Annotated in this window: 56 protein-coding genes and 1 other RNA gene (2 of these 57 cut by a window edge); 53 read left to right on the forward strand and 4 right to left on the reverse strand. The window is 31.5% G+C overall.

The window, feature by feature from the left end; all coding sequences use genetic code 11:
• Nucleotides 1-1,723: the 5' portion of a transglycosylase domain-containing protein gene (locus tag ACFWTK_RS01090; RefSeq protein ID WP_415874313.1), read on the reverse strand. The gene continues 857 nt to the left of window position 1, outside the view; only the first 1,723 of its 2,580 coding nucleotides appear in the window; it begins with the start codon at nt 1,721-1,723; its stop codon lies off the left edge, out of view.
• Nucleotides 1,724-1,942: 219 nt separating this feature from the next.
• On the reverse strand, nt 1,943-2,467 hold the full coding sequence (gene hpt, locus ACFWTK_RS01095; RefSeq protein ID WP_415874314.1) for a hypoxanthine phosphoribosyltransferase: 525 nt from the start codon (nt 2,465-2,467) through the stop codon (nt 1,943-1,945).
• 116 nt (nt 2,468-2,583) lie between these two features.
• Between hpt and hflX the strand changes: the two genes are divergently transcribed.
• From hflX to ACFWTK_RS01255, 32 genes are all read left to right on the forward strand, one after another.
• Nucleotides 2,584-4,374 carry a GTPase HflX gene (hflX, locus tag ACFWTK_RS01100; protein WP_415874315.1) on the forward strand — a complete coding sequence of 597 codons (1,791 nt, stop codon included), beginning with the start codon at nt 2,584-2,586 and terminating at the stop codon, nt 4,372-4,374.
• Nucleotides 4,375-4,548: 174 nt separating this feature from the next.
• On the forward strand, nt 4,549-4,770 hold the full coding sequence (locus ACFWTK_RS01105; RefSeq protein ID WP_415874316.1) for a hypothetical protein: 222 nt from the start codon (nt 4,549-4,551) through the stop codon (nt 4,768-4,770).
• A gap of 59 nt (nt 4,771-4,829) precedes the next feature.
• Nucleotides 4,830-5,729, forward strand: a complete 900-nt coding sequence (locus tag ACFWTK_RS01110) for a nucleotidyltransferase domain-containing protein (RefSeq protein WP_415874317.1) — start codon at nt 4,830-4,832, stop codon at nt 5,727-5,729.
• 75 nt (nt 5,730-5,804) lie between these two features.
• Nucleotides 5,805-7,208, forward strand: a complete 1,404-nt coding sequence (locus ACFWTK_RS01115; RefSeq protein WP_415874318.1) for a PLP-dependent aminotransferase family protein — start codon at nt 5,805-5,807, stop codon at nt 7,206-7,208.
• A gap of 16 nt (nt 7,209-7,224) precedes the next feature.
• Entirely contained in the window at nt 7,225-7,902 is a 678-nt protein-coding gene (locus ACFWTK_RS01120) for a helix-turn-helix domain-containing protein (RefSeq protein WP_415874319.1), read from the forward strand.
• A gap of 18 nt (nt 7,903-7,920) precedes the next feature.
• Nucleotides 7,921-8,562, forward strand: a complete 642-nt coding sequence (locus ACFWTK_RS01125; protein ID WP_415874320.1) for a YigZ family protein — start codon at nt 7,921-7,923, stop codon at nt 8,560-8,562.
• A 130-nt stretch (nt 8,563-8,692) separates the two neighbouring features.
• The gene (locus tag ACFWTK_RS01130; protein ID WP_415874321.1) at nt 8,693-9,433 is read left to right on the forward strand and encodes a YebC/PmpR family DNA-binding transcriptional regulator; all 741 of its coding nucleotides are present in this window, start codon (nt 8,693-8,695) and stop codon (nt 9,431-9,433) included.
• 240 nt (nt 9,434-9,673) lie between these two features.
• Nucleotides 9,674-9,970, forward strand: a complete 297-nt coding sequence (locus tag ACFWTK_RS01135; protein ID WP_415874322.1) for a hypothetical protein — start codon at nt 9,674-9,676, stop codon at nt 9,968-9,970.
• Nucleotides 9,971-9,999: 29 nt separating this feature from the next.
• The gene (locus tag ACFWTK_RS01140; protein WP_415874672.1) at nt 10,000-10,911 is read left to right on the forward strand and encodes an RNA-guided endonuclease TnpB family protein; all 912 of its coding nucleotides are present in this window, start codon (nt 10,000-10,002) and stop codon (nt 10,909-10,911) included.
• Between the two features lie 723 nt (nt 10,912-11,634).
• On the forward strand, nt 11,635-12,045 hold the full coding sequence (locus tag ACFWTK_RS01145) for a hypothetical protein (protein ID WP_415874323.1): 411 nt from the start codon (nt 11,635-11,637) through the stop codon (nt 12,043-12,045).
• Between the two features lie 98 nt (nt 12,046-12,143).
• Nucleotides 12,144-12,998, forward strand: a complete 855-nt coding sequence (locus ACFWTK_RS01150; protein WP_415874324.1) for a ferritin-like domain-containing protein — start codon at nt 12,144-12,146, stop codon at nt 12,996-12,998.
• A gap of 442 nt (nt 12,999-13,440) precedes the next feature.
• Nucleotides 13,441-14,085, forward strand: coding sequence for a hypothetical protein (locus ACFWTK_RS01155; RefSeq protein ID WP_415874325.1), 645 nt, complete (start codon nt 13,441-13,443; stop codon nt 14,083-14,085).
• A 134-nt stretch (nt 14,086-14,219) separates the two neighbouring features.
• Nucleotides 14,220-14,822, forward strand: a complete 603-nt coding sequence (ruvA, locus tag ACFWTK_RS01160) for a Holliday junction branch migration protein RuvA (protein WP_415874326.1) — start codon at nt 14,220-14,222, stop codon at nt 14,820-14,822.
• A gap of 12 nt (nt 14,823-14,834) precedes the next feature.
• On the forward strand, nt 14,835-15,848 hold the full coding sequence (ruvB, locus tag ACFWTK_RS01165; protein ID WP_415874327.1) for a Holliday junction branch migration DNA helicase RuvB: 1,014 nt from the start codon (nt 14,835-14,837) through the stop codon (nt 15,846-15,848).
• A 14-nt stretch (nt 15,849-15,862) separates the two neighbouring features.
• Complete coding sequence (gene queA, locus ACFWTK_RS01170) at nt 15,863-16,888, forward strand: tRNA preQ1(34) S-adenosylmethionine ribosyltransferase-isomerase QueA (protein ID WP_415874328.1); 1,026 nt, start codon at nt 15,863-15,865, stop codon at nt 16,886-16,888.
• Nucleotides 16,889-16,907: 19 nt separating this feature from the next.
• On the forward strand, nt 16,908-18,038 hold the full coding sequence (gene tgt / locus ACFWTK_RS01175) for a tRNA guanosine(34) transglycosylase Tgt (RefSeq protein ID WP_415874329.1): 1,131 nt from the start codon (nt 16,908-16,910) through the stop codon (nt 18,036-18,038).
• 49 nt (nt 18,039-18,087) lie between these two features.
• On the forward strand, nt 18,088-18,381 hold the full coding sequence (gene yajC / locus ACFWTK_RS01180) for a preprotein translocase subunit YajC (protein ID WP_415874330.1): 294 nt from the start codon (nt 18,088-18,090) through the stop codon (nt 18,379-18,381).
• A 63-nt stretch (nt 18,382-18,444) separates the two neighbouring features.
• Nucleotides 18,445-18,813 carry a TIGR04086 family membrane protein gene (locus ACFWTK_RS01185; RefSeq protein WP_415874331.1) on the forward strand — a complete coding sequence of 123 codons (369 nt, stop codon included), beginning with the start codon at nt 18,445-18,447 and terminating at the stop codon, nt 18,811-18,813.
• A 74-nt stretch (nt 18,814-18,887) separates the two neighbouring features.
• Nucleotides 18,888-19,025, forward strand: a complete 138-nt coding sequence (gene scfA, locus ACFWTK_RS01190; RefSeq protein ID WP_415874332.1) for a six-cysteine ranthipeptide SCIFF — start codon at nt 18,888-18,890, stop codon at nt 19,023-19,025.
• Nucleotides 19,026-19,088: 63 nt separating this feature from the next.
• On the forward strand, nt 19,089-20,459 hold the full coding sequence (scfB, locus tag ACFWTK_RS01195) for a thioether cross-link-forming SCIFF peptide maturase (RefSeq protein ID WP_415874333.1): 1,371 nt from the start codon (nt 19,089-19,091) through the stop codon (nt 20,457-20,459).
• Between the two features lie 90 nt (nt 20,460-20,549).
• Nucleotides 20,550-21,815, forward strand: coding sequence for a protein translocase subunit SecD (gene secD, locus ACFWTK_RS01200; protein WP_415874334.1), 1,266 nt, complete (start codon nt 20,550-20,552; stop codon nt 21,813-21,815).
• Between the two features lie 5 nt (nt 21,816-21,820).
• Nucleotides 21,821-22,699, forward strand: coding sequence for a protein translocase subunit SecF (gene secF / locus ACFWTK_RS01205; RefSeq protein ID WP_415874335.1), 879 nt, complete (start codon nt 21,821-21,823; stop codon nt 22,697-22,699).
• Between the two features lie 150 nt (nt 22,700-22,849).
• Entirely contained in the window at nt 22,850-23,722 is an 873-nt protein-coding gene (locus tag ACFWTK_RS01210; RefSeq protein WP_415874336.1) for a DHH family phosphoesterase, read from the forward strand.
• 134 nt (nt 23,723-23,856) lie between these two features.
• The gene (locus tag ACFWTK_RS01215) at nt 23,857-24,375 is read left to right on the forward strand and encodes an adenine phosphoribosyltransferase (RefSeq protein ID WP_415874337.1); all 519 of its coding nucleotides are present in this window, start codon (nt 23,857-23,859) and stop codon (nt 24,373-24,375) included.
• A gap of 112 nt (nt 24,376-24,487) precedes the next feature.
• Nucleotides 24,488-26,668 (forward strand): RelA/SpoT family protein, encoded by a 2,181-nt coding sequence (locus tag ACFWTK_RS01220; protein WP_415874338.1) that lies wholly within the window; start codon nt 24,488-24,490, stop codon nt 26,666-26,668.
• Between the two features lie 61 nt (nt 26,669-26,729).
• A complete protein-coding gene (gene dtd / locus ACFWTK_RS01225; protein ID WP_415874339.1) occupies nt 26,730-27,179 on the forward strand; it encodes a D-aminoacyl-tRNA deacylase in 450 nt (149 codons plus the stop codon).
• Nucleotides 27,180-27,205: 26 nt separating this feature from the next.
• The gene (locus tag ACFWTK_RS01230) at nt 27,206-27,811 is read left to right on the forward strand and encodes an MBL fold metallo-hydrolase (RefSeq protein ID WP_415874340.1); all 606 of its coding nucleotides are present in this window, start codon (nt 27,206-27,208) and stop codon (nt 27,809-27,811) included.
• A gap of 59 nt (nt 27,812-27,870) precedes the next feature.
• A complete protein-coding gene (locus ACFWTK_RS01235) occupies nt 27,871-29,301 on the forward strand; it encodes a coproporphyrinogen III oxidase (RefSeq protein WP_415874673.1) in 1,431 nt (476 codons plus the stop codon).
• Nucleotides 29,302-29,387: 86 nt separating this feature from the next.
• Nucleotides 29,388-30,641, forward strand: coding sequence for a histidine--tRNA ligase (gene hisS, locus ACFWTK_RS01240; protein ID WP_415874341.1), 1,254 nt, complete (start codon nt 29,388-29,390; stop codon nt 30,639-30,641).
• Nucleotides 30,642-30,685: 44 nt separating this feature from the next.
• The gene (aspS, locus tag ACFWTK_RS01245; protein ID WP_415874342.1) at nt 30,686-32,467 is read left to right on the forward strand and encodes an aspartate--tRNA ligase; all 1,782 of its coding nucleotides are present in this window, start codon (nt 30,686-30,688) and stop codon (nt 32,465-32,467) included.
• Nucleotides 32,468-32,526: 59 nt separating this feature from the next.
• A non-coding RNA gene (gene ssrS, locus ACFWTK_RS01250) (6S RNA) lies at nt 32,527-32,710 on the forward strand.
• 204 nt (nt 32,711-32,914) lie between these two features.
• On the forward strand, nt 32,915-33,184 hold the full coding sequence (locus tag ACFWTK_RS01255; protein WP_415874343.1) for a metal-sensitive transcriptional regulator: 270 nt from the start codon (nt 32,915-32,917) through the stop codon (nt 33,182-33,184).
• Nucleotides 33,185-33,201: 17 nt separating this feature from the next.
• On the opposite strand, the gene ACFWTK_RS01260 is transcribed toward ACFWTK_RS01255, so the two are convergent.
• Together ACFWTK_RS01260 and ACFWTK_RS01265 are read right to left on the reverse strand one after the other, a co-directional pair.
• Nucleotides 33,202-33,639, reverse strand: coding sequence for a threonine/serine exporter family protein (locus ACFWTK_RS01260; RefSeq protein WP_415874344.1), 438 nt, complete (start codon nt 33,637-33,639; stop codon nt 33,202-33,204).
• The gene (locus ACFWTK_RS01265) at nt 33,636-34,412 is read right to left on the reverse strand and encodes a threonine/serine exporter family protein (RefSeq protein ID WP_415874345.1); all 777 of its coding nucleotides are present in this window, start codon (nt 34,410-34,412) and stop codon (nt 33,636-33,638) included. The genes ACFWTK_RS01260 and ACFWTK_RS01265 overlap by 4 nt, the downstream gene beginning before the upstream one ends.
• A gap of 310 nt (nt 34,413-34,722) precedes the next feature.
• Here ACFWTK_RS01265 and glyA point away from each other — a divergent pair, with 310 nt between their 5' ends.
• The 21 genes from glyA to fliW all read left to right on the forward strand — a co-directional run.
• On the forward strand, nt 34,723-35,958 hold the full coding sequence (gene glyA / locus ACFWTK_RS01270) for a serine hydroxymethyltransferase (protein ID WP_415874346.1): 1,236 nt from the start codon (nt 34,723-34,725) through the stop codon (nt 35,956-35,958).
• A gap of 470 nt (nt 35,959-36,428) precedes the next feature.
• Entirely contained in the window at nt 36,429-39,932 is a 3,504-nt protein-coding gene (nifJ, locus tag ACFWTK_RS01275) for a pyruvate:ferredoxin (flavodoxin) oxidoreductase (protein WP_415874347.1), read from the forward strand.
• Between the two features lie 236 nt (nt 39,933-40,168).
• Nucleotides 40,169-40,486 carry a DUF1292 domain-containing protein gene (locus tag ACFWTK_RS01280; protein WP_415874348.1) on the forward strand — a complete coding sequence of 106 codons (318 nt, stop codon included), beginning with the start codon at nt 40,169-40,171 and terminating at the stop codon, nt 40,484-40,486.
• A 134-nt stretch (nt 40,487-40,620) separates the two neighbouring features.
• Nucleotides 40,621-41,262, forward strand: a complete 642-nt coding sequence (locus ACFWTK_RS01285) for an HAD-IB family hydrolase (RefSeq protein WP_415874349.1) — start codon at nt 40,621-40,623, stop codon at nt 41,260-41,262.
• Nucleotides 41,263-41,274: 12 nt separating this feature from the next.
• A complete protein-coding gene (locus tag ACFWTK_RS01290) occupies nt 41,275-42,099 on the forward strand; it encodes an aminotransferase class IV (RefSeq protein ID WP_415874350.1) in 825 nt (274 codons plus the stop codon).
• 202 nt (nt 42,100-42,301) lie between these two features.
• Nucleotides 42,302-44,227: a flagellar assembly protein A gene (locus ACFWTK_RS01295; protein WP_415874351.1), complete on the forward strand. Its 1,926-nt coding sequence runs from the start codon at nt 42,302-42,304 to the stop codon at nt 44,225-44,227.
• Between the two features lie 20 nt (nt 44,228-44,247).
• A complete protein-coding gene (locus tag ACFWTK_RS01300) occupies nt 44,248-44,700 on the forward strand; it encodes a chemotaxis protein CheW (RefSeq protein ID WP_415874352.1) in 453 nt (150 codons plus the stop codon).
• A 10-nt stretch (nt 44,701-44,710) separates the two neighbouring features.
• Entirely contained in the window at nt 44,711-45,199 is a 489-nt protein-coding gene (locus ACFWTK_RS01305) for a chemotaxis protein CheD (protein ID WP_415874353.1), read from the forward strand.
• A 15-nt stretch (nt 45,200-45,214) separates the two neighbouring features.
• Nucleotides 45,215-46,279 (forward strand): protein-glutamate methylesterase/protein-glutamine glutaminase, encoded by a 1,065-nt coding sequence (locus ACFWTK_RS01310; protein ID WP_415874354.1) that lies wholly within the window; start codon nt 45,215-45,217, stop codon nt 46,277-46,279.
• Nucleotides 46,280-46,282: 3 nt separating this feature from the next.
• Nucleotides 46,283-47,050, forward strand: a complete 768-nt coding sequence (locus tag ACFWTK_RS01315) for a CheR family methyltransferase (RefSeq protein ID WP_415874355.1) — start codon at nt 46,283-46,285, stop codon at nt 47,048-47,050.
• 12 nt (nt 47,051-47,062) lie between these two features.
• Entirely contained in the window at nt 47,063-49,090 is a 2,028-nt protein-coding gene (locus ACFWTK_RS01320; RefSeq protein ID WP_415874356.1) for a chemotaxis protein CheW, read from the forward strand.
• A 12-nt stretch (nt 49,091-49,102) separates the two neighbouring features.
• Nucleotides 49,103-49,705, forward strand: a complete 603-nt coding sequence (locus ACFWTK_RS01325) for a chemotaxis protein CheC (protein ID WP_415874357.1) — start codon at nt 49,103-49,105, stop codon at nt 49,703-49,705.
• Nucleotides 49,706-49,721: 16 nt separating this feature from the next.
• Nucleotides 49,722-50,081 carry a response regulator gene (locus tag ACFWTK_RS01330; RefSeq protein WP_415874358.1) on the forward strand — a complete coding sequence of 120 codons (360 nt, stop codon included), beginning with the start codon at nt 49,722-49,724 and terminating at the stop codon, nt 50,079-50,081.
• A gap of 14 nt (nt 50,082-50,095) precedes the next feature.
• Complete coding sequence (locus ACFWTK_RS01335; RefSeq protein ID WP_061856981.1) at nt 50,096-50,497, forward strand: chemotaxis protein CheW; 402 nt, start codon at nt 50,096-50,098, stop codon at nt 50,495-50,497.
• 20 nt (nt 50,498-50,517) lie between these two features.
• Entirely contained in the window at nt 50,518-51,513 is a 996-nt protein-coding gene (gene fliM, locus ACFWTK_RS01340) for a flagellar motor switch protein FliM (RefSeq protein ID WP_415874359.1), read from the forward strand.
• Nucleotides 51,506-52,726 carry a flagellar motor switch phosphatase FliY gene (gene fliY, locus ACFWTK_RS01345; RefSeq protein ID WP_415874360.1) on the forward strand — a complete coding sequence of 407 codons (1,221 nt, stop codon included), beginning with the start codon at nt 51,506-51,508 and terminating at the stop codon, nt 52,724-52,726. The genes fliM and fliY overlap by 8 nt, the downstream gene beginning before the upstream one ends.
• Nucleotides 52,727-52,990: 264 nt before the next feature.
• Complete coding sequence (locus ACFWTK_RS01350; RefSeq protein ID WP_415874361.1) at nt 52,991-53,266, forward strand: flagellar biosynthesis anti-sigma factor FlgM; 276 nt, start codon at nt 52,991-52,993, stop codon at nt 53,264-53,266.
• 16 nt (nt 53,267-53,282) lie between these two features.
• Nucleotides 53,283-53,720 (forward strand): flagellar protein FlgN, encoded by a 438-nt coding sequence (locus tag ACFWTK_RS01355; protein WP_415874362.1) that lies wholly within the window; start codon nt 53,283-53,285, stop codon nt 53,718-53,720.
• 29 nt (nt 53,721-53,749) lie between these two features.
• On the forward strand, nt 53,750-55,636 hold the full coding sequence (flgK, locus tag ACFWTK_RS01360; RefSeq protein WP_415874363.1) for a flagellar hook-associated protein FlgK: 1,887 nt from the start codon (nt 53,750-53,752) through the stop codon (nt 55,634-55,636).
• A 69-nt stretch (nt 55,637-55,705) separates the two neighbouring features.
• Nucleotides 55,706-57,355, forward strand: a complete 1,650-nt coding sequence (gene flgL, locus ACFWTK_RS01365; RefSeq protein WP_415874364.1) for a flagellar hook-associated protein FlgL — start codon at nt 55,706-55,708, stop codon at nt 57,353-57,355.
• 100 nt (nt 57,356-57,455) lie between these two features.
• Nucleotides 57,456-57,671 carry the 5' end (the start) of a flagellar assembly protein FliW gene (fliW, locus tag ACFWTK_RS01370; protein ID WP_415874365.1) on the forward strand. It continues 216 nt past the right edge of the window, so 216 of the gene's 432 nt are visible here — the first part of the coding sequence; the start codon lies at nt 57,456-57,458; its stop codon lies off the right edge, out of view.

The raw sequence follows: 57,671 nt of genomic DNA on the forward strand, positions 1-57,671 counted from the left end.
CAACTCGTGTATATAGTCTAGGCTCTGTATATAGACCATTATTACCAAAAACTCCATAAGCATTAGCCATGGTAAAAGTATTTGTACCATAACTTAGCTCGCCAAGAGCTAAAGCAGCTATACTATGTTTATCTGCATCATCAAATTTTATACCAAATTTTTCTCCATATCTAACACCTGTATCTAAGCCAATCATGTCTTCCAATTTTATTGCATATAAATTCACAGAATCCTTTATAGCGTTTCTCATGTTCAAGTACCCAGAATATACTCCATTAGAGTTCTTTGGTTGCCAAGGTTTTCCGTTGGAGCCATACTTGTTTGCCAGTTCCGGTGAAAGAGGTGAATCCTCTATTACAGTAGCAGCTGTAGCAAGTTTCGTATCAATGGCAGGAGCATAAACAGTTAATGGTTTTATACTAGAACCAGGTGGTACCTTAGCGTCTAATGCTTTATTATAAGACATAGCAGGCTGTTTTCCTCTACCACCTATTATTACTTTGACTTCACCAGTATGATAATCTGTAATTACTAAAGAAGCTTGAGGGTGAACTATATTGTTTTTATCAGTACGAGAAAAACTGTTCAACTTAGAATCTTCATCTAAAATCTGCTGTGCTTTAGTTTGAAGATCTTTATTCATTGTGCTGTAAATTTTTAAATTACCATTCATTAATAAGTTTTCAATTTCATCATCGGTATAATTATAGACTTCTTTTAAGTCTTTTTTTACATCACTCACAACTGCTCTTGAGAACCATTCAAAATTATATCTATCGTCTTTAGAAGTAGCTCTTCCAAGTACAGTTTTTCCTAGAGTTTGGACATCTTTATCCTGTGTTACTGAACTCTTTTCTATATTTAATTCAGCTATGGCATCTTCATATTCCTTATCAGAAATATAGCCATTTTCTTTCATTTTGCTAAGAACTGTTTTTGTTCTATTTATATATTTAGAAGGGTCCTTTGTTGAGGTTTTAGAATATGGATAATATACAGATGGACTTTGAGTTAAACCAGCAATAAAGGCGCATTGTATAAGATTTAAGTTCTTAGCAGAAGTTCCAAAATATTGTTGAGCAGCGGCCTCAACACCTATGGCTCTACCACCTAAAAATATAGTATTTAAATAAGCTTCTAATATAGCTTTTTTACCTACCTTTTTTTCAAGCTTAGGAGCTAAATACCATTCTTGAACTTTTCTTTTTATTTTTTGTGCAAAGGTTTCATTCTGGAATTCATAAAGCGTAGTTTTTAATAGCTGTTGTGTAATAGTGGAACCTCCACCGCCTTCAAGAGCAGATTTCCCCTGAAGTGTATTTTTAATATGTGTTAATGTAACACCAGCAATTCTTTTTAAATCTATACCTTTGTGCTTAAAAAAACGTTCATCTTCAATGCTTACAAAAGCATTAATAAGATTTTTAGGCATATCTTCATACTTAATTACTGTTTTTTTGTGAGGAGTAATTATGCTGTCCACATAATTACCTTTGTCATCATAAATCTTAGAGGCTTCACTAGCAGCAATAATTTCATTTATGTCTAAATCAGGCGCAGTTTTTATGACTGCAAGTGCGAGTCCTCCAGCGGCCACTCCAATCAACACACATATAACTAATAATGATAATAATATAATTTTAAAAACTTTAAATCCATTTTTCTTTTTCTTTTTTTTGCTCTTTTCCGGATTTAGCAGAAGGTGTGTTATTTTTATTTTCAATCATATATGTTCCTCCTTAAAAACTGATGGATAGGCTATGAAAATAAAATATTAAATAGCACAAATTAAATAGCATAAATATAAAAATAGTATACAATGAAATTATACACTATTTTTATGTTTTTGATAATACAATTATGTATGCAAATACGACAAGGTACAACTTATTCTGACAAAATAAAATAAAAATAAAAATTACTATGCAATGCATAGTAATTTTTATTCTTCCCAGTTAAATACATATGGTACATTTCTGAAATAATCGCCATAATTTAAACCATATCCAACTACAAATACATCAGGAATTTTAAAACAACAATAGTCAGGCTCAATTTCAACCTTTCTTCTATCTGGCTTATCTAATAGGACACAACTTTTCACACTACTTGCACCTAAAGCTTTGACATGTTCTACTACAAATTTCATTGTTATACCTGTATCCACAATGTCATCAACTACAAGCACGTCATATCCAGCAATATCATCTGGAACATCATTTACTACTTTTACATGACCAGAAGAGCTTTCATTATGTTCATAGCTTGAAGTTGTCATAAAACCAATTTTAGTAGGAACAGTTATTTTTCTAACTAAGTCAGCTGTGTATATAAAGCTACCTCTAAGCAGTGAAAGTACATAAAGATTTTTTCCTTCATAATCTTTTGAAATTAAAGCTCCTAGATCTTTAATTCTATTTTGAATCTGTTCTTCAGTTATTAGTATATTTCTTTTTCCGTTTTCCATTTGAACCCTCTCCACTCAGTATTTACAACATTGGTTTTATAGTATAAAATAATATGAAAGTTGTCAAGGGGAATATTATATATATGAAGAAAAAACTCTAGAAAAGAGGGGAAAAAATGATATATGGAAACACTGAAGGGATAAAGAAAACAATTTTACGAAAACTTGATCTATTATATGATTTTAAAGTAGATAGGGATATGATATCTAATCTTGAAATTATAGAAATTATAAGCAGCATCACTGAAGATATAAATAAAGAGATAAGCGTTGCAGTAGATAGAAAGGGAAATGTGAAATATGTAGCTATAGGAGATAGTTCTACTGTGGAAATGCCTGTAGTAGATTTGAAAAATAAAAAATTATCAGGAGTAAGGATACTGCATACTCATCCTAATGGATATTCGACTTTATCAAGTTTAGATATTTCAGCTATGGTGAAATTGAAACTGGATTGTATGGCTGCTATTGGAGTAGAAAATGGAAAAGCCAAAGAAATAACCTTAGGATTCTGCGGGATAAAAGATAATAGATTAATAGCTGAAGTTACAAAGCCATTAAAAACTGAAGAGGCATTAAGAATTAATATTCTTAATATAATCGAAAACATAGAGAAAAATTTAATTGAAAATGAAATCTATGAAGATAAAGGTGAAAGAGCTATTTTGGTTGGAGTAGAAGATGAGGAAAGTTTGGAGGAATTAGAGGAATTAGCAAAGGCATGTAATGTAACTACTGTAGGTAAGGTGCTTCAAAGAAGAAATAAAATAGATACAGCTTTTTATATAGGAGAAGGCAAAGTAGATGAAGTAGCTATGGAAAGGCAGGCAAGGAATGCTAATGTAGTAATCTTCGATGATGAATTATCTGCAGCACAAATTAGAAATTTAGAGGATGCTATTGGATCAAAGGTAATAGACAGAACTACCTTAATTCTTGAAATATTTGCAAGCAGAGCAAGAAGTAAGGAAGCAAAAATTCAAGTTGAACTTGCTCAATTAAAATATAGGCTTCCAAGGCTTACAGGTATGGGGACAGTACTGTCTAGAACTGGTGGAGGAATTGGGACTAGAGGACCAGGAGAGAAAAAACTAGAAACGGATAAGAGACATATAAGAGAAAGAATTTATGACCTTAATAAGGAACTTGGTAAAATTAAAAAAAATAGGGAAATACAAAGGGATAAAAGGAGCAGAGAAAGCATACCTAGAGTTTCTTTAGTTGGATACACCAATGCAGGAAAGTCTACACTGAGAAATAAGTTATGCCAAATAGCATGTCCAAGGGATGTAGTGCAAAAGGATGAAGTATTTGAAGCAGATATGTTATTTGCAACCTTAGATGTAACTACCAGAGCCTTAGTATTACCCGATAATAGACTTATAACTTTAACTGATACAGTAGGATTTATAAGAAAACTGCCTCATGATTTAATAGAAGCGTTTAAATCCACACTAGAAGAGGTTGTTAGTTCAGATTTGCTTCTTCATGTTGTAGATTCCTCATCGGATAAAGCTAGGGAACAAATAGATGCGGTAAATGAAGTCTTAAAAGAATTAAAGGCTGATGATAAACCCACTATACTAGTATTAAATAAAATTGATAGGGCATCAGAGGAAGAGATAAAAGCCTTAGAAGATGAATATAATAATATAAACATAGTTAAAATTTCTGCTAAAGAGGGTCTTAATTTAGATGGACTTCTTAATAGTATATCAAAGATCCTTCCTAATCCATTAAGGAAAGTGGAATATATAATTCCTTATGCCGACAGCGCGGCAGCAGCATTACTTCATAGAAGTTCTAAAGTTTTGGAAGAGGAATATGAAGAGATGGGAACTCGTATTATAGCTATGGTAGATGAAGAGATTTACAATAAATGCAAACAATACATTAAATCATATTAGATATATAAAATTGCAGCACACAATTTAAAAATATCTAGATATACGATGCACTATAAAAATTATAATCTTTTTATAACAAAAAAGATTGCAATTTTTATTACTAAATTCATAAGGTTTAGGGATAATATTAGAAAAAATAAAAATATTCTAAATTATTAATATGGAGGAATTGTTATGGAGAAGGTTTGCCCGGTGTGCAATGAAATAAGCGATATAAAGTATAAATGCAGAAATTGTGGAAGTGAGATGATAGATAAGGGAAGAAAACAAGAGTATTTTAATGACTATAGTGCAGATGACCCTATCTATGATATTGGAGATTACTGTCTTCATCTTTTTAAATGCAGTAAATGTGACTTTATGGAAGATACTTTAGTGAGAAAAGTAATTATGTAAGAAAGTTATATTTAGCTTATCCTATGTTTATAATAAAATAATAATAAGGGGAGATTTTAGTGCTCAGTACTATTATGAAGTATCAAAAAGCTTTTAAATCAGTAGTTGATAGACTTAAATCTAATGATTCTATACTTGCGGCTATGGTTTTTGGAAGTATTGTAACAGGAGATCTTTGGGAAGGCTCAGACATAGATTTGTTTGTTATATCAAAAGAAGATATAAAAGATATAAGAAATATATATACAGAAGAAAAAGGCATACCAGTACACATTAAGCTTATGAGTAAAAAGAGTTTACTAGAGATGCATAAGGAAGAGCTGATTGGAGGATTTATTCATAGAGTATTTCTATCTTCTAGATTAGTATTTTCTAAGGATGAAGAGATTACAGCTCATTATGATTTAGGAAGATATTATCCAGATGTGGATAGGGAAAAATGGAATATGGTTTATTTAGGAGATTTAATAAAAAGCATTGGAGTATGTAAAAAATATTTATATAATAATAAGATTTACATGGCCTACAGCTATGCAGTAAGGTGCATTGAAGAATTCTCGAAAGTATATATAAATTCTTCTGGATATATGATAAGCAAAGATGTTGTGACTATGGCTATGAATTTGAATGATGATTTAAAGAGGCTTATAGACGATTTGTTTTTCACATCTAAAGAGGAAAGCTATGATGCTATACAAAACATTTTAACTTTTTTTGAAGATAGTATAGATAAAAACTTGAAAAAGTATGCAAGCCTACTAATAGATTATATGAAAGAAAAAGATTGTTTTTTAAGCTCAGAGGATATTAGAAAAGATAATTTTTTTAAAGGATATGATATTGACTTTGAGGGGATTTTAATGAGATTATGGGAAAAAGGCATTATTAAAAAGGAGAGCAGAGAACATAAGGATGAGCTTAATAATTTATTATTTAAGGAAAAGGTATATTTTATATAAAAACTATTTGGCATGCACATTTCTAAAACTAGAAAAGGTATGCCAAATTTATTTTAAAAATAGAGGAATGAATTTATGGATAAATATTATATTAAATTTAATGAAGATGAGCCTAAGTACGTTCAAATTGCAAATCATATAAAAAAACTAGTATATATTAAGGAAATTGCAGAAGGAGAAAAACTTCCATCCATTAGAGATTTGTCCAAGACATTGAATGTAAATACTGTTACCATAGTTAATGCATATAGTAAACTGGAGCATGAAGGTGTGGCTGTTAGAAAGATAGGAAGCGGCACCTATATAAAAGAAAAAGAAGACAATAGAAATTTGCTAAAGGAGTATTCAAATATATATAAAAAGATAAATAGAGGAACTTTAAAAGGCTATATAGACTTTACTGGAGAGGCGACTTGCAGCAAGTTTTTCCCGGTAGATAATTTTAAAAAAATTTTGAATAAGGTTTTAGATAGAGATGGAGCTGAAGCATTTACTTATCAAGACTCTCTAGGTTATGATGGCTTGAGAAAAAGTATCAACAAGTATTTTTGGGAAAATAAGCTTAATAGTGATAATATACTTATAGTTTCTGGAGCACAACAGGGTATAGATATAGCAGCAAAGGCAATAATCAATATTAACGATAATGTATTAGTAGAAAAACCTACATACGGTGGGGCATTGAATGTTTTTAAAAGCAGAAGAGCGAATATCCTGGAAGTAGACATACTTGAAGATGGAGTAGACATAAGTAGATTAAAAAAAATACTGAAAAAGAACAAAGTAAAGTGCTTTTATGTAATGAGCTATTTTCAAAATCCAACAGGAAGCACATACAGCATAGAAAAGAAAAAACAAATTTTAAATTTAGCTGAAGAATATGATTTTTATATTATAGAGGATGACTATTTGTCAGAGCTTATATATGATGATAATATAGAATATAGAAGTTTTAAAAGCTTGGATATATATGATAGAGTTATATACATAAAGAGTTTTTCAAAGATTTTTCTTCCAGGCATAAGAATTGGATATTTATTACCTCCAATAAAATTTAGTGAGGTTATGCAGAACTCTAAAGTGAATACAGATATTACAACTTCAAGTTTAATGCAGAGAGCATTGGACCTATATATAAATGAAGGATATTGGAGAAAACATATAAGATTCCTAAATGAAGCATATAAAAACAGATATTTAGTTATGGAAAAGTGCATAAATGATATACTTAGTGCAAAAGTAGATTTTCACAGCCCAGGAGGAGGACTAAATTTTTACTTAAAGATAAAAGATAACATACATATGAGTTCCATCGAACTATTTAATAAGTGCAAAAGAAATAAAGTAATAATAACACCTGGGGTTTTATTTTATAAGAACAGCATAGAAGGAGAAAAATACTTTAGATTGGGATTTTCTGTAACTGATGAGGATGAAATTGAAAATGGTATAAAAATAATAGATAAATTGTTACAATAAAAGGATGAGCAATAATATGAAAAAAGGGCTTATGAGATTTGATTGGAATGCAATAGAAGACTATGGTGATGAAGATATTACATATTTTCTATTTTCAGAGGGAAAAAGTATAGATACTATATGCAGAATAAGAAATATGGATAGAACAACTGTACAAAATCATATAATAGAAGGAAAAATAAAATATAGATTTTTAGCAAAAAGCAACAATACTAAGGAGTTCTTTGATGCTATAAAACATGCGGGGAAAAGAGATAAACTTGAAGTTCTAAATTCTATAGATGAGGAAAATAAGAAAAAGTTAATACAATTTATTAGGCATAACTATGCTGATATGTATCCTAAAGATAAGGAAGTTGCAGTTTGGATATTAGGCGAGTTAAAGGACGTAGAAAGCATAGATATTATAATTAAAGCATCTGTGAATAAGTTTGTGAACATAAGGAGAATGGCGGTATCTGCTATGGGCAAAATAGGAAGCAATAAGTGTGAAATAGCTTTAATAAGGGCTTTAGATGATGAAAATTCTCAAGTAGTTATGTACGCTATTAAGGCTTTAGAAAAGATTAAAAGTATAAAAGCAAAGCCTAAAATAGAACACATAAAAGATACTACTGAAAAGTCCTATTTAAAAACGGCTTCAGAAAAGTATTTTGATAGCATATCCACTTCACTGCCGCAGCAGAATACATAATTTTTAAGGGGGAATTTTATGGGATACTTTACGATAAAAGATGAAGCAATAGAAGAGTTTGAAGAGAGAAAATCTATTTTTATAGGCCATGCTAAAAGAGTACATACTGAGGAAGAGGCTAAAGAATTCATAAATAATATAAAAAATAAGCATAAAACTGCAACTCACAATGTTTACGCGTATATAGTTGGAGAAAATATGGGGATTCAGAGATATAGTGATGATGGGGAACCACAAGGAACAGCTGGGATTCCTGTATTAGAAGTGATAAAGAAAAATGAAGTTACTGATATTGCTGTTGTAGTAACAAGATATTTTGGAGGAATTTTATTAGGGGCAGGAGGGCTAGTAAGAGCATATTCAAGAGGAGCTGCATTAGCTATAGATAAGGCTGGTATAGTAGAAAAGGTAGAAGGATTGCCTTTAAACATAAAATTAGATTATGATTTACTAGGTAAAGTTCAATATGTATGTGCTCAAAACCTATGGCATATTGAAAATACAGACTATACAGATAAGGTAAACTTAACTATTCTAACTGAGATTGATAAAGTAGAGAAAATAAAAAATACAATTACAGAATGTACGTCTGGAAAGGCAGATTTCAAAGAAGATGACAAAAGGTACTATTTTAAGCTGGGAAATAGGCTATATGAATAATAGAACAATAATTTGAAATGAAATTGCTACTTGTGATATAATATTAGGCGACTGTTTAACATATTGGATTTATTATAATAAACACACTTTTGATTAAAATAATACATATAACTGGTTAGGGGGAATTTTTATGTCAGGACATTCTAAATGGCATAACATACAAGCTAAAAAAAGTAAAAATGATGCTAAAAAAGGTAAGATATTTACTAAAATAGGTAGAGAGCTTATTTTAGCAGCTAGAGATGGAGGCTCAAATCCAGAAACAAATTCTAAGTTAAGAGACGTTATTGCAAAAGCAAAGGCTGCAAACATGCCTAATGATACTGTTGAAAGAGCAATTAAAAAAGGTGCTGGAGAGCTTAATGGTGTAAGCTATGAAGAAATAATTTATGAAGGATATGCACCAGGTGGAGTTGCAGTTATGGTTAAGTTCTTAACAGATAATAGAAATAGAAGTGCTGCAAGTGCAAGACATATTTTTGATAAATATGGCGGAAATCTAGGTGCAACTGGATGTGTGTCATATATGTTCCAAAGAAAAGGTCAAATGGTAATCGAGAGAACTGATGAAATTGATGAAGATGAATTAATGATGCAAGCATTAGAAGCAGGTGCAGAAGATTTCAATGCTGAAGAAGAGGTATTTGAAATCACAACAGATCCAGCAGACTTCTCTTCAGTTCGTGAAGAACTTGAAAAGGCAGGATATAACTTTATAGAAGCAGACATAACAATGATACCAGATGTTATGACATCAGTTGATATGGAAACAGCACCAAAGGTTCAAAAACTTTTAGATATGCTTGAGGAAGACGACGATGTTCAGGATGTCTACCACAACGCTGAGTTCCCAGAGGAATGGGAAGGTTAATGGGTTTGATGGCAATCTTAAATTTTAAAGTCTTTCGTATAATGACATACGAGTAACAATTAAAAGATTAAAACCGTTGATATACTTAAATTTAATCACTTTCGATGATAGATATTTATATATCTATCATCGAAAGTGATTTTTTATGTTATTATAATAAATACTTTTACAAGCACAGAAGTAAGATAGTTGAATTATTTTAATTATATGGTAAAATGTGATTATTGAGGTGATAAATATATGATTACTGTTAGAAAGATAAAAATAGTTATTGATGAAGAGGATAAGGAAGTAAGAAATAGTAAATATCAGTTTATACGTGACGCTCAATACAATCAATATTTGGCTTTAAACAAATCCGTAAGTTATCTTGGAACTGCATATTTGGCTGATAATAAAGATAAATCAGCTTACAAAGAAGCGGTTAAATTACTAACTAATAGTAATCCTATATTTGAAAGTATAAATTTTGGTAAGGGTATAGATACCAAATCACTAGTAATCAAGAAAGTAAAAAGGATTTTAAATCAGATATAAAAAATGGATTAGCAAGAGGAGAAAGAGCAATAAGGAATTACAAAAGAACATTTCCATTGCTAACACGTGGTCGTGATTTAAGTTTTTTCTATGATGGTGATGATATTAAGATAAAGTGGGTTAATAAGATTATATTTAAAGTTCTTCTAGGGCATCAATTTAACAAAAATGATTTAGAACTTAGAAGTTTTCTCCATAATGTTGTGAATGAAAAATATAAAGTAAGTGAAAGTTCAATTGAGGTAGAAGGAAAAAACTTGATATTAAATCTAACTACTGATATTCCAATTAATAAGCAAAATGAGTTTATTCCTAATAGAGTTGTTGGTGTAGATATTGGTGTTAAAATTCCAGCTTATGTTAGCTTAAATGATGTGCATTATATAAAACGAGCAATTGGGTCATTTGATGATTTTATGAGAATTAATATTCAGTTTAAAAAAAGGCGCGAGAGATTACAGCGCCAGTTAAAGTCTGCAAAAGGCGGCAGGGGAAGGAATAAAAAGCTTTCTGCTTTAAATCAATATCAAGAACTGCAGAAGAATTACAATAGAACTTATAATCATTATTTATCTAGTCAGATTGTAAAGTTTGCATTAGATAACAAAGCTGGGCAAATAAATATGGAACTATTATCTATGCAGGAAGCTGTAAAAGGAACATTGCTACAAAATTGGTCGTATTATCAATTGCAACAAATGTTGGAGTATAAAGCTGAACGGGAAGGCATCAAAGTATGTTATGTGGATCCTTATCATACATCTCAAACTTGTAGCAGATGTGGTCATTATGAAGAAGGACAAAGAGAAAAGCAAGATGAATTTATTTGTAAGGCTTGCGGGTTTAAAGCTAATGCAGACTATAATGCTAGTAGAAATATTGCTATGAGTACAAAATATATTACAACTAAAGAAGAAAGTGAATATTATAAAAAAACATGATTAATAAATTGCAGTAAACTAAAATATTGTAGCAGTATCAATAAATGCTGTATTTTCAATAGTTAGGAGGTTGTTCGTTGACAAATGTAAAACATTATTGTAGCTTTACTGCAAAAATAAGATTTGAATAGTGTTTAAAAGCTTGATTAATCTTGTTTTGCAATAGGGTGTTAATACAACTATATAGAATATAAACTCTATATTATTGCCATTGAGTTACACATATGTTATGAATTTTAACTTAACTATATGGAAATTGAAAACTATACGTATTTCATAGAATAATTAAATTACATTCTAAAATAGTTAATGATAGCCTTCTGCTTTGGCGATAGAAAGTAGATTAAAGGCTTGGGCGATTTAGCGTCCGAAGTTCGAGGTTCTCAAGGGTTTAGACCATAGAGATAGAAACACTCGAAAAGGTTAACCCACTGCATAGTAATCCGCAGTGGCATTCTAATAAAACTACGGTTTTATGCTATCGCATAGTTGTATTTCAAAAGTCAGCATTTGCTGGCTTTTTATTTTATAATGGATATAAGTTGTGAAAAGTTATTAGTATTTATCTAATTAAATAATATAAACCCCGTAAAAGTAAATTTAATTTCTTTTACGGGGTTTTATTATATTAGAATAAGAATTTTACAATTAAATAAGTGCTTAATTTTCAAGTACATTTATATTCAGCTTAAAATATTATATATAGTAAGGAAGGTGGTATAGGTGGAGGGGAATTTTAATAGAAGTGAAAAAAGAAAAAGCACAAGATCAAATGGATTTAGCACTATGTCTAAAACAGAACTGGCGGAAGCTGAAAGATTGTTAAGTATCGGAAATCAGTTAATGCTTATAGGAGATGCCATTGTCGTATCCACAACAGATACAATAGCAATTTTACAAGCCGCATTGATAAAATTAGTTGCAGGTATTATTTTAACTCAATCAACTATAATATCTGTAAATCAAAATAGAATTTCGGCTAACCCTATACCAGAAGAATTGAATATGCTTAAATTTATAGGCAGCGCTTTAGGTATAATAGGAGCGGTTATATCAACAAAAGTATTGTTTGAGGAAACTGCATTAGGACAAGTTCAAGAACCATTGATTCCACCTTTTGGTTTTGTAACCTGATAGAAATTAGAATTTTTATTAAGAAAATATTAAGTGTTACAACTTTAGAAGTAACTTCATAATATATATGGTAATAAACTATAGGAGGTAATTCATTGATGGCATATATAAGAAATCATATGCAAAATAATATGGGACAGTATGCTGTGACAGATTTTTATAAGAAAGCTTTAAATGATGCTCTAAAGCTGATCAAAAGAGCTGTATCAGGAGAAAAGGAAGATGAAATGTTCTATGATTATCTTATGGATATGGCGCCTACAAAAGAACAAAAGGAAATAATTAAGTCTATAAAGGATGATGAAAAAAAACATAACATTATGCTTAGAAGAATTTACAGAGACCTGACTGGAAGAGACATAGATGCGGAGAATTGCGAAAAATTTGAAAAACCTAAGTCCTATATTGAAGGTATAAGAAAAGCTTTATTTAAAGAATTAAAAGCAGTAGAAACCTATAGAGAAATAAGACACCAGCTTCCATATATCTTATATAGAGATATGTTATTTGATATTATTACGGATGAGTTGAAACATGGAATAAAATATAACTATATACTCTACTTAAATCCTCTTCCTAAAAAATATGTACATTGTAAAGAAAATAAGGAACACAAAGAGCATGCAAAAAAGAGATTTGTAGAAAAAGTAAATAAAATAGGAGCATCAATAAGTGAGACAAGTGAAAATGTTTTTGATAAAGCAAAAGAAAAGTTTATAGAAGAAAATATGCTAGAAGAGGTCATCATCCCAGGAATAATGGCAGGGGTAAGAAGTGTTTATATGGAAGATAATAAAAAAGAAAATAAAGAAAAATTAAATATAAAACAAGATGTACTAGTAAATTGTTTAGGAGAATTAACAGAATCGGCACTAACAAAGTTAAAAGAAAAAGTTGACATAGAAGGATTTGTTCAAAAATATATAATTCCTCAGCTAGTTGAAACAGAATAACTTAATAAAATTGTGACAATCTTTAATATTGAACCTTCGTATGAGATTTGCATTTAGGAAAGCTTCACTACGCAAAGAAGCTCTAATATTTCTGGATTCAAAACCCCTAAACCTTCTAAACTCACTACCGTTCAGACAATAGAAGGTTCTTACGGTGTTTTAAATCCATAAACAAAGAGCTTCTAACGCTTGTTCAACGCTTTCTACAATGCAAATCTCATACTCCAGTTCAATATTAAAAAGATTATTCACATTTATTAAAGAAAAGCATTTTTATAAAATTAAATACGCATACAGACAAATCTAATATCAGGCTTACAATCATTAACGTTTATTTAAACTTCATATTTAGGTGCACTTAAGAAAATTGCATCGCAATTTTCTTATAAGATGTATAAACATTACAACTCTTGGCCATAATATTCACCAAGGGAGTGATATTATGGAAAAAAAGAAATTATTTTCTTTAGGAGTTGTTGTTTTATTAGTTCTTACTTTTTCAGTAGGATATTATTATATAGTAAAAACTGATAAAAAAAATTCATCAAATATTTCTAAGAATCAGTATGAAGGGTTAGCTGTTGATACAAATGGCAAAGAAATATATGATAAAGAGGCTTTGAAAAAGCAGGTAAATAAAGATGACGAGATTTTGTTTGAAATTAGTTGCAATAAAGATGGAAAATTTATTGTAGAGAGAAGTAAAACTGCTGAAGAGGAAGGGCTAGTAGGTAAAAAGGGAGCAGATTTAGAAGAAAAGTATAAAAAATATGGATATAAGTTAAAGAAAATTAGTAATGGAAAAGTAGAACTGATTAGGGAATCAATAAAGTATAAGCCAAATAGATATGTGCTTTTATCTGAAAATAATGAAATTGTAATAGCTAAAAGTGACAACAATGGAAGTATATTTGATGAAAATGGAAACATTATAAACAAAGAAGGTACCGGAACAAAGATATATAGTTTAAGAGAGCAGGATATATCTAATATAATAAATGGAGATACATCTATACAGTTCGATAGTATTGAAAAATTAAATGATGGTATAAAGGACTTTGACATAAGATATGAGATGCCTGAATAAGGTATTTCATATCTTATTTTTGCTATAAAAATTATATTTAATATTTAATGATGTGATGGCACTTGGAGTTGATAATTTATATTCAAAATGATAAAGTATTATATTGTATAAAGAAATTTCTGGAGGTATTTGTCTTGTTTGATTATATTAAAGGTGTATACATAGGGTTAAATAAAGATTACATAATTGTAGAGAATAATAATATTGGGTATAAAATATACACTTCAGGGAGTACTATGGCTAAGATGCCTAATATAAATGAAGAAGTTAAAATATATATAGAGCAGATAGTGAGGGAAGATTTTATAGGTCTATATGGATTTTTAACAGAAGAGGAAAGAGAAATGTTTAATTTACTCTTAACCATTAATGGGGTTGGAAGCAAAGCCGCACTATCACTTCTTTCAATTAGTAATGTAAATAATTTAAGATTAGCAATTTTATCTGAAGACTATAATACATTAATTAAGGCACCTGGAATAGGAAAGAAGACAGCTCAGAGGATAATCTTAGAGCTTAAGGATAAGATAGGAACAATAACAAGTGAGGGGCAAGATTCCATAGAAGTTGCTGCAGGATTATCCGAAAATACTTCTAAGAAATATAATGAATCTATTGAAGCTTTACTTTCTCTTGGATTTTCACAAAAGGAAGCTGAAAAAGCTATTAAGACTGTAGATATAAGTGGAAGTTTAGAAGAGATAATTAAAAATAGCTTAAGGTATCTAATGAACTAGGGGGGAGTATACGTGGAAAATAGAATTGTATCCGCTTCTTATAAAAAAGAGGATACGGAAATGGAGTACTCTTTAAGACCTCAAAACCTTAGAGAATATATAGGTCAAAAAAAGGTTAAGGAGATGCTGAGCATTTTTATAGAGGCGGCGAAGTTGAGAAAAGAATCTTTAGATCATGTTCTTTTATATGGCCCGCCTGGACTTGGTAAGACTACTTTAGCCAATATTATAGCAAGGGAGATGGGAGGAACTTTAAAAGTAACATCAGGACCAGCTATAGAAAGAGCAGGAGACTTAGCAGCTATACTAACTACTTTAAATGATTATGATGTGTTATTTATAGATGAAATCCATAGACTTAACAGAACCGTGGAGGAAATATTATATCCAGCTATGGAGGATAATGCTTTAGATATAGTAATCGGTAAAGGAGCAGCAGCGAAGTCTATAAGATTAGATCTACCTAAATTTACTTTAATTGGAGCTACAACAAGAATAGGGCTTTTAACAGCACCTCTCAGAGATAGATTTGGAGTTTTAAGTGCTATGGAATTCTATGAAGAGGATGAGCTGAGAGAAATAATAATAAGGTCTTCAAAAATATTAGGAATATCAATAACGGAGGATGCAGCCTCCGAAATCGCTAGAAGATCTAGAGGAACTCCTAGGATAGCTAATAGAATTTTAAAAAGAGTTAGAGACTACTGTGAAGTAAAGGGAAATGGAAAAATTGATTTAGGACTGGCAAAAGAAGCTTTACAACTTTTAGAAATTGATGAAGAAGGGTTTGACAAGATAGATAATAAAATATTAGAAGCAATAATAGAAAATTTTAATGGTGGACCTGTAGGAATTGAAACATTATCCTATTTTATAGGAGAAGAACTGGATACTATACAAGATGTATATGAGCCTTATCTTTTACAAAAGGGTTTTATAGTGAGAATGCCTAGAGGAAGAAAGGCTACTGAAAAAGCTTATAAGCATATAGGGAAAAAATTTGGAGAACAAATTAAGTTGACATAAGAGGAGTGAAAACTTTGAAAGTTAAAGAATTTGATTTTTATTTACCAGAAGAATTGATAGCACAGCACCCACTAGAAAAAAGGGATGAGTCAAGATTAATGGTGGTTGACAAAAATAGTGGGAATATAGAACATAAAATATTCAAAAATATAATAGATTATCTCAATGAAGGGGACTGTCTTGTTCTTAACAATACAAGAGTGCTTCCAGCAAGACTTATAGGAGAAAAAGAAGGCACTGGAGGAAAGATGGAATTTCTTCTTTTAAAAAGAATGGATGCTAACACATGGGAGACTTTAGTTAAGCCAGGAAAAAGAGCAAAAGTTGGAGCAAGATTTGTCTTTGGTGGAGGAGAGCTTAAAGCAGAGGTTAAACAAATTGGAGAAGATGGAAGCAGAATAGTTCAATTTGAATATGAAGGGATATTTGAAGAAGTTTTAGATAGACTGGGTGAAATGCCTCTACCTCCATATATAACTGAAACCCTAGAAGATAAAGAGAGATATCAAACAGTATATTCAAAGGAAGTAGGTTCTGCTGCTGCACCAACTGCAGGGCTGCATTTCACGGAGGAACTTTTAACTAAGATAAAGGATAAAGGAATAAAGTTAGCTTTCGTAACACTGCATGTTGGACTTGGTACCTTTAGACCAGTTAAAGTTGATACTATAGAAGAGCATCATATGCACTCAGAATATTATACTATGTCTAAAGAAACAGCAGAAATTATAAATGAAACAAAAGAAAAAGGCGGAAGAGTAATTGCAGTAGGAACTACATCCTGCAGAACCTTAGAGACTATAGCAAATGAAGAAGGAAGGGTTAGAGAACAATCTGGATGGACTAGTATTTTTATGTATCCAGGATATAAATTTAAGATAGTAGATGCTTTAATAACGAATTTTCATTTGCCAGAGTCTACATTGATTATGTTAGTAAGTGCTTTTTCAAGTAGAGAAATTATTATGAAAGCATATGAAGAAGCGGTAAAAGAAAGATATAGGTTCTTTAGCTTTGGAGACGCAATGTTCTTAAAATAGCACGAAGGGAGAAAATATAGTGTTTAAGTTACATAAGAAAGAAAAAAGAGCAAGACGTGGAGAATTTATAACTCCTCATGGAGTTATACAAACTCCTGTATTTATGAATGTAGGGACTTTAGCTGCCATAAAAGGTGCAGTATCCACCATGGATTTAAAGGATATTAGATGTCAAGTAGAGCTATCTAATACATATCACCTCCACTTAAGACCAGGAGATAAGATTATAAAACAATTGGGCGGACTTCATAAGTTTATGAATTGGGATAGACCAATACTTACAGATTCAGGCGGATTTCAAGTATTTTCTTTGGCTAAGATTAGAGAAATAGAAGAAAGAGGAGTAACCTTTAGGTCTCATATAGATGGAAGAAAGATATTCATGGGACCAGAGGAAAGTATGCAAATACAAAGTAACTTAGCTTCTACTATAGCAATGGCATTTGATGAATGCGTAGAAAACCCATCTCCAAGAGATTATGTAGAGAAATCCGTGGCAAGAACCACAAGATGGCTTGAGAGATGTAAAATAGAGATGGATAGATTAAACTCACTACCAGACACCATAAATAAAAAGCAGATGCTATTTGGAATAAATCAGGGTGGAGTTTATGAAGATATAAGAATAGCTCATGCTAAGGAGATTTCTAAGATGAACTTGGATGGTTACGCTATTGGCGGTCTTGCAGTAGGAGAAACCCATGAGGAAATGTATAGAATTATAGAAGCTGTAGATCCATATCTCCCAGAGGATAAACCAAGATATTTAATGGGAGTTGGAATTCCAAGTAACATTCTTGAAGGGGTATCAAGAGGAGTTGATTTTTTTGACTGTGTATTGCCTGCTAGAAATGGAAGGCATGGACATGTGTTTACTAAATATGGTAAAATAAATTTAATGAACGCTAAATTTGAACTTGACAGCAGACCTATTGATGAAGAATGTGATTGTCCAGCATGTCAGCATTACACCAGAGCTTATATTAGACATTTATTTAAGGCTAAAGAAATGTTGGCTATGCGTCTTTGTGTACTTCATAATCTGTATTTCTATAATAAGTTGATGGAAGATATAAGAGATGCTATTGATGGAGGATATTTTGAAGACTTTAAAGGACAAAAACTAGAAGAATGGGGAGGAAGAGCTTAAGACCACATAGTGAGAAAATTTTATATTAAAGAAGAGAAGAGGTGAAATTATGTCACAAGGAAGTAATCTTATAGCCGCTGCACTACCATTTATAATTATGTTAGGTTTATTCTACATAATTATATTAGTCCCAGAAAGAAAAAGAAGAAAAAAATATAATGATATGTTAGAAGGAATGAAAATAAATGATGAGATAATGACAAGAGGAGGAATTATAGGCAAAATTGTAAAACTTGAAGATGACTTTGCTATAATAGAATCAGGGCCTGATAGAGTAAAGCTTAAAATAAAAAAGAATGGTATTGTGGCTGTCTTAAATGAAATGGTAGAGGAAAAAAAATAGTCTAAAGCAAGGTATAAAACACTTTCTGGCTACATAGATATTAGTAGATAGGAGGTGTTTTAGGTGGAGGAAAAGGGCAATATAATCTGCATTGGGCAAGGAGTAATTAGAGGATTCTTTCTTACTTTAGCCCTGTTAATTGTCTATTCTGTGGTAACGTACTTTGTAAAATCCAATCCCAAAATAGATTCAGTATACTTTGTAGCTATAACAGCTTTTAGTGTAATGTATGGTTCTATATACTCTGTAAAAAAGATACAAAAAAGAGGATGGCTGATTGGACTTTCTGTTGCAATTATATACATGCTAGTTGTTTTTTTAGTATCAGCAATTAACGGAAGGGGCTTTAGCATTTCAAGTTATGGAATACTTAGGATAGTTTTAGCTCTTTTTGTAGGTACACTTTCTGGTATGCTAGGCATAAATATATAAAATTGCTTTATTTAATGAAAAATATATGATATAATCTTACAGTACAATTTTATAGTGAAGATGGAGGGATTTATATGAAACATATTAAAACAATAAACAAACAAAACATAAAAGAAAGTTTAAATAAACCAGGATGCAAAGAATGTGCTAACTCATGTCAATCAGCATGTAAAACATCTTGCACAGTTGCTAACTTAGCTTGTGAAAATTAATATTTAAAAATGAGCAGTAACGCAAAGTTACTGCTTTGCGCTTATATAAGGAGGAAAAGGAAATTGGCATTAATACATAAATTTATTCAGGATGGTGAATTTTTTATATTAGACGTTAACACAGGTTCAGTACATATAGTTGATGAACTAGTTTATGATTTGTTAGATGATAATATACTTAAGTCAAAGGAAGAACTTATCAAAGAATTTGGGGATAAGTATTCTGCTGAGGATATAGATGAAGTTTATGAAGAAATACTTGAACTTAAAAAAGAAGGATATTTATATTCAAAAGACAGTTATGAGGAGATAGCCTTAAAGAGCCAAGATTCTAAAGACTTCATAAAAGCTTTATGTCTTAACATTACTCATGATTGTAATCTAAGGTGTAAATATTGCTTTGCAGATGAAGGCAAGTATCATGGAGCAAGAAAGGTTATGTCTCCTGAAGTTGGTAAGAAAGCAATCGATTTTGTTATTGCTCATAGTGGACCTAGAAGAAACATAGAGGTAGATTTATTTGGAGGAGAACCATTAATAGCTTTAAAACAAATAAAGGAAATTGTAGCTTATGCAAGAGAGCAAGAAAAAATTCATAATAAAGTAATAAGATTTACTATGACTACTAATGCTACTCTTTTAACGGAAGAAATTATGGATTATATAGATAAAGAAATGGGAAATATAGTTTTAAGCATTGATGGAAGAAAGAAAGTAAATGATAATACCAGAATAAGAGTAGACGGTAAAGGAACCTATGAAGACATTCTTCCTAAAATAGAAAGAATGGTAGAGAAAAGAGATAAATCTAAATCTTATTATGTGAGAGGAACTTTTACAAGAGATAACACAGATTTTTATGAGGATATAAAGCACTTTGCAGATTTAGGCTTTAAAGAAATATCAGTGGAACCAGTAGTCCTTCCAAATGAACACCCACTATCTTTAAGAAAAGAAGATCTACCTACTATATTTGAAAACTATGATAAATTATATAAAGATATGCTTCAAAGACAAAAGGAAGGAAATGAATTTAAATTTTATCATTTTAATATAGATCTTCAAGGAGGCCCTTGTGTTTATAAGAGAATATCAGGATGTGGAGCAGGACATGAATATATAGCTGTAACGCCAGATGGAGATATATATCCATGTCATCAATTTGTAGGAAATGAAGACTTTAAAATAGGAACTATATTCGATGAAGATGAAAAAATAAATTGGAATATTGGAAAAGAATTTAAAGCTGCCCACATATATAACAAACCAACTTGTAAAGAGTGTTGGGCAAAATTTTACTGCAGTGGTGGATGTCAAGCTAATAACTATAATTTTAATGGAGATATACATGTGCCTTATGAAATAGGATGTGAAATGCAGAAAAAGAGAATAGAGTGTGCTATTGCTCTAAAAGCTAAGAAAATGGAAAAATAGTACAAGAATTACCTGTTATTGACTATAACATTGAAAAGTAATATAATAAACTATAATTATGCATAGAACATGGTGCAAAGGGGGATAAACATGAAAAACGGAAGAAGCAATAAGTCCCAAAAGACTAAAAGCACATTTATTTTTATAGTTTTAGTATGTATTGTTGGCTTATTGGCTTATAGCGGATTTGCAGGAATTAAAAACATTTTTGGATACAGAGTAAAACCATTTAGTCAGGCTATAAATAGAGGATTAGACTTGCAAGGTGGTATATCTGTACTAGAAGAAATTAAGGGTGATAATGTAGATAATGATACTATAGAAAGAACTATAGAGATGTTATCTATGAGAGTTAACCCAGATGGAGTAAAGGAAACTTCAGTTCAAAGAGAAGGAAAGAACAAAATAAGAATTGAAATTCCTGGAGAGTTTGACTCTAAAAAAGTTTTAGATAGCATAGGAAAGACTGGTAAACTTGAATTTAAAGGACCTGATAATAAAGTTATTTTAACAGGCAGCGATGTTGAAAATGCAACAGCATATTTAGATGATATGGGAAATCCAACAATAGGACTTGAGCTTAAATCTGAGGGAACAAAAAAATTTGCAGAAGCTACTAAAAAGTTTCTTAATCAGCCTATATCAATATATATGGATGAAGAATTGCTTACTAGTCCTACAGTGCAAGCGGTTATAACAAATGGAAAAGCAACTATAACAGGAAGTAAGTCCTTAGAAGAAGCTAAAAGACAAGCAAATATAATAAAGTCAGGAGCTCTTCCAGTAACTCTAGAAGCTGTTGAATTTAAAACAGTTGGAGCTACTCTAGGTTCTAATGCTCTTCCTTTAAGCATGAAAGCAGGGGCAATTGGAATAAGTTTAATACTATTATTTATGATTATTTACTATAAAAGACCAGGTATTATGGTTAGTATTGCCTTAATTATTTATGTTATATTAGTTTTAGGAACTTTTGCAGCAGTTGGGGTTACATTAACATTATCCGGTATTGCAGGATTTTTACTTACTGTAGGTATGGCTGTTGATGCTAATGTACTTATATTTGAAAGGATAAAAGAGGAACTAAAGTTAGGCAAAAGTATTAAAACGGCTGTAGATGCAGGTTTTAATAGAGCATTATCTTCAATACTAGATTCTAACATTACAACTATAATAGCAGCTGTAGTATTATATTATTTAGGTTCAGGCGCTGTAAAAGGTTTTGCAACTACTCTTATGATAGGTATAATAATAAGTATTTTTACTGCCCTTACAGTTACAAAAACACTAATGAAACTAGGTATGGAAATGGGAATCTTAAATAATGCTTCTCATTTCGGCGTTAAGAGGGGGTAAGGAACATGCTAAAGATTGTAGAAAGAACAAAAGTATGGTTTGCTATATCAGCCATTGTAATAATTCTTGGTATTATAGCATTAGGGGTTAAAGGCTTAAACTACGGAATAGATTTTCAAGGTGGTACTGTAGTTACAATAGAGATGGGTAAAAATTTTAATCAGCAGATAAAAGAAGAAGCTGATAAAATAATAAAAAAATATGATTCCCAAGCATCAACTTATATAGCCAATGAGACGCAATTAGAGATTAAAAGTAATAGTCTAAATAGCGATAGTATAAGTAAAATGTTCAATGAGCTAAAAGGCAAATATAAACTTGAAGAAAAAGCATTATTATCACAAAGCAACGTTGGACCTTCTGTAGGTAATGAGTTGAAAAAAAAGACAATAAATGCACTGCTAGTTGCAACAGCAGCTATGCTTATATACGTAGGATTTAGATTTGAAATAAAATTTGGAATAGCAGCTATTTTAGCACTAGTTCATGATGTATTAGTAACTCTAGGTGTATATGCTATTTTCCAAGTACCCGTAAATTCTCCTTTTATAGCAGCAATGCTTACTATAATAGGATATTCTATCAATGATACCATAGTAATATTTGACAGAATAAGAGAAAATAGAAAAAAGATGAGGGGAAAAGATATAACTGAAATTGTTAATACAAGTGTAACTCAAACTATGTCAAGATCTATTAATACAAGTTTGACTACATTAGTTACAATAGTGGCTGTTTATATATTTGTTCCATCGGTTAGAGAATTTGCATTCCCTCTAATAATAGGTATCGTATCAGGAGCGTATTCTTCTATATTCGTAGCAAGTCCTATATGGGTTCTTTTAAAAAATGCAGGGAAAAAGGGAAAAAAGGCAGCAGCATAATAAAGTAATTTTACAAAATAAAGCTAATTCTGCAAAGAATTAGCTTTATTTTTATATACGCATTGTCGATTTTTAAAAAAGTATTTGTAATAATGAAGAATTTAAATTATAATATTATTTGCTTCCTATAAATTCTGGGGGATTGTATATATGAAAAAATATTATTCTTATGATGATTCTCATAATGATTTATTAAATTTAACAAATTTATATGATTCATTTTTGTTAATGGGATTAGAAGAAGGACTGAGTAGAATTACTAGAGCTGTTAACCATAGAGAAAGAATAGTGGTCTATGGTTTATATGATGTAGATGGAATTACGAGTGTTTCTTTGCTTATGCTCATTTTGAAATACTTAAATGCAAATGTAGAATATTACATACCAGATACTATAGAAGAAAACATATTTAATCCCAAGGTGATAGAGGACCACATGAAATTATTAGGTGCAGATTTAATAATTACAGTAGGATGCGGTATTAATTCATTTGATGAAGTAGAATTATGCAGAAGACTTGGAATAGATGTTATTATTACAGATTACCATCATCCTAAGGGTTTAATTCCTAACACAATAGTCATTAATCCTAATCAGCCAGGGTGTCCTTATCCTTTTAAGGATTTAAACGCAGTAGGCGTAGTATATAAACTGGCTTATGCTATAGCAAAGCAGTATCATATGAATTGTATAGAAAAATATTTAGATTTGGTAGCCATAGGTATAGTTTCATCACATAAATCTTTAGTTGGAGAAAATCTTATCATGCTAAAAAAAGGTATGAAATGTTTGTCTAATACAAATAATTATGGTATAAATGCTATAAGAAAAATTAATAATATAAATAACATAGACTATGAGGCCTTATTATCGCTAAGCAATATTATTATGCCTAAAATAAATGCAATAGGAAGAATGGATGATGCAAGAATAGCCGTTGAACTTTTTATAACTTTAGACAAAGAAAGAGCAGAGCAAATAGCAAAATATATGAATAAAACTAGAAAGTCGAAAATTGGGTGATTAAACTATTAAAATATTAGTGTGGATTATTAATTGCTCTTGAATAAGAGAGCGACTTTAATATATAATTTATAAGTACAAATCAATAAAAAAATATAATGCGTATCTGTATATAGATATAGGGGGAATATAAATTGGATTTAAAAGAAAATATAAGAATAATTGAAGGATTTCCAAAGGAAGGAATAAGTTTTAAGGATGTAACAACATTATTAAGCAATGGAGAAGCTTTTAAGGCTTCTGTAGATGAAATAGTAAATTACTTAAAAGATAAGAATATAGATATAATTGTTGGACCAGAAGCTAGAGGATTTTTATTTGGTACTCCAGTTGCATATGCTTTAGGTGCTGGATTTGTACCTGTAAGAAAAAAAGGTAAACTTCCATGCGAAACAATAAGCGTTGATTACGATTTAGAGTATGGTACTGACACTCTACAAATGCATAAAGATGCTATAAAGCCAGGTCAAAGAGTAGCAATAATAGACGATTTACTTGCTACTGGAGGTACTATAGAATCTGTAATAAAATTGATTGAGAAGCTTGGCGGAGAAGTTGTAAGTGTTGACTTTATAATTGAGTTAACAGATTTAAAAGGAAGAGAAAGATTAAAAAACTATGATGTAATGTCTTTAGTAAAATATGATATCTAATTGCATTAGTGTGCGGTTTTTATTGCAAAGTTCTACATGATATTATATAATTATTATAAAAAAATGTCGGCTGGTTATATAAACCAGCTTTTGATTTTGGGAGAGAATTTGTATGCTGGATGATTTATTACAAGTAATCGATAAAAATTGTAATAATGTAAATAAAGAAATAATTATTAAAGCCTATAATTATGCTGAAAGTGCGCATAAGACGCAAAAAAGAGTTTCAGGAGAACCTTATATTGTACATCCAGTTGAGGTGGCTTGTATTTTAGCTGAAATGGGTCTTGATGAAAATACAATTGCAGCAAGTTTGCTTCATGACGTAATAGAAGATACTAAATTTACATATAAAGATTTGGAAGATAAGTTTAATCCTGAGATAGCTAATTTAGTTGAAGGGGTAACTAAGCTTGGGAAAATAGAGTATAAAACAAAGGAAGAGCAGCAGGCGGAAAATGTAAGAAAAATGCTATTTGCCATGACTAAAGATATAAGGGTCATATTAATAAAACTAGCCGATAGGCTTCATAATATGAGAACTTTAAAATATATGCCTGTTGAAAAGCAAAAAGAAAAAGCAAAAGAAACCTTAGACATTTATGCACCTTTAGCTCATAGATTAGGTATATCTAAAATAAAATGGGAACTTGAAGATTTATCTTTAAGATATCTACATCCAAATGAATACTATGACTTGGTAAGAAAAGTTGCAGAAAAGAGAAGAGAAAGAGAAGAATATATAAGTAAAATAATAAAAGAGCTAAAAGATAAGCTTGATTCTGCAGATATAAAGGCGGAAATAGAAGGAAGACCTAAGCATTTTTACAGCATATATAGAAAGATGGTCGTTAAAAATAAAACTATTGATCAAATCTTTGACTTGACAGCAGTTAGAATACTTGTTAATGATGTAAAAGATTGCTATGCGGCTTTAGGCATGGTTCATACAATGTATAAGCCAATTCCAGGAAGATTTAAAGATTATATAGCCATGCCTAAACCCAATATGTACCAATCCCTTCATTCTACAGTAATAGGCCCCCAAGGAAAGCCTTTTGAAATACAAATAAGGACTTATGAAATGCATCATACATCAGAATATGGTATTGCAGCTCATTGGAAGTATAAAGAGGGTACAACTAAAAATGAAAATAAAGATTTTGAAGCTAAATTAGCTTGGCTTAGAGAAGTGTTAGAATGGCAAAGAGAAACTTCTAATCCTGAAGAGTTTATGGAAAACTTTAAAATCGATATGTTCTCAGATGAGGTTTTTGTGTTTACTCCAAAGGGTGCAGTTATAAACTTGCCATATGATTCTACTCCTATAGATTTTGCTTATAGAATACATACTGATATAGGTCATAGATGTATAGGGGCAAAGGTAAATGGTAAAATAGTTCCACTGAATTATAAATTAAAAACAGGAGAAATAGTAGAAGTATTGACATCATCCTTACCTAAAGGACCTAGTATAGATTGGTTAAATATAACTAAGAGTAATCAGGCAAAATCTAAGATAAAAGCTTGGTTCAAAAAAGAAAAAAGACTAGAAAATATAGAAAAAGGTAAGGAAGTTATAGAAAAGGAATGCAAAAGACAAGGAATTAACTTTGGCAAAGTTGCAAAGGGAGAAGCATTAGATAACGTATTAAAGAAGTATAATTTTAATACAATAGATGACTTATATGTTGCAGCCGCTATAGGAGCGCTGAATGCATCTTCTGTTATAAATAGACTAATAGGTTTTATAAAGAGTCAAGAGAAAGAAGAAGAAAGTTTAGAAGAGATAAAAGAACAGCTGCAGCATTCAGCTAATAATAAAAGAAAAGCGAATTCACCAGGAGTTAAGGTTAGGGGAATAGATAATGTTCTGGTTAGATTTGCAAAATGCTGTAATCCTGTTCCAGGTGATGCTATAACAGGATATATAACCAAAGGCAGAGGTGTATCTGTTCACAGACAGGATTGTGAAAATGTAAAGGCATTAATATTAAGTGATGGAAGTAGGATTATAGAAGTAGAATGGGAAGATGAGACATCAAGAAAGTCAGAATACATTACGGAAATTGAAGTTAGAGCGGAAGATAGACATGGAATTTTAGCAGAAATAATGGAGGCTATTATACAGACAAAAATTGCTTTATACGCAGTGAATGCTAAAACTTCTAAGGCTAATGTAGCTATAATAACTATTAAGCTAAAAATATCTGATATTGAAAAACTAAAAGAAGTTATGAGAAAAATGAGAAAAATAAAAGGAATAATTGCAGTATATAGAACTAAAAATTAGGATTTAGTTCTATATACTTTAATTTTAGTTATAAATAAAATGCATAGATGAGGTGTAGAATATGAGGGCTGTAGTTCAAAGAGTTAAGTGTTCTAGAGTAAAGGTAGATGGAAAGATTGTTGGAGAAATAAAAAAAGGATTTAACGTACTATTAGGTATATCAAAAAATGATACTATAGAAGATGCTAAATATTTGAAGGATAAAATTATAAATCTAAGAGTATTTGAAGATGAAGAAGGAAAGCTCAATAAATCATTAAAAGAAGTAGAAGGAGAACTTCTGATTGTTTCTCAGTTTACATTATATGGAGATTGTAGAAAAGGAAGAAGACCTAATTTTATGGAAGCCCTTGGAGGAGAAGAAGCTCAGAAGCTTTATTTAGACTTTGTAGATTTATGTAAGCAAGAGCTGGGCAAAGTTGAAACAGGTGTTTTTGGAGCAGAGATGGAAGTTGATATAAAAAATGATGGCCCTGTTACTCTGATGATAGATAGTAAAAAAACTTTTTAAAATATTCTTAAAAAGGGGTTAGTAGAATGAAGATAAAGAGAATTCCTGCAGGAATTTATGGTGCAAATTGCTATATATTATTTGATGAAAATACAAGAGTTGGGTGCGTAATAGATCCAGGTGGAGATGCAGATGTACTTATAAGGGAAATAGATGACTCTAAAATAGAACTAAAATTTATACTATTGACACATGGGCACATAGACCATGTTGGAGGCGTTGAAGAATTAAAGAAGAATTATAACCTTCCTGTTTATATAAATGGAAAAGATAAAGAACTTATGAATAGAAGAGTAGAAGTTTTTGGCTCTCTCTGGAATGTAACTGAGGAAGATAAGGAGATAAAAGATGGAGATGTATTAAAGCTTGGAGATTTTGAAATTACATGTATTGAAACCCCAGGGCATACTCCAGGAGGAATGTGTTTTTTGGTTAACAATGTAATATTTACAGGAGATACTTTATTTCATGGATCCATCGGGAGAACAGATTTCCCAGGAGGAGACTATAGAGAGCTAATAAACAGCATAAAGACTAAGCTTATGCCGCTCAGTGATGATATAATTGTTCTTCCAGGACACGAAGACGAAAGCAGCATTGGATTTGAAAGAAAATACAACCCATTTCTTTAGAAACTGACAATTAAATCTGTTACTCGATGCTGGTTACTGCCAAAGGGGTGAAATAAAGAATTATGATAAAGATAAAATTAAATGATGAAGCTTATCGCTACGATGTATATCACATGTTTAATCTCTTTTATAGCTTTATAAATATTGATTTTGTAGATAATGATTATGATTATGAAGTTGATATAATTAGAGATAAACTTTCCATAAGGAGCAAGGATGAGGAGTTTAGAAACTTTAAAATAGATGATGGAGTAAATATTAGAGAGCAGGTTAGAGAATCGGTTTTTAGGTATTTAAAAGATAGAACAGGGAAAGAACTTCCTTGGGGAATACTTATAGGAATAAGACCTACAAAAATAGCTCTTGATATGATGAACAGAGGATTAAGTGAAGATGAAATAATAAAGACTTTTAAAAATAAAAGTTTTGTAAGAGAAGATAAGGCAAAGCTTTGTATAGATGTGGCAAAGGTTGAAAAAGAAAAGGTAAACAAGGATCCTAAAACCGTAAGCGTATATGTTGGCATGCCATTTTGCCCCACAAGATGCTTATACTGTTCTTTCACTTCAAACCCTATAAGAAGCTGTAGAAATTTAGTAACTCCTTATCTTGAGGCTTTAAGCTATGAAATTGAAGAGATAAGAAAGTTTATTGAAATTAAAGGACTTAATATAGAGTGTGTTTACTTTGGAGGAGGCACTCCAACTGCTGTAAGTGATGAAGAATTTAGAAGCATTCTATGTAAAATATATGAAAGCTTTGTGAAAGGAAGATATGTAAAGGAATTTAATGTAGAATGCGGAAGACCTGACAGTATAACTGAAGGCAAACTAAAGGCAATGAAAGAGTTCAATGTGGACAGAATAAGCATTAACCCTCAAACTATGAATGATGACACTCTTAAAGCTATTGGGAGAAATCATACTGTTCAGGATGTAATAGATAAGTTTAACTTAGCTAGAGAATTAGGTTTTGAAAATGTTAATATGGATATTATAGTTGGATTGCCCAATGAGGGATTAAAACATATAGAAAAAACTTGTTCGGAAATTCTAAAACTGAATCCAGATAGCCTAACTGTACATGGAATGTCTCTAAAGAGGGCTTCCATACTTCATGAGCAGATTCTTAATAAAAAGTTAGAGATGAAACAGCAAGATGAATTAATTCAAATGTATGAGAAAACTGCTGAATTGGCTGAAAGAATGCATATGAAACCTTATTATATGTATAGACAAAAGAATATGGTTGGTAATATGGAGAATGTAGGATATTGTAAGCCTAACAAAGAAGGATTATATAACATAGAAATGATTGAAGATAAACAAACTATAATAGCACTAGGAGCAGATGCTGTAACTAAAGCAGTTTTTTTGGAAACAAATAAAATAGAGAGGTTTGGAAATTTAAAAGATGTTAAAGAATATACAAGCAGAATAAAAGAGAAAGTAGAAGGAAAAATAAGATTTTTGGAAGCTCTTTATGAGTAAACAGTTTACAGTTTTTCATTTTGGTTTTATAATTTATACTTAGTGTAATGACTAATTCATGAAAGAAATAAAAGGAGAGTGAAAATATGGCTATCCAAGCCCCAAAGGGTACAAAGGATTTACTTCCTATGGATTCATATAAATGGCAGTACATAGAAGAAAAACTAAGTAACATAGCAAAACTATATGGATGCAGAGAAATTAGAACTCCTATATTTGAGCATACTGAGCTCTTTGAAAGAGGAGTTGGTGAAACTACAGACGTAGTTCAAAAAGAAATGTATACTTTTTTAGATAAAGGAAATAGAAGTGTTACATTAAAGGCAGAAGGAACAGCTCCAGCTGCAAGAGCCTTTATTGAGCATGGACTTTTTAATGAAGCTTTACCTATAAAAATGTATTATTTTACTCCAGTATTTAGATATGAGAATGTTCAAAAGGGAAGACTAAGACAGCATCATCAGTTTGGAGTAGAGATTTTTGGTTCTACAGAAGCCTCTGTGGATGCTGAAGTTATAAATTTAGCTATGACTGCCTTCAAAAATTTTGGCATAAATAATTTGGAGTTAAACATAAATAACATAGGCTGTCCAGAATGCAGAAGCAAGTATAATAAAGCTTTAAAAGATTATTTCAATGAAAGACACGATGAACTTTGTGATACATGCAAGAGCAGATACGATAGAAATCCAATGAGAATTTTGGATTGCAAAAATGAAAAGTGCAAAGAAATAGGAAAAGATGCTCCTATAATATTAGATTATGTTTGTGATGATTGCAAGGAGCACTTTGAAAATTTAAAAAATTATTTAGAAGCTCTTAATATTACATATAAAGTTAATCCTTATATTGTTAGAGGACTTGATTATTATACAAGAACAGTATTTGAAATAATCAATAATGATATAACTGTATGCGGCGGTGGAAGATATAATGGTCTTATTGAGCAAATAGGAGGAAAATCAACACCAGCAGTAGGATTTGGTATGGGAATTGAAAGACTTCTTTTAACCTTGGAAGAAAACAATATATCAATCCCTGAACCAAATTATATGGATGTATATATAGGTTCTATGGGTGAAAAAGGAAAAACAGAAAGCTTAAAAATAGCTAATGCTCTAAGACAAAAAGGTATAAAAGCAGACTGTGATCATATGGGTAAATCTGTTAAGGCTCAAATGAAATATGCAAATAAAGTGTCCGCAACTTACAGCATGATTATAGGAGATACAGAAATAGCAGAAGGTAAAGCAAACCTTAAAAGAATGGAAGATGGAAGCCAGATTGAAGTATCACTAAACAACCTGGATGAAATAGTAAAACTTATAAAAGAAGTTTAATTAAGCTTATTAATGGTTACTAATAAGAATGGGAGGAAAAAATAATGGGAGAAACATTAGGTGGCCTTAAGAGAACCATAATGTGTGGTGAACTTAGAGAGTCACATATAGGACAAAAACATGTAGTTATGGGATGGGTCCAGAGAAAGAGAAATTTAGGAGGACTTGTTTTTGTAGACCTTAGAGATAGAGAAGGAATTCTTCAAGTTGTGTTTGGTGAAAAAATAAATAAAGAAGCTTTTGAAAAGGCCGATTTAGTCAAGTCAGAATATTGTATAGCTGTAGAGGGAGAACTTGTTAGAAGAGAATCTCCTAATAAAAATATGCCTACAGGAATGGTTGAGTTAAAAGGAGAAAGTATAAAAATATTATCTGAATCAGAAACTCCACCTATATACATAAAGGAAAACCTTGATACGGATGAAGCAATAAGGCTAAAATATAGATTTTTAGATCTTAGAAGACCAGATATTCAGAGAATATTTAAAATAAGACATAAAACAGCTAAAGTAGTAAGAGACTTTATGGATGAAAATGGATTCTTAGAAATAGAAACTCCAATGCTTACTAAGAGTACTCCAGAAGGAGCTAGAGACTATCTTGTTCCAAGTAGAAACTATCCAGGTATGTTTTATGCACTACCTCAATCACCACAATTGTTCAAGCAATTATTAATGGTATCAGGATATGACAAATACTTCCAGATAACTAAATGCTTTAGAGATGAAGATTTAAGAGCTAATAGACAACCAGAATTTACTCAGATTGATATGGAACTTTCCTTTGTAGACATGGAAGATGTTATTGCTCTAAACGAAAGATTAATTCAGAGAGTTTTTAAAGAAATTGTAAATGTAGATGTACAACTTCCTATACAAAGAATAACATATAAAGAAGCTATGGATAAATATGGCTCTGATAAACCAGATTTAAGATTCGGTATGGAGATCAATAATATCACTGATGTAGTTAAGAATGCTGAGTTCAAGGTATTTAAAGATGCAATAGAATTAGGCGGAAGTGTAAGAGCCATAAAAGTACCTAACAGTGCTGACATGGGAAGAAAGCAAATAGATAAGCTTACTGAATTTGTAAAGACATTTAAAGCAAAAGGTCTTGCTTGGATTGCATATAAAGAAGGAGAAATTAAATCTCCTATTTCAAAGTTCTTGAAAGAAGAAGAGATTAATGGAATAATTGCAAAACTAAATGCTGTTCCTGGAGATTTAATATTAATAGTTGCAGATAAAGATAGTGTAGTTCTTCAATCTCTTGGAGCCTTAAGATTGGAAATGGCTAAAAAATTAGAGCTACTAAAAGACAATAAAGAATTTAGATTTGTATGGGTTACTGAATTCCCATTATTATCATATAACGAAGAAGAAGGAAGATACCAAGCTGAACACCATCCATTTACAATGCCTATGGAGGAAGATATACCTTACCTAGAAACAGATCCAGGAAGAGTTAGAGCAAAGGCATATGATATAGTATTAAATGGAGAAGAGCTTGGAGGAGGAAGTATAAGAATACACGACACTGCTCTTCAAGAAAGAATGTTTAATGTCCTTGGATTTACAAAGGAAAGCGCATGGGAAAGATTTGGTTTCTTGCTAAGTGCATTTAAATTTGGACCACCTCCACATGGCGGATTAGCATATGGATTTGATAGAATGATTATGTTCCTATCAGGAACAGATAATATAAAGGATGTTATAGCATTTCCTAAGAATCAAAATGCTTATTGTCCTCTTACTGAGGCTCCAAATGTAGTAGATGATAAGCAATTAAAGGAGTTAGGAATAAATTTACAGTCAAAGAATTAAATCTTATGATAAAATATATTATAATTTAGAGAAAATGTAGTATAATATAATTGAAATAAAAATTCCTGCGATATTGGTAATGCAAGTATATATTGACCCAACACTTTTTAATAAGGGAATCGAACTCTTTTTGTGGAATGAAACTTTAATATTAATTTTAAAGGACAGGATGCAAAAAGGAGATGCCCACCTGTTTGGGAACAGGTTCAACTATTACTTGCTTTACGGTAGAGCAGGAATTTTTTATTGAAATTGGGAAAACATAATGATATAATTTGTTTAAATATTAGATACGGGGCATAGGTATAACAAGTTCGGGTTAGAAATTAAGTGCTAAATAATAAAAATTAGATATTATACGTTATAAGTTAGAATCTAATAATAGTGATTTAGATTTATATTATAACTTTCAACTTCTAACCTGTAATAAAGGGTAGGGATAATATCATGGCAAATGAGAAGAATAGTAAGAAAGATATACAGGTAAGACTTAGAAGAATAGAAGGTCAGGTAAAAGGCATAGAGAAAATGATGGAAAGCAATATCTGTTGCAAAGATGTATTAGTTCAAGTAGCAGCAGTTAGAGCTGCTATAAACAAGGTAGGCGCATTAATACTTCAAAATTATGCTAAGGAATGCATGGGAAATGAAAAAGATAGTGCTTACGAAGCAAAAATAGATGAGCTAGTGGCAACTTTGACTATGTTTATGAAGTAGTAAGGCACATAATGTGTTTAGACATTATGTGCCCTTTTTAATATAACTATAACTTTGGTAATTGAGGCTACTAAAACCGTAGCAACAGCAATGGCCCCAGCACTGCTTATGGTTTCTAAACCAATAGACAGGGAAGCATCAACATTACCCATGGTGATTTCGTACATAGTGTAGTACATTCCAGCTCCTGGTACCAAAGGAATTATGCCACAAATCAAAAATATAGTGACAGGAGATTTTAAAACTCTTGCCATGATTTCTGAATAAACGCTTACGGATATAGAAGCTATGAACAAAACAAATACTTTGGAAAAAGAATAATTAATGAATAAAAGATAGGTGAACCAACCTATGGCTCCACCAAAAGAGGTAAAAATCAAGTTTTTCCCTCTAATATTAAATAGAAATGCAAAAGCTAAACTGGATAATAGAGCATATATTGAATTCAAAATCATATATTCAACCCTCCAAGATATGTAAACCAAAGCTTTATAACAGTACCCGAGCCAATTGCAATAGCAATAGCTATAAAAGTCGCCTCTACAGCTCTTGATATACCTGAAACCAAATCTCCTGCTATTGTATCTCTAATAGCATTAGTAATTATAAGACCAGGAACAAGGAGCATTATGGAACCAATTATAATTTTATCTTCGTTTTGGCCAATTCCTAAGTATACACTTATAAGTGCGATTAGAGAAGCTACTGCTCCACCAAGAGAATTTATAAAAAATTCATTTATACGTATATTATTAAGTGCTAAAGATAATAATTTAACAACTACACCAATTAATAATGAAACAAAAAAGTCTCTTAAGCTTCCACCAAATAAAAGAGTAAAAAAACCAGCACTAAGAGCTGAGGCTAATATTAAAATCTTATCGCTGTAGCCAGGAGCTTTATCAATTTCTTCTAATCTCTGTTCAACGTAATCCAAAGATAGGGATTTATTACCTAAAGCCCTTGATAAATCATTCACTTGTGAAATTTTTTCTAGATTAACAGTTCTACTGCTAATTCTTTTTACAAGGGAAATGGTTTCACCATCTTTATCTGTAACAGAAATCATTATCCCAGTAGGAGTCACAAAACTATCTGCTTTCTTAACGTTAAATGCATAACAAATTCTAAGTATAGTTTCCTCAACTCTATAAGTTTCACCACCGCTTTGTAAAATTATCCTTCCAGCCTCTGCAGCTAGATGAATTACTCTATCAGTCTCCTTCATAAATTTTAATCCTTTCTATGAAAATCACAAAGATATTATATCATAATTTTTATAAATTTTTCACAAGACTTCACTTAAGTATATTTTGATGCTTTTACATTCATTTAATTATTTCTTATAAATGGAGCTAAAGAAAATGATACTTGCTTTGTTGAAAATATGGGAATAAAGACGTATAATCTAACTAAAACTAAATTGTGCAGCAATTTAGTTGAGAAATAGATGCGACTATAGGTGGAAAGGCATAGTTGCATATTAGAAAGCACAATTTAGTTTAGATTGAGAAGGGTAAAGCTAAGGAGGAATAGATATGAATTTTGATAACTTAAAGGCAGTAGATGAAGACGTATATGGAATTATAGAAATGGAAAGTCGTCGTCAAAACCATAATATTGAACTCATTGCATCAGAGAATTTCACCAGCAAGGCTGTAATGGAGGCTATGGGTTCATGTCTTACAAATAAGTATGCAGAGGGGTATCCAGATAAAAGATATTATGGTGGTTGTGAAGAAGTAGATAAGGTGGAGAAACTAGCTATAGAAAGGCTTAAGATGTTATTTAAATCTGAGCACGCTAATGTTCAACCTCATTCTGGATCTCAAGCTAATATGGCTGTATATCTTTCTGTTTTAAATCCAGGAGACACAATACTTGGAATGAATTTAAGCCATGGTGGACATTTAACTCATGGAAGTCCCGTGAATTTCTCAGGTAGGTTGTTTAACTTTATATCCTATGGAGTAAATAAAGAAACAGAACTTATAGATTATGATGAACTAAGAAACTTGGCACTTGAGCATAAACCAAAAATGATAGTAGCTGGAGCAAGTGCTTATTCAAGGATAATAGATTTCGAAAGAATAAAGTCCATATGCGATGAAATAGATGCTTACTTTATGGTAGATATGGCACATATTGCAGGACTTATAGCTGCAGGCTATCATCCTTCACCAGTTCCTTATGCGGATTTTGTAACTACAACAACTCATAAAACTTTAAGAGGTCCAAGAGGGGGGGCAATTCTTTGCAAAGAAAAATATGCTAAGGATTTAGATAAGGCAATTTTCCCTGGAATACAAGGAGGGCCATTAATGCATATAATCGCAGCTAAAGCGGTATGTTTTGGAGAGGCTCTAAAGCCAGAGTATAAGGAATACATAAATCAGGTAGTTAAAAATGCTAAAACTTTAGAAGAAGAATTAAAAAAATATAACTTTAGAATAGTTTCAGGTGGAACAGATAATCACTTGCTTTTAATAGACTTAACAAATAAGAACATAACTGGCAAGGATGCAGAAAAACTCTTAGATAGTGTAGGCATTACTGTAAATAAGAATACTATTCCTTTTGAAACTAAGAGCCCTTTTATAACTAGTGGAATAAGAATAGGAACACCAGCTGTAACTACTAGAGGGTTTAAAGAAGAAGAAATGAAGGAAATTGCATACTTAATCAATTATGTAATAGATAATAGAGATAAAAACTTAGATGAAATAAGAAATAGAGTTAAGCAAATCTGTTATAAATATCCTTTATATAGATAAAAAGTTTCGTAATAAATAAACTTTATATAAATGAGAAAATAATATAGATATTTCGAGATAGATAGACTTTATTTATTATAAAAGTAAGTATTTTTGTGAATTCATTAGAAATTCATAGAATTTTAGTCTTTACATGCCATATGAAATGGTTGACAAAGAATGAAACAGATTTATATAATATATGTAACAGATTAATATATATAATAATATGTTAATATATTAACTGTAAGAAGTAATATTTTATATTTAAATAAGACAGATTTTATTTAATATCGCATGACACAAAAACATATGGAAGAAATACATAGCCATTATGGATTTTTCCATATGTTTGAGTGTTGTATTTAAATATTAAATAAATCAAAACTTTCTTTGGTAAAAGAAAGTAATATAATCAGTCAATTAACTTATTATGTTTAGTAGCATAAATCATAGTGAGTTAAACATTATTATAGAAAGAGGGTATATAAATGGTAAAGATGAAAACAATGGATGGAAATACTGCCGCAGCACACGTTTCCTATGCATTTACTGATGTAGCAGCTATTTTCCCTATAACTCCTTCATCTCCAATGGCTGAGCACGTTGATGAGTGGGCAGCTCAAGGAAGAAAAAATATTTTTGGACAAACTGTAAAGGTTATGGAAATGCAATCTGAAGCTGGAGCAGCTGGTGCTGTTCATGGTTCATTACAAGCTGGTGCTTTAACTACTACATATACTGCATCACAAGGTCTTTTATTAATGATTCCAAATATGTACAAGATTGCTGGAGAACTTCTACCAGGAGTATTCCACGTATCAGCTAGAGCTTTAGCTGCAAACTCACTTAACATCTTTGGTGACCACCAAGACGTTATGGCTGCAAGACAAACAGGTTTTGCAATGTTAGCTGAAAGCTCAGTTCAACAAGTTATGGACTTAGGAGCAGTTGCTCACTTATCAGCAATAAAAGGAAGAGTTCCTTTCGTAAACTTCTTCGATGGATTCAGAACTTCACATGAAATACAAAAAATTGAAGTATTAGAATACGATGATTTAGCAAAATTAGTTGATATGGATGCTGTTAAAGCTTTCAGAAGAAATGGATTAAATCCAGATCATCCAGTAACTCGTGGTACTGCTCAAAACGCAGATATATACTTCCAAGAAAGAGAAGTTGTAAACAATTACTATAATGCACTTCCAGAAATTGTTGAAGGATATATGCAAGAAATAACTAAGTTAACAGGAAGAGAATATCATTTATTCAATTACTATGGAGCACCAGATGCTGAAAGAATGATTGTAGCTATGGGTTCTGTATGTGATACTATAGAAGAAACAATAGATTACTTAATGGCAAAAGGTGAAAAAGTTGGTTTATTAACTGTTCACTTATTTAGACCATTCTCAATTGAACACTTCTTTAAATATATACCAAAGACAGTTAAGAGCATAGCTGTTCTTGATAGAACTAAAGAACCAGGATCAACTGGTGAACCTTTATACTTAGATGTTAAGAATGCATTCTATGGAAAAGAATGGCAACCAGTAATAGTTGGAGGAAGATATGGATTAGGTTCAAAAGACCCAGTTCCAGGACAAATCCTTCCAATATTTGAGAACTTAAAATTAGATGCTCCAAAGAATGGATTTACAATTGGAATAATTGATGATGTAACAAACACTTCATTACCAGATGGAGAAGATATAGATACTACACCAGAAGGAACTAAAGCTTGTAAGTTCTGGGGATTAGGATCAGATGGTACTGTTGGAGCTAATAAGAGTGCTATTAAGATCATAGGAGACCATACAGATATGTATGCACAAGGATACTTCTTCTATGATTCTAAGAAATCTGGTGGTATAACAGTTTCTCACTTAAGATTTGGTAAGAAGCCAATCAAGTCTCCATATTTAATAAATAAGGCTGATTTTGTTGCTTGCCATAACCAATCTTATGTTAATAAATATAATGTATTAGACGGATTGAAAAAAGGCGGTACATTCCTATTAAATACTATCTGGACTCCAGAAGAAATAGAAGAAAAATTACCTGCTTCTTATAAGAAATTTATAGCAGAAAATAATATTCAATTCTATACATTAAATGCTGTTAAGATCGCAAGAGAAATAGGTCTTGGCGGAAGAATTAATATGATAATGCAAGCTGGATTCTTTAAGCTTTCAAATGTTATTCCAGTTGAAGATGCTGTTAAATACTTAAAAGACGCTGTTGTAACTTCTTATGGTAAGAAGGGTCAAGCAGTTGTTGATATGAACAATGCTGCTATTGATAAAGGTATTGAATCATTAGTTAAGATAGAAGTTCCAGCTTCATGGGCTCAGGCAGAAGAAGAAGCAGCTGCAGCTGTTGAAGTTCCAGAATTCATAAGCAAGATCGTTAATCCAATGAATAGACTAGAAGGAGACAAACTTCCTGTAAGTGCATTCATAGGAATGGAAGATGGTACATTCCCTCATGGAACTGCTGCTTATGAAAAGAGAGGAATAGCAATAACTGTACCTGAATGGCAAATGGATAAATGTATTCAATGTAACCAATGTGCATATGTATGTCCACATGCTGCTATAAGACCAATTCTTACAACTGAAGAAGAAGCAGCTAAAGCACCAGCTTCATTCGAAGCTAAAGATGCTATAGGAGCTAAAGGACTTAAATTTACAATAGCTGTATCACCACTTGATTGTACAGGATGCGGAAGCTGTGCTAACATCTGTCCATCAAAAGAAAAAGCTCTTGTAATGAAGCCACTTGATAGCCAACTAGAAAAGACTGAAGCTTGGGATTACGCTATGAATGTATCTCCTAAGAAGAACCCAATGAACAAGTTCACTGTAAAAGGAAGCCAATTTGAAAAACCTTTACTTGAGTTCTCAGGATCTTGTGCTGGATGTATGGAAACTTCATACGCTAAGCTTGTAACTCAATTATTTGGAGATAGAATGACTATAGCTAACGCTACAGGATGTTCATCAATTTGGGGAGCATCAGCACCATCAACTCCATACACTAAGAACCACAGAGGACACGGACCAGCTTGGGCTAACTCATTATTTGAAGATAATGCTGAATATGGTTTCGGAATGTATCTTGGAGCTGCACAAATAAGAGAAAGATTAGCTATGAAAGCTGAAGAAGCTATTAACTCTGGAGTAAGCGAAGAGTTAAAGGCTGCTCTTGCAGATTGGAAAGAAAACATGAAGGTTGGAGAAGGTTCAAGAGAAAGAGCTGATAAACTAATAGCTTTACTTGAAGCTGAAAAAGGAAACAATGAATTATTAAATGAAATATATGAAGATAGAGATTTCTTAGTTAAGAGATCAAACTGGATCTTCGGTGGAGACGGTTGGGCTTATGATATCGGATACGGCGGATTAGACCACGTTCTTGCATCTGGAGAAGATGTAAATGTTTTTGTATTTGATACAGAAGTTTACTCAAATACAGGTGGACAATCTTCAAAAGCTACTCCAGCAGCAGCTATTGCTAAATTCGCAGCATCTGGTAAGAGAACTAAGAAGAAAGACCTTGGTATGATGGCTATGAGCTATGGTTATGTTTATGTAGCACAAATATCAATGGGCGCTGATAAGAATCAAACATTAAAAGCTATAGCTGAAGCTGAAGCTTATCCAGGACCATCATTAATAATCGCATACTCACCATGTATCAACCATGGATTAAAATGTGGTATGGCTAAGGTTCAAGATGAAGCTAAGAAAGCTGTTGATTGTGGATATTGGGCTCTATACAGATACAACCCAGCATTAAAAGAAGAAGGAAAGAACCCATTCATTCTAGATTCAAAAGAACCAACAGGAGACTTCAAAGAATTCTTAATGGGAGAAGTAAGATATGCTTCACTTGCTAAACAATTCCCAGAAGCTGCTGATGCATTATTCGAAAAGACTAAGAAAGATGCTTTAGAAAGATTAGAAGGCTACAAGAAACTTGCTAATCAATAAGAAAAGCATTGGATAAGAGAAGTAATTTAGAAGCTTAAAATTCTAAATGAAAATCGAGAAGTGCTGAATTAAGCTTTGCTTAATTCAGCACTTTTGTTTTTTGATCACCCATAAAGTGTTTTGTTTTTTATTAAAAAATGAAAAAAATACTTTTAATATTACGAAATAAGGGGTACAATAAAAATATTGCTATATAATTATTAAAAATAAGAAATGTTAACTATAGGAGGTATAATATGAATAACGAAAAATTACATGATTGTGGATGTGAAGATGAGAGCTGCGGATGTGGATGCGGCTGCGGCGATCACGATCATGAAAGCTTAATTGTTGAATTAGAAGATGAAAATGGTAATGTGGTTCCATGTGAAGTAGTAGATGGCTTTGAATATAAAGATAATGAATATGCCCTTGTACAAAACCCAGAGGATGGTTCAGTATATTTATTTAAAGTTGTTGGAGAAGGCGAAAACGGAGAATTAGTCGTACCAGATGATGATGAATTTAAGGAAGCTACAGCATACTATGAAAGCTTATTAGAAAACGAAGAATAGAAAGAAAAAAGTCGCTGCATCTCTGCATCGACTTTTTTCATAAGTATATATCTCAAACTTATAATTTACTGATAGTCCTTTAATTTTATAAGGATATAAAGAGGGTCTTAATTACATACATGGGGAGTGATATTTTGGAGAGACTAGCCATATTTGATGTGGATTATACTCTTACTAAACGTGAGACGTTAATGGAACTATATATGTTTATGCTAAAAAAAGATCCTAAACTATTATTACATATGCCAAGAGCCATAATATCGGGAATTCTTTATGCTGTTAAAATATATGATGCAGGACGTGCAAAGCAGGCCTTTATTAAATTCTTAGAAGGAATTCATGAGGAAGATATGAAGTCTTTGGTAAAAGAGTTCTATGAAAAAAGGCTAAGCAAGATATTATATAAAGATGCTATAGATACTATGAAAAAGTTAAAAGCTGAGGGTTGTAAGATTTATTTAATTTCAGCATCCCCAGAGGTATATTTAAATGAATTATATAATATAAAAGAAGTTGACATGATAATAGGTACAAAGCTTAGAAAGGAAAATGGAGTATACAAGAGTGTATTTGAAGGTAAAAACAATAAAGGAGAAGAGAAAGTAAGAAGGCTTAAAGAAGTGCTAGATAAACAAAATATACAGGTAGACTTTAAAAATTCTTATATGTTCTCTGATTCTCTATCAGACCTCCCTTTATTTAAGTTAGTTGGAAATGCTTATTTAATAAATTCTAAGAAAAAATATAATAATATAAAAAATTTAAAGTGGAGATAAGAGGGATAAAATATGAGCGAATGTTATAGTGATAAGTTTATTATAAATGGATATATAAAAGAAAAGTATGAATTTGATGAAAAGTTTTTATATGAAGGAAAGTCATTATATGAAGTAATAAGAATAATAAAAGGAGTACCTTTGTTCTTGGAAGATCATTTAAAAAGATTATATAAATCTGCTGAGACTACAAATTTAGAAATATGGCTTAAAAAAGAAGAAATAGAAAAAAGCATTAAAGAGCTTTCAAAGATAAACAATATAGAAAATGGAAATGTTAAAATAATATTTAACTATAATAAGAATAATGAAAGGAATTTCTTATGCTATTTTATAAAGGCAAAGTATCCTTCTAAGGAAATGTATGAAAAAGGAGTTAAAACATCTCTATATCAAGCAGAAAGAGAAAATCCAACTGCAAAAGTCATAAATACTAATCTTAGAGAAGCTGCGGATAGAATAATACAAGAAACAGGAGTATATGAAGTAATTTTAGTCAATAAAGATGGGTACATAACAGAAGGCAGCAGGTCCAATATATTTATGATAAAAAATAACAGTGTATATACTGCACCAGTTTGTGAAGTACTTCCAGGGATAACAAGAGATTATATAATAAAGGCTTGTAGAAATTTAGGATATGAAGTTATAGAGGAAAGAATACACTATAAGGATATAGAAAACATTCAAGGTTTATTTATATCTGGAACATCTCCAAAGGTACTTCCTGTTGCTCAGGTAGAAAATAAAAAATTTGATGCTAAAAATAAAATTGTAATTGAAATAATGAAAGAGTACGACAGAATTCTTGAAGAATATATAAATAGTAACAGATAGATTTAAAAGTGCGAATTTAAAAATTCTTTATGGAATTTTGGTTCGCATTCTGTTTTTTGTCTATTTTTAAGATTGCTCTTTAATATTCACTTTATGGATTTGATTATAAAGTATATAAATAAAAGGACGATAAAATAATTAAAATAATGAATAAAAATATGGTATACTTTTCTTATAATAAAAGATGTAGGGAGTTGATCAATTGAGTAGAAGAGTATTTACCTCAAAAACCTTAGATGAATGTTTAAGATCAGCAGCTTCCGAGCTAAAAATAGAAAAGCAGAACCTAAATTATGAAATAATAGAGGAAAGACAGGGCATTTTTAAAAAGCGAGTTACCATTTCTGTTGAAGTAGAAGAAAAAGAAACTAAGGAAAATATAAATGGAAGTATAAGTATAAAGGACGGGAAAATTATAGTTAAAAATCCTAAAGAGGGTGGAAATCCAGCTTATATTAATCCAAGTAAAGAAGTTAAGATTTTAGTTAATGGAGAAGAAATAGAACATAAAGTAGAAGTTTTCGAAAGTAGCAATATAGAATTAGTTTTTGATGAGAATACTGCTGAAAGAAAGCTAGATATAAGTATAAGCCCAAATAAGATGGAAGTATATATAAGTATAAATTATATACCACAAAATATTTACACCGTAAAGGATTCAGATGAAGTTTATGAATTAACTCCACAATTAAAGCTGAAGGAACAGATATTCCCCCAAATATATACTGCAGAGGAAATAAAGGAACAGCTAAATTTAGCTGGAGTTAAGTTTGGTATATTAGAAAGCGTTTTAGGAGGGTTAACTGAGCCTAAGAATGTGAATAATCTTCTCATTGCAAAAGGGGAAGAGGCTCTGGATGCTACAGATGATATATTAGATTTAAAATTTGATGAAGACGAGGATAAAAAGTTAGTAGAAGATAAGAGAGGCAGAGTAGATTATAAGAGTATAGGCCATGTTAGTACAGTAAAAAAAGGACAGGTTTTAGCAGTAAAAATAGATGGAAGAGAAGGTAAAGATGGGATAGACGTAAAAGGAGGAGTGAAAAGACATAAGAAAGCTAAAAAGATAAAGATAGAAGCTGGAGAAGGTTGTGAGTTTCAAGATGAGAATACTATAGTTGCATCAATAGAAGGCAAGCCTTCTAGAAAAGGAAACATAATAAGTGTTCATAAGGTTCATGAAGTGAGCAAAGATGTAGATATTAAAACTGGCAATATAGATTTCACAGGTGATGTTATAATATATGGAAATGTAAAAGAGGGCATGGAAGTAAGAGCCGGTCACAGCCTTATAGTAAATAAAAATGTGGAACATGCAAAGTTATATTCAAAAGAGGATATGACAGTTCTAGGCAATGTAATAAATTCAAATCTTAATGCAGGTGGAGAAGATATAGTTAAGCTTAGTAAGGTAAAGGTATTAGAAAGTTTAAATGCAGGTATCGATAGCTTAATAAATACAGTTGACCACATTAAAAAATTTAACCTTTTAGGAAGAGAAGTTCATGATGGAGAAATTATAAAGGTTCTTGTAGAAAATAAATTTAAGCATATAACGCTACTGTGTAACGATTTTATAAGGGAAATAGCTGTTAATGCTAACAATGAAGAAAAAAGTATAGTAAAAAAATTAAAAGGAACTCTAATAGGCCTTTCACCTTTAAATATTAAAAATGTTTTAGAACTTAATAGTTTAATAAAAAAGATAAATGAATATATAAATATATTGCAAGGTTCATTGGATGTACCGGTGAATGTAAAAGTAAGCTATTGTCAAGACTCAATAATAGCAAGCTCAGGTAATATAATAATTACAGGTAAAGGTGAATATGTATCCCAGATAACTGCTAATGGAAGTATAGAATTTCAGGATTATGGAAGTTTAGCAAGAGGTGGAGTTATAAAGGCTAAAGATGAAATAAGATGTAAAAATGTAGGCAGTGAAGGTGGAGTATGTACAAAGCTTATTGTAGAAGAAAAAGGACATATATGGGTTGATGTTGCTTATCAAAATACTACTTTTATTATAGGAAAAAGAGAATATACTTTGGAAGTGGCAAGCAAAGATATTCATGCATATCTAGATGATGATAAAGAAATAGTAGTAGATAAGTTTATATTATAGATTATAGGGGGATAGATAAAATGAACGATAAAGATGCTAAGGTACTTATATTTAGCATAAACAATGAATACTATGCTACAGATATTATGGAAGTAGAAAGAATTCTAGGATATGAAACTCCAACTCAGCTTCCAGATTCACCTGACTTTATAGAAGGTGTAATTAATTATGAGGGAAGTATACTTCCTATAATGAGTTTAGCAAAAAGGTTCAATATTCCATATAATAAAACCAAGGATGAAGCTAAAATTATTGTAGCAAAACAGGATGACAGCAAAATAGGAATAATTGTAGATGTGGTTTCAGAAGTTTCTGATGTAAAGGAAGATAATATAGAAGAAGCTCCAGAAATAGTATCAGGTATATCAAAGCGTTATATAAAAGGACTTATAAAATTAAATGGTAAAATAATAATATTTTTAAACTTAGCTACAGTCTTAACTCAAGAAGAAAAAGAATCTATTTTAAAGTAAGGTGTATCATATGAATAACGAAGAAATAAGAGTTGGGATTGCAGACCTTAATACTGCAGTTTCTCCTAAAAAGTTAATAACTGTAGGATTAGGTTCTTGCATTGGCATAGCTATATATGATTCAAACAGTAAAATAGGAGGTCTTGCTCATATTATGCTTCCTGACAGCACTCAGTTTAACAATATTACTAATCCTATGAAATTTGCTGACCTTGCAATTCCAATACTCTTAGAAAGAATGCAAAAACAAGGAGCTGCAAAAAGATATTTAAAAGCAAAAATTGCAGGAGGAGCTTCTATGTTTAATTTCTCAGATAAGAGCATGATTATGGATATTGGTAATAGAAATAGTATTTCTGTAAAAAAGGTTTTAAAAGAACTTAATATACCAATCATAAGTGAAGATATTGGAGGAAATAAAGGAAGAACTATGATTTTTGATACAACAAATGGTGTCGTTCAAATAAAAACTGTAGGAGTCGGAATAAGAGAAATATAATGGAGTGATATTATCTTGAAAAAAATTAGAGTTATAGTTGTAGATGATTCAGCCTTAATGAGAAAAATTGTGTCAGATATATTAAACTCTCAGCAGGATATTGAGGTTATAGGCACAGCAAGGAATGGAGAAGATTTGCTTTTAAAGCTAAGTAAGTATCTTCCAGATGTAATAACTTTAGATGTGGAGATGCCAAAGATGGATGGCATAACTACCCTAAAGGAAATGAAATTAAAAAATTATGCTGTTCCTGTAATTATGCTTAGCAGTATATCTAAAAATGGGACGGCGCTTACTATGGATTGTCTCGAAAATGGAGCCTTCGATTTTGTGGCCAAGCCATCAGGAGCTATATCTTTAGATATAGAAAAAGTAGGAGAAGAGCTAATAAATAAAATAAGACTTGCTTATAATAAGAAAAGTCACGAGGATAAAAGTATTTTAAAATCTAAAATCCATGTTAAAAGAAAAGATTTATCTTATAAAATAGAAAGAAAGAATCAAAAGATAAATGCAGTTGTCATAGGAGCATCTACAGGAGGTCCTAAGGCTCTTTATAAGGTAATAACTGAATTACCTGAGAATTTAGAAGTTCCAATTTTTGTGGTTCAGCACATGCCAGTAGGTTTTACTAAAGCTTTTGCAGAAAGATTAAATTCTAATAGCAAGATAAAGGTTGTTGAAGCAACTCAAGGAGAATCTATAGAAAAAAATGTGGTGTATGTGGCACCAGGTGGTTTTCATATGGAAATAGGGTTAGACAAAAAAATTCACTTAACAACAGAACCTCCTATATGGGGAGTTAGACCAGCAGTAGATAAGTTATTTATATCTGCAGCTAAAGTTTATGGCCCTAACCTTTTAAGCATAGTTTTAACGGGCATGGGAAAAGATGGAGCTCAAGGTACCATAGAGGTAAAAAATAAAGGAGGAATCACAATATCAGAGGATAAATCTACTTGTACCATATATGGTATGCCAAAAGTTGCCTTTGAAACAGGTAAGGTGGATGAAGTCCTTCCTATTGATGAGATTGCAGAGGCTATAGTAAAGAATACGAAAGGAGCTTTAGGAGGGTAGTCTATGGATTTAGAAGATTTTAAGAAATGGGTATTTAGAGAATTTAATATTGATTTATCCGCATATAAGTCTAATCAGCTTCATAGGAGAATATTAAGTCTTATGTCGAGAGTTGGTGTGAATTCTGTAGAAGAATATATAACTCTCTTGAAAAAAGATGAGAACCAAAGGCAGAAATTTTTAGATTTTATAACCATAAATGTAACAGAATTTTTTAGGAATCCAGAAATTTTTAATGATTTAGAAAATAAGATAGAAAATGATCTAATATTAAGAGAAAAGAATTTAAAGATATGGAGCGCGGCATGTTCTATAGGGGCAGAACCCTACTCCATAGCAATAATATTAGATAATTTGAAAACAAGAGGAAATCACAGCATTTTAGCTACAGATATAGATACAAGTATTCTAGAAAGAGCTAAAAAAGGTGAGTTTACAGCTGGAGAAATAAAAAATGTAAAACCTGAATATGTAAAAAAATACTTTACTAAAAAAGAAGATAAGTTTATTATAGCTCCTAAAATAAAAAATATGGTTACATTTAAAAAACATGATTTAATATTGGACAACTATGAGAAAGGCTTTGATTTAATAGTATGCAGAAATGTAGTAATTTATTTCAATCAAGATGTTAAAAACGAAATTTATAAAAAATTCAGTTCTTCATTAAAAAAAGGCGGTTTGCTATTTGTAGGTGCTACTGAGAGCATATATAATTATAAAGATTATGGATTTGAAAAAGCTTCTACATTTATATACAAGAAACTATAAGGAGGGGAAACAATGGATACTTCGCAATACCTATCAATGTTTCTTGAAGAGTCAATTGACAATCTTCAGACTTTAAATGATTCATTATTACAATTAGAGCAGGAACCAGATAATATAGATAAATTAAATGAAATTTTTAGAGTTGCTCATACAATAAAAGGAATGGCAGCTACTATGGGATTTAACGAAATGGCTGAGTTAACTCACAAAATGGAAGATGTACTTTCTCAGTTTAGAGAAGGTAAATTAAATGTAACACAGCAGGTAGTAACAGTTTTGTTTAAATGCCTTGATACTTTAGAACAAATGGTAAATAATATATCAGAAGGATTAGAAGAAGTTACTCCTATAGAGGATATAATGAGCAGTTTAGAGGCTATTGTGCAAGGCAATGAAGAGAAAGAAGAGGTAGTTAATGCTAAGGAAGAAGTAAAAACCGAAAGCGAATTGGAATCAAAAATAAATGAGTATGATGTGAATGTTATAAAGCAGGCAGCAGATAAGGGATTTAATGCCTATGAAATTAAGGTGGTTTTAGATGAAAATACCTTATTAAAATCAGCAAGAGCATTCTTAATATTTAAAAGCCTAGAGGAATTTGGAGAAATTATTAAATGTGTCCCTTCAGCTGATGATTTAGAAAATGAAAACTTTGACTTTGAGATACAGCTGCTTTATTTAACTAATAAAGATAAGACAGATATTAAAGAACTTTTAGTAAATATTTCAGAAGTTGCAGAAGTGGAAGTTAAAGATGTACAGATATCTAAGAATACAGATAGTAATAATGTGGAAGATACGCCACAGAAAACCACTGTACAAAAACAAGATAAAGCGCAAAATGCAATTCCTAAAAATAGTATAAAACCAAAAGAAGCAGATAAAAATACAGACAATAAAAAGCACAAGAAAGTTCACCAATCTGTAAGAGTTGACTTAGAAAGATTAGATAAGTTCATGAATATGGTTTCAGAACTTGTTATTCACAGAACAAGATTAGAGCAAATAAGCACAAACTATAGATCTACAGAATTGAATGAAACTTTAGAGCAAGTAGCGAGAACTACTTCTGATTTGCAAGACCTTGTTATGAAGATAAGAATGCTGCCTCTTGAAACAGTATTCAATAGATTTCCAAGAATGGTAAGAGATTTATCTGTAGAATTAAATAAAGATATCGATTTTATAATTAAGGGACAAGATACAGAACTTGATAGGACTGTTATAGATGAAATAGGAGAACCTTTAATTCATTTAATAAGAAATGCAGCAGATCACGGTATAGAGAGCCGAGAAGAAAGAATTTCAAAAGGCAAAAATCCTACAGGAACTATTAAGCTTATTGCTTACCAAGAAGGAACTAAAGCTATCATCAAGGTAGAAGACGATGGTGCTGGAATAAACGTAGACAAGGTTCGCGAAAAAGCTCATAAAATGGGAATAAATACTGAAGGTATGAGTGAAAGTGATATAAAAAATCTAATCTTTGCTCAAGGATTTAGTACCAACGAAGTAGTAACAGATATATCCGGCAGAGGAGTTGGCATGGATGTAGTTAAAACAAAAATAAGTTCTCTTGGAGGTACAGTTGATGTTATAAGCGAAGAAGGAAAAGGGTCAGCATTTATAATAAGACTTCCTTTAACTTTACAAATTATTCAGGCCTTACTAGTTAAGGTAGGAGGAGAGACTATGGCTATATCTTTAGGATATATAGATAGAGTTATAGACTATAATGAAAATAAAGTTATGAAAACTGACAATAGGGAAGTTATAATATATAATGATAATGTTATACCATTAATAAGAGTATATGAAAAGTTAGGCCTTGAAAAATCAGATAGTTCAAAGAATTATATTGTGATTGTACAGGTAGGAGAAAAGACCGTAGGACTTCTAGTAGATGGCTTGCTAGGACAACGCGAAACAGTAATAAAACCTTTAGGAAAGACACTCAAGAATTTAAAAGAATATATAGGTGCAACTATTTACGGAGATGGACTTGTAACTTTAATATTGGACGTTGCTGCACTGATATAAGGAGGAGTTTGAATGAGTTACCTAGATATGACGCCTATGCAGTTAGATGCACTAAAAGAAGTAGGAAATATTGGAGCTGGTAATGCAGCAACAGCTATGTCTCAGCTGTTAAATAAAAAAATTGATATGACAGTGCCTGCAGTTAATATTTTACCTTTTGATGAAGTTTTTTCAGGAGAAGGAGCCGAAAGGGTTGTTATAGGCATCATTGTGAGAGTTCTTGGTGATACACCTGGCAATATATTATTTGTCCTTGAAAAAGATACTGCGGATGAAATTATAAAAACTTTAATTGGAGAAGAATCAGATCAGCAAACAGAGATGGGCAATTCAGTCCTCTGTGAAATAGGTAATATAATAGCTTCTTCATATATGAATTCTATAGCTAAATTTACTAACTTAGTAATAACTCCTTCAGTACCAGCTGTTACTTATGATATGTTAGGAGCTATATTATCTACAACTTTTATTGAATCAGGGCAATTTGATGATCAAGTTCTTGATTTAGAAACTAGATTTTTGCAGAATAAAGATGAAGAAATTAGTGGACATTTTTACTATATTCCAATGCCTGGTTCATTGGAGAAAATATTAAATACATTAGGAGTAAATTAATGGAGGTTATGAACACATGGCTAGAGTATTAATTGTTGATGATGCTGCTTTTATGAGAATGATGATAAAGGATATATTAGAAAAAAATGGGTATGAGGTAGTTGGAGAGGCTAGCAATGGTATTAAGGCTGTAGAATTATATAAATCGGAAAGGCCAGATGTAGTTACAATGGATATAACAATGCCAGATATGGATGGCATAGAGGCAGTAAAGGCTATAAAGGCTTTTGATCCTTCAGCTAAAATAATCATGTGCAGTGCAATGGGACAACAAACCATGGTAATGGATGCTATAAGATCTGGAGCAAGAGATTTTATAGTAAAGCCATTCCAAGCAGATAGGGTACTTGAGGCTATTAGAAAAGCTATAGGCTAATAGGGGGAATAAATATGCAAGTTGTTATATTTAAGCTTGAAGATGAACAGTTCGCTGTTGAAACATCAAAGATTCAAGGAATAAATGATATGATGGAAATAACAAAGGTTCCAAAGGCACCAAGTCATATAAAAGGATTAATAAATTTAAGAGGAAATGTTATCTCCCTTTTAGATATAAATCTATTGCTAAATATTCCTAAAAAGCAAGATGAAGGACAAAGCAATATAATTATATTAAAGATGGAGGAAGAGCAAGTTGGAATAACTGTTGACCAAGTAGATGAAGTACTAGAGATAGAGGAGAACATTATAGAAAAGATTGAGGATTATAAGAAGCCCTATATAAAAGGTGTTATTAATTTTAAGGATAGAGTAGTAACCCTTATAGATATAGATAAGCTTTTTGCAAATTAGTATAGAAATGAGGGACAAACATGGCAGACATTTTAACACAAGGTGAAATAGATGCCCTTTTATCTGCCCTGGACTCTGGTGAATTGAATCCTGAGGAACTGGAAAAGGAAGAAGAAAAACAGAAAGTTAAACCCTATGATTTTAGAAGTCCTCAGAAGTTTTCAAAGGATCATATAAGAACATTGGAGCTAATTCATGATAATTTTGCTAGGATAATTTCAAATTATTTAACAGCACAAGTTAGAACTAATGTCAAAATTAAAATAGAGACTGTCCAGCAGATAACTTATGAGGAATTTATTCATTCAGTCCCTAATCCTACAATATTGACTATATTCAAAATGCCTCCTCTTAGTGGGTCTATATTGTTTGAAACAAATCCACAGTTTGTTTATCAGATTATAGATGTACTTCTTGGGGGACCAGGTGTAGGTCAATATAAGTTAAGGGAATTCACTGATATAGATAAGAATATCATAAAGCAAGTAAATAAAGGGCTAATATCTAACCTTAAACTTGCATGGGAAGATGTGCTAGATGTTGAACCAGAAATTGAAGGCTTGGAAACAAATCCAGCATTAAATCAGACGCTAGCTCCTAGTGAGCCAGTTGCATTAATCACTTTTTCAGCAGAGATGGGTGGAAATAATACATTTATTAATATTTGTATACCTTACTTGAGCATAGAGAAGGTGTTAGATAAGCTTGTGGTTCAATACTGGTTTAGAGAAAGCGATATAGAAATATTAGAGGAATCAAAACAAAAACTTAGAAAGAGAATAGATATTATTGAATTACCTCTTATATCAATACTTGGAAGTACTAATATTACAGTTGGGGATTTCTTAAGTCTTTCTATAGGGGATGTAATAACCCTAGATAGTAAAACTTCAGATCCTGTTAAGATGGTAGTTGGAAATCAGCCATATATGTGGGCGAAACCAGGAACTATAGGCAAGAACAGAGGTGTTCAAATATTAGATATTATTGATAAGGATGTGGAAAACTATGAGTAGCGATAATGGATTCCTTTCTCAGGATGAAATAGATGCTCTGCTAAATGGGGGCGAAACTTATCCATCTGATAATCCATCTTCTGAAGACTCCGCTTCAGAAAACATATCAGAAACTAAAAAAGAAGAATCTGCTAAACACTGTTCTATCTCGGATGTAGAAATAGATTTACTAGGAGAAATAGGAAATATATCTATGGGTTCAGCATCGACAGCCCTCTCTACAATATTAAATAATCCAGTTAATATAACCACACCAGAAGTAACAGTGACCACTTTAAAAGAATTAAGAAATACTTTTGAGATTCCTAATATAGCTCTAGAAGTAAAATTCACAAGTGGTATTGTAGGCGGAAATTTATTAGTAATGAAAATTCCAGATGCGGCAGTGATTGCCAACCTAATGATGGGTGGAGACGGAAAGATAGAGCCAAAACAAGAACTTACAGAAATTGAGGAGAGTGCTGTTTCTGAGGCTATGAATCAAATGATAGGCTCTGCAGCCACTTCCATGGCAACTATGTTTGCAAGGGAAGTAAATATTTCTCCTCCAGTTTCTAAAATATGGACAGGTTCTCCTAATATACCGCTGTCAGAAAGCATAGGCGATGATGAGGAGATAGTTAAGGTTTCATTTAGACTTACAATTGGAGATTTAGTTGACAGCAATATTATGCAAATTCTTCCTATGGAAACTACTAAAAAAATTGTATCTATAATGATGGGACAAGAAGATGAGCCAAAAACAGATTTAAAAAAGGATGAAATTCCATCACAGGCACAAAAGAAGGAATATATGGCTCATCAAGCTGCAAATGAATCATCACAATCTATTGTGGAGCCTAAGCCAGCAGAAACCTATTATCAGCCTCAGTATACTACTCCTCAGCAGCCTGTAAACATTCAGCGTGCAAATTTCCAGCCGCTTGAAGAAGTAGCTGTAAATTCAGCACCTAAAAATATAGATTTAATACTGGATGTACCTCTTGAAATTTCAGTGGTTCTTGGTAAAACCAAAAAGACCATAAAGGAAGTTCTAGCTCTTGGTACAGGATCTTTAATAGAACTTGATAAGCTTGCTGAGGAACCAGTAGAAATATATGTTAATGGCAAAAAGGTTGCTTATGGAGAAGTTGTTGTTGTTGACGAGAATTTTGGTGTTAGGATTGTAAATATAGTAAGCAATGAAGAAAGACTTAAATCTTTAAAAGGATAGACAAGGGTAGTGGAGAAGCACATAAAGTGTAGTGTAGAAGTGGAGGCGCCAAGGCGCAAGAGGAGAAGGTTTGGAAGTTTAGTGGAAAGTTTAAGATAGAAACAAGAGTGCTGAATTAAAGAAAGCTTAATTCAGCACCCTTATTTTTTGCACAAATATGAATTAATTCTTGCATGCTTCTTGACTTTTTATAATATTGCTATAAACTTATACAAATACAAGTCGATAATAAATTAAGATCAATATGGAATAGAGGAGAGAAAAATGAAGGTTACGAGAGCATCAGTGAATAAAGTTATAAATATGTATGAAATAAATAAAAAACAGATTGAAAAAACCAAAGAGATAGCTAAAAAGGATACTTTGGAAATATCAAGCCTTGGAAAAACTCTAAGCTCTTTTGCAGAAGAAGGTATAATCTCAATGCCTAATGCAAAGCTGGAAAAAATAAGAGATGAAATTTCAAAAGGAACTTATAAGGTAGATGCCAGACTTGTAGCAAAAAAAATGATAGAAGCAATGAAAAATAGTAACCGGTAAAAAGTGAGGTGACACTATGACTAACAATGAAATTAAGTTACAGCTTAAAGAATTAATGCTGCTTCAATTAAAGGTTTTTGGAGTTTTGCTTAATCTATTAGAAGAGCAGCACTTATATATAGTAAAAAACGATGTTTTCAATATGGAAGCAATAGTGGAGAAGATACAAAAATGTAATCAACAAGTAGCGAGTTTGGAACTTAGAAGGAGAGATATAACAAAGGGGTTATTAGAAAATAAAACTTTTGGTGAATTAATTGAGGAAATGAACGATAAAGAATTGGAAAATAATTTTAGAAAAATTAGAGGATTATTAAATGAAATACAACTTCAAAAGGATACCAATGAGCTTTTAATAAAACAAGGTCTTAGCTTTACCAATAGAATGCTCTTAATACTAAATCCTGATCGCCAAGCAAAGACCTACAATGGATATGGAAAAATGAGAAGATAGTAAATAGTTACTAAAAAAGGGGTGTTAAAATGTCTGGTTTATTTGCAACTTTTAATATAGGAAAAAGCGGATTGTTTTCACAGCAGCAGGCCATAAATACAACATCACATAATATAGCTAATGCTAATACAGAAGGATATTCAAGACAAAGAGCCATAATGGAAACTACAAGACCTTATTGTATGCCAAGCATGAATTCTGCATCAGGACCAGGTCAGGTTGGAACTGGGGTAGATGTAGCAATAATTCAAAGAGTAAGAGATACCTTTATGGATTTTCAAGTTAGAAATGAAAAGAGTACCTTAGGACAATATGAAGCAAGGGATAAATATTTAAGTGAGGTAGAGGGCGTATTTAACGAGCCATCTGATACTGGAATTTCTAATTTAATAGGTGAGTTTTTCGATGCTTGGGAGCAGGTATCAAAACAGCCTGAAAGTTCCAATACAAGAACAGTTCTTGTAACTCAAGCCTCAGCTTTAGCAGATGAGCTAAATCATACTTATAATCAATTAATTGAGATCAAAAAAAATGCTCAAGAATCTATAGGGCAATCTGTCTTTGATATGAATGCTATTTTAGAAAAAATAGATAAATTAAATCAACAAATAATCAGCGTAAAGGTTTCTGGAATGGAGCCTAACGATTTGCTGGATAGTAGAGATCTTCTCTTAGATGAACTAAGTGAAAGGTTTAATATAAATGTAGAACAAGATGATTTTTATTCAATAAATCTTAGACCTACAGATGAAAGTGGACAGACTGATAGAGAGGATTCCTTATTAGTTAGAAAAAATCCAAACGATGCAGTAAGGAGATTTTCTTATATAAAAAGTATAGAACCTGAAAATTATGATAGTGGAGTATCCAGCTATACAATTACTTATTATAAAAATGGTGATAAAGATAAGACAGCAACTATTACTGTAACTGGAATTGATAGCGTAGATAAGTTTAAACAGTTGGATCAATGTAGAATACTATGGTCTCAAAAGGATGATAACAATGATATTGAGGATGGATTAGCTCTCAACAAAAATGGAGAGGCCATTGAAGATGGAGCTTCTGTAGATATAAAGGATCTAGCCCTCTTTGAGTTAAAAGATGATAAGTTTAGGGGAGAGTTAAAAGGGTACATGTCTGTTCAGAAGGATGTGGACGATTATATAGAACAGTTAAACAAGTTGGCAAAGGCCATAGCTTTTTCTGTTAATGCTATTCACAGTGGTGTTCCTAATGATGGAAGTGACGGTAAAGTAGATAAGGACTATACTCCTTTCTTTGTAAATTCGGAAACTACTGTTTACGAAACTACTGCTGCTGGTAAGAGGGTATTATATAATGGAGAAATAGATAATCTATCTTCAGCTTTAGATCATGAGAGTGAAATAACTGCAGGAAACATATCCATTAACAAGCAGCTTATGGATGATGTAATGCAGATAAAGACTAGAACAAACGATGATAAGTTTGCTACTGCAGACTTAAACAGTATAGATGGGGAGAAGGATGGTAATAGAGCTTTAGCCATAGCACAGCTTAGAGGTACTTTATTGCAGATACAAAACATTGGAAATGAAACTAGCAGAAGTGACTTTATAAAAGAACTTGAATTTAATATTGATTTGGGATTAAGTACTATAAAAAGCGACATAAAAGGAATGAAGATAGATAACTATTTTAAAGACACCATAGATAAATTAGGAATTCAAGAGCAAGAGGCAATGAGAGTTGTAAAAAATCAAGAAACACTTCTATCAAGCTTTCAAGAGAGAAGGGATTCTATTTCAGGGGTCTCACTAGACGAAGAAATGGCAAACTTAATCCAATATCAACATGCCTACCAAGCCAACGCAAAAATCATAACAACAGTTGATGAACTTTTAGATGTGGTGGTAAACGGACTTAAAAGATAATTGAAAATGGACTATAAATTTATGGAATTGTCCATTGTGCATTGTCAATTAATTTGAGGAGGTTATAAAGTGCGCGTTACAAATAAAATGTTATCTAACACTTTTCTGTCCGACATGAGGACAAATCTTGAGAATATGAAAAAGCTGCAGGAGCAGATGACATCAGGGAAGGAAATCAGAAGACCTTCTGATGATCCATTCAAAGTTGCCCGTGCTATGCAGTTATATACAGATATTAATGCTAATAAGCAGTATAACAGTAATATAACAGATACAATAAACTGGTTAAATACAACAGATACAGCCTTAGGTCAAGTTGGAGATGTTTTTCAAAGAGTTAGAGAGCTTTTGGTGTCTGCTGGAAATGCTGGATATAGTTCAAGCGAAAGAGCAGCTATAAAAGATGAAATAAATGAGAAAATAGGAGAAATAGCTCAGATATTAAATACAAATTTTGATGGAGCCTATATATTTGGCGGCACAAGAGGAACGACTAAGCCTGTAGATGTAACAGGAGAGCTTATTTATAAAGACGATTACAAGACAGTAGTAAATAAAATTGAGGATTGGAAAAAGAAGATAAGCTTTGTTGACAAGGATAATAAGCCACTTGGCACTGGTGATGGCTCTATAGATTTGAGCGGCATAGACATGTCTAAATTTACATTAAGTGATTTATCTAATGAAATCAACAAACAACTAAAAGGGGCTGGCATAGAAGATGTAAAAGCAATGCCTGTTTATGCTGAAAATTCTATTAGATTTATAAATAACACAGGAGATAATATAATAATTGATGGAATACCAAATGAAGCTAGTAATGTAACAGTTAAACCAACCACTATTGTTGAAAGTGGAAATACAAAGCTAGTATACTACAATAAAAATGGGAATGAGTTACCTACTAAAACATTGATTCAATATACAAATATAGACAACTGGCAAGGAAAGAAACTTGTGTTTCAGGTTAATGGTGGAGACACACCTTTAGAAGTTACAATAGATACTTCTACAATAGAGGATCCAGAGCCGCCAGCTAAACCATTAACAGATCAAGAAAAGATAGTAAAAAGTATTAATAATGGTATTAACGAAAATGAGAACTTAAAGGGAAAAATGAAGGCAGAATTAGTGAAAGAAGGAGCAAAATCTTATATTAAACTGACTTCTCTTGAAACCAATGAAATAAAGCTTCTTAAGCCAGAGGATGATTCTACATTGGTAGCAGATATAAGTGATGAAGTATATGATAAACCAATTGGAAACATTCAATATGAAATGATAGCATCTAAGTTAAAGGTTCAAATTTCTCAAGGGGTTACCATGGATTATAGTGTATCAGCTAGTGATATATTAGAATTTACCAACAGCGATGGAGAGGTTTTGGATCTTCGACAGATACTTACTGATATAGTAAATCACTTAGGAGATGAAAATTCTGTAGATAAATTAACAAGTGAAGACTTGAAAAACATGGACGATGTAATAAGCAATTTACTTAAGATTCGTTCAGAGGTTGGTGCAAAACAAAATAGAATGGACAGTGCTAAAGAAAAAAATACAGACGCAAACTTTAATATGACGGAGATATTATCAGAGACAGAAGATATAGATATAACAGAAAAGACTATGGAATACGCAACTATGCAAACAGTTTATTTAGCTTCTCTTCAAACCAGCGCTAAAGTACTGCAGCCATCGCTTATAGACTATCTTTAATGAAACAAATTGATAATTGACAATGCACAATTAACAATTTCTATAATAAAAAACACATTTATTGTTCATTGCCAATTTTAAAAGAACGGGGTGTTAAACATTGAAATTACAAACAAAGTATCACGGCATACAAGAATATAGTGAAAAGGATGTAATATTTTTCAAAAAGGGTATTCCTGGGTTTGACAATTTAACTAAGTTTATAATTTTTCCCGTAAAGGACAATGAGGTTTTTAGCATACTACATTCTATTGAAGATAGTAACATAGGTCTTATAGTAACTTCTCCATTCAATGTTATGAGTGAATATGAATTT

This window comes from Clostridium sp. (assembly GCF_047777555.1).
In the GTDB taxonomy this organism is placed as follows: domain Bacteria; phylum Bacillota; class Clostridia; order Clostridiales; family Clostridiaceae; genus Clostridium_H.

Excerpts from the sequence above, each read along its gene's own strand:
- hpt (WP_415874314.1), bottom strand. The coding sequence starts at position 2,467 with ATGGAAAACGGAAAAAGAAATATACTAATAACTGAAGAACAGATTCAA.
- hflX (WP_415874315.1), top strand. The coding sequence starts at position 2,584 with ATGATATATGGAAACACTGAAGGGATAAAGAAAACAATTTTACGAAAA.
- ACFWTK_RS01105 (WP_415874316.1), top strand. The coding sequence starts at position 4,549 with ATGGAGAAGGTTTGCCCGGTGTGCAATGAAATAAGCGATATAAAGTAT.
- ACFWTK_RS01115 (WP_415874318.1), top strand. The coding sequence starts at position 5,805 with ATGGATAAATATTATATTAAATTTAATGAAGATGAGCCTAAGTACGTT.
- ACFWTK_RS01120 (WP_415874319.1), top strand. The coding sequence starts at position 7,225 with ATGAAAAAAGGGCTTATGAGATTTGATTGGAATGCAATAGAAGACTAT.
- ACFWTK_RS01125 (WP_415874320.1), top strand. The coding sequence starts at position 7,921 with ATGGGATACTTTACGATAAAAGATGAAGCAATAGAAGAGTTTGAAGAG.
- ACFWTK_RS01130 (WP_415874321.1), top strand. The coding sequence starts at position 8,693 with ATGTCAGGACATTCTAAATGGCATAACATACAAGCTAAAAAAAGTAAA.
- ACFWTK_RS01135 (WP_415874322.1), top strand. The coding sequence starts at position 9,674 with ATGATTACTGTTAGAAAGATAAAAATAGTTATTGATGAAGAGGATAAG.
- ACFWTK_RS01150 (WP_415874324.1), top strand. The coding sequence starts at position 12,144 with ATGGCATATATAAGAAATCATATGCAAAATAATATGGGACAGTATGCT.
- ACFWTK_RS01155 (WP_415874325.1), top strand. The coding sequence starts at position 13,441 with ATGGAAAAAAAGAAATTATTTTCTTTAGGAGTTGTTGTTTTATTAGTT.
- yajC (WP_415874330.1), top strand. The coding sequence starts at position 18,088 with ATGTCACAAGGAAGTAATCTTATAGCCGCTGCACTACCATTTATAATT.
- scfA (WP_415874332.1), top strand. The coding sequence starts at position 18,888 with ATGAAACATATTAAAACAATAAACAAACAAAACATAAAAGAAAGTTTA.
- secD (WP_415874334.1), top strand. The coding sequence starts at position 20,550 with ATGAAAAACGGAAGAAGCAATAAGTCCCAAAAGACTAAAAGCACATTT.
- secF (WP_415874335.1), top strand. The coding sequence starts at position 21,821 with ATGCTAAAGATTGTAGAAAGAACAAAAGTATGGTTTGCTATATCAGCC.
- ACFWTK_RS01210 (WP_415874336.1), top strand. The coding sequence starts at position 22,850 with ATGAAAAAATATTATTCTTATGATGATTCTCATAATGATTTATTAAAT.
- ACFWTK_RS01220 (WP_415874338.1), top strand. The coding sequence starts at position 24,488 with ATGCTGGATGATTTATTACAAGTAATCGATAAAAATTGTAATAATGTA.
- dtd (WP_415874339.1), top strand. The coding sequence starts at position 26,730 with ATGAGGGCTGTAGTTCAAAGAGTTAAGTGTTCTAGAGTAAAGGTAGAT.
- ACFWTK_RS01230 (WP_415874340.1), top strand. The coding sequence starts at position 27,206 with ATGAAGATAAAGAGAATTCCTGCAGGAATTTATGGTGCAAATTGCTAT.
- hisS (WP_415874341.1), top strand. The coding sequence starts at position 29,388 with ATGGCTATCCAAGCCCCAAAGGGTACAAAGGATTTACTTCCTATGGAT.
- aspS (WP_415874342.1), top strand. The coding sequence starts at position 30,686 with ATGGGAGAAACATTAGGTGGCCTTAAGAGAACCATAATGTGTGGTGAA.
- ACFWTK_RS01255 (WP_415874343.1), top strand. The coding sequence starts at position 32,915 with ATGGCAAATGAGAAGAATAGTAAGAAAGATATACAGGTAAGACTTAGA.
- ACFWTK_RS01260 (WP_415874344.1), bottom strand. The coding sequence starts at position 33,639 with ATGATTTTGAATTCAATATATGCTCTATTATCCAGTTTAGCTTTTGCA.
- ACFWTK_RS01265 (WP_415874345.1), bottom strand. The coding sequence starts at position 34,412 with ATGAAGGAGACTGATAGAGTAATTCATCTAGCTGCAGAGGCTGGAAGG.
- glyA (WP_415874346.1), top strand. The coding sequence starts at position 34,723 with ATGAATTTTGATAACTTAAAGGCAGTAGATGAAGACGTATATGGAATT.
- nifJ (WP_415874347.1), top strand. The coding sequence starts at position 36,429 with ATGGTAAAGATGAAAACAATGGATGGAAATACTGCCGCAGCACACGTT.
- ACFWTK_RS01280 (WP_415874348.1), top strand. The coding sequence starts at position 40,169 with ATGAATAACGAAAAATTACATGATTGTGGATGTGAAGATGAGAGCTGC.
- ACFWTK_RS01290 (WP_415874350.1), top strand. The coding sequence starts at position 41,275 with ATGAGCGAATGTTATAGTGATAAGTTTATTATAAATGGATATATAAAA.
- ACFWTK_RS01300 (WP_415874352.1), top strand. The coding sequence starts at position 44,248 with ATGAACGATAAAGATGCTAAGGTACTTATATTTAGCATAAACAATGAA.
- ACFWTK_RS01305 (WP_415874353.1), top strand. The coding sequence starts at position 44,711 with ATGAATAACGAAGAAATAAGAGTTGGGATTGCAGACCTTAATACTGCA.
- ACFWTK_RS01315 (WP_415874355.1), top strand. The coding sequence starts at position 46,283 with ATGGATTTAGAAGATTTTAAGAAATGGGTATTTAGAGAATTTAATATT.
- ACFWTK_RS01320 (WP_415874356.1), top strand. The coding sequence starts at position 47,063 with ATGGATACTTCGCAATACCTATCAATGTTTCTTGAAGAGTCAATTGAC.
- ACFWTK_RS01325 (WP_415874357.1), top strand. The coding sequence starts at position 49,103 with ATGAGTTACCTAGATATGACGCCTATGCAGTTAGATGCACTAAAAGAA.
- ACFWTK_RS01330 (WP_415874358.1), top strand. The coding sequence starts at position 49,722 with ATGGCTAGAGTATTAATTGTTGATGATGCTGCTTTTATGAGAATGATG.
- ACFWTK_RS01335 (WP_061856981.1), top strand. The coding sequence starts at position 50,096 with ATGCAAGTTGTTATATTTAAGCTTGAAGATGAACAGTTCGCTGTTGAA.
- fliM (WP_415874359.1), top strand. The coding sequence starts at position 50,518 with ATGGCAGACATTTTAACACAAGGTGAAATAGATGCCCTTTTATCTGCC.
- fliY (WP_415874360.1), top strand. The coding sequence starts at position 51,506 with ATGAGTAGCGATAATGGATTCCTTTCTCAGGATGAAATAGATGCTCTG.
- ACFWTK_RS01350 (WP_415874361.1), top strand. The coding sequence starts at position 52,991 with ATGAAGGTTACGAGAGCATCAGTGAATAAAGTTATAAATATGTATGAA.
- ACFWTK_RS01355 (WP_415874362.1), top strand. The coding sequence starts at position 53,283 with ATGACTAACAATGAAATTAAGTTACAGCTTAAAGAATTAATGCTGCTT.
- flgK (WP_415874363.1), top strand. The coding sequence starts at position 53,750 with ATGTCTGGTTTATTTGCAACTTTTAATATAGGAAAAAGCGGATTGTTT.